Origin of the sequence: Staphylococcus parequorum, assembly GCF_039237145.1 — a bacterium.
Classification (GTDB): domain Bacteria; phylum Bacillota; class Bacilli; order Staphylococcales; family Staphylococcaceae; genus Staphylococcus; species Staphylococcus equorum_A.
Map to the genome: position 1 here is coordinate 1,268,013 of NZ_CP150682.1, position 57,671 is coordinate 1,325,683.

The 57,671-nt window shown below is 33.1% G+C and carries 55 protein-coding genes, 2 rRNA genes and 2 pseudogenes (2 of these 59 cut by a window edge); 34 read left to right on the forward strand and 25 right to left on the reverse strand.

Annotated elements, in window-relative coordinates:
* Together AAA453_RS05995 and rrf are read left to right on the forward strand one after the other, a co-directional pair.
* Positions 1–317: ribosomal RNA gene (locus tag AAA453_RS05995) — 23S ribosomal RNA — on the forward strand (it extends 2,608 nt beyond the left edge of the window).
* An 81-nt stretch (positions 318–398) separates the two neighbouring features.
* A 5S ribosomal RNA gene (gene rrf / locus AAA453_RS06000) occupies positions 399–513 on the forward strand.
* A 439-nt stretch (positions 514–952) separates the two neighbouring features.
* On the opposite strand, the gene ilvA is transcribed toward rrf, so the two are convergent.
* From ilvA to ilvD, 9 genes are all read right to left on the reverse strand, one after another.
* The gene (gene ilvA, locus AAA453_RS06005) at positions 953–2,221 is read right to left on the reverse strand and encodes a threonine ammonia-lyase IlvA (protein ID WP_427706875.1); all 1,269 of its coding nucleotides are present in this window, start codon (positions 2,219–2,221) and stop codon (positions 953–955) included.
* A gap of 30 nt (positions 2,222–2,251) precedes the next feature.
* The gene (gene leuD, locus AAA453_RS06010) at positions 2,252–2,827 is read right to left on the reverse strand and encodes a 3-isopropylmalate dehydratase small subunit (RefSeq protein ID WP_427706877.1); all 576 of its coding nucleotides are present in this window, start codon (positions 2,825–2,827) and stop codon (positions 2,252–2,254) included.
* Position 2,828: 1 nt separating this feature from the next.
* Positions 2,829–4,199, reverse strand: a complete 1,371-nt coding sequence (gene leuC, locus AAA453_RS06015; RefSeq protein WP_427706879.1) for a 3-isopropylmalate dehydratase large subunit — start codon at positions 4,197–4,199, stop codon at positions 2,829–2,831.
* 17 nt (positions 4,200–4,216) lie between these two features.
* Positions 4,217–5,257 carry a 3-isopropylmalate dehydrogenase gene (gene leuB, locus AAA453_RS06020; protein ID WP_046466311.1) on the reverse strand — a complete coding sequence of 347 codons (1,041 nt, stop codon included), beginning with the start codon at positions 5,255–5,257 and terminating at the stop codon, positions 4,217–4,219.
* Complete coding sequence (locus tag AAA453_RS06025; protein WP_427706881.1) at positions 5,254–6,789, reverse strand: 2-isopropylmalate synthase; 1,536 nt, start codon at positions 6,787–6,789, stop codon at positions 5,254–5,256. Before AAA453_RS06025 ends, leuB begins: the two co-directional genes overlap by 4 nt.
* Positions 6,790–6,944: 155 nt before the next feature.
* On the reverse strand, positions 6,945–7,949 hold the full coding sequence (ilvC, locus tag AAA453_RS06030) for a ketol-acid reductoisomerase (RefSeq protein WP_046466309.1): 1,005 nt from the start codon (positions 7,947–7,949) through the stop codon (positions 6,945–6,947).
* A 52-nt stretch (positions 7,950–8,001) separates the two neighbouring features.
* Entirely contained in the window at positions 8,002–8,475 is a 474-nt protein-coding gene (gene ilvN / locus AAA453_RS06035; RefSeq protein ID WP_002507123.1) for an acetolactate synthase small subunit, read from the reverse strand.
* Complete coding sequence (gene ilvB, locus AAA453_RS06040) at positions 8,472–10,262, reverse strand: biosynthetic-type acetolactate synthase large subunit (RefSeq protein WP_069817783.1); 1,791 nt, start codon at positions 10,260–10,262, stop codon at positions 8,472–8,474. The genes ilvN and ilvB overlap by 4 nt, the downstream gene beginning before the upstream one ends.
* 12 nt (positions 10,263–10,274) lie before the next feature.
* Positions 10,275–11,963, reverse strand: coding sequence for a dihydroxy-acid dehydratase (gene ilvD, locus AAA453_RS06045; RefSeq protein ID WP_427706884.1), 1,689 nt, complete (start codon positions 11,961–11,963; stop codon positions 10,275–10,277).
* Positions 11,964–12,724: 761 nt separating this feature from the next.
* Between ilvD and tsaE the strand changes: the two genes are divergently transcribed.
* The 5 genes from tsaE to AAA453_RS06070 all read left to right on the forward strand — a co-directional run bounded on the left by tsaE (position 12,725) and on the right by AAA453_RS06070 (position 15,984).
* A complete protein-coding gene (gene tsaE / locus AAA453_RS06050; protein WP_427706886.1) occupies positions 12,725–13,186 on the forward strand; it encodes a tRNA (adenosine(37)-N6)-threonylcarbamoyltransferase complex ATPase subunit type 1 TsaE in 462 nt (153 codons plus the stop codon).
* Complete coding sequence (tsaB, locus tag AAA453_RS06055) at positions 13,167–13,829, forward strand: tRNA (adenosine(37)-N6)-threonylcarbamoyltransferase complex dimerization subunit type 1 TsaB (protein WP_427706888.1); 663 nt, start codon at positions 13,167–13,169, stop codon at positions 13,827–13,829. Before tsaE ends, tsaB begins: the two co-directional genes overlap by 20 nt.
* The gene (rimI, locus tag AAA453_RS06060) at positions 13,802–14,266 is read left to right on the forward strand and encodes a ribosomal protein S18-alanine N-acetyltransferase (RefSeq protein ID WP_427706890.1); all 465 of its coding nucleotides are present in this window, start codon (positions 13,802–13,804) and stop codon (positions 14,264–14,266) included. The genes tsaB and rimI overlap by 28 nt, the downstream gene beginning before the upstream one ends.
* Positions 14,259–15,287: a tRNA (adenosine(37)-N6)-threonylcarbamoyltransferase complex transferase subunit TsaD gene (gene tsaD, locus AAA453_RS06065; RefSeq protein WP_427706892.1), complete on the forward strand. Its 1,029-nt coding sequence runs from the start codon at positions 14,259–14,261 to the stop codon at positions 15,285–15,287. The genes rimI and tsaD overlap by 8 nt, the downstream gene beginning before the upstream one ends.
* A 274-nt stretch (positions 15,288–15,561) precedes the next feature.
* Complete coding sequence (locus AAA453_RS06070) at positions 15,562–15,984, forward strand: VOC family protein (RefSeq protein WP_427706894.1); 423 nt, start codon at positions 15,562–15,564, stop codon at positions 15,982–15,984.
* Positions 15,985–16,039: 55 nt separating this feature from the next.
* Here the strand turns inward: AAA453_RS06070 and AAA453_RS06075 are convergent, their stop codons facing one another.
* Both AAA453_RS06075 and AAA453_RS06080 read right to left on the reverse strand, forming a co-directional pair.
* Positions 16,040–17,641: a MutS-related protein gene (locus AAA453_RS06075; protein ID WP_427706896.1), complete on the reverse strand. Its 1,602-nt coding sequence runs from the start codon at positions 17,639–17,641 to the stop codon at positions 16,040–16,042.
* A gap of 356 nt (positions 17,642–17,997) precedes the next feature.
* Positions 17,998–19,926: an ABC-F family ATP-binding cassette domain-containing protein gene (locus AAA453_RS06080; RefSeq protein ID WP_046466301.1), complete on the reverse strand. Its 1,929-nt coding sequence runs from the start codon at positions 19,924–19,926 to the stop codon at positions 17,998–18,000.
* 144 nt (positions 19,927–20,070) lie between these two features.
* Here AAA453_RS06080 and AAA453_RS06085 point away from each other — a divergent pair, with 144 nt between their 5' ends.
* The 7 genes from AAA453_RS06085 to AAA453_RS06115 all read left to right on the forward strand — a co-directional run bounded on the left by AAA453_RS06085 (position 20,071) and on the right by AAA453_RS06115 (position 27,489).
* Positions 20,071–20,718 carry a redox-sensing transcriptional repressor Rex gene (locus AAA453_RS06085; protein WP_176721552.1) on the forward strand — a complete coding sequence of 216 codons (648 nt, stop codon included), beginning with the start codon at positions 20,071–20,073 and terminating at the stop codon, positions 20,716–20,718.
* Positions 20,719–20,936: 218 nt separating this feature from the next.
* Positions 20,937–22,028, forward strand: coding sequence for a YeeE/YedE family protein (locus AAA453_RS06090; RefSeq protein ID WP_427706897.1), 1,092 nt, complete (start codon positions 20,937–20,939; stop codon positions 22,026–22,028).
* Between the two features lie 23 nt (positions 22,029–22,051).
* Positions 22,052–22,279 carry a sulfurtransferase TusA family protein gene (locus tag AAA453_RS06095; protein WP_427706899.1) on the forward strand — a complete coding sequence of 76 codons (228 nt, stop codon included), beginning with the start codon at positions 22,052–22,054 and terminating at the stop codon, positions 22,277–22,279.
* A gap of 143 nt (positions 22,280–22,422) precedes the next feature.
* Positions 22,423–23,385, forward strand: coding sequence for a LacI family DNA-binding transcriptional regulator (locus AAA453_RS06100; protein ID WP_427706900.1), 963 nt, complete (start codon positions 22,423–22,425; stop codon positions 23,383–23,385).
* Positions 23,386–23,476: 91 nt separating this feature from the next.
* On the forward strand, positions 23,477–24,961 hold the full coding sequence (locus tag AAA453_RS06105; protein ID WP_427706902.1) for a sucrose-6-phosphate hydrolase: 1,485 nt from the start codon (positions 23,477–23,479) through the stop codon (positions 24,959–24,961).
* Positions 24,958–25,926, forward strand: coding sequence for a carbohydrate kinase family protein (locus AAA453_RS06110; RefSeq protein WP_427706904.1), 969 nt, complete (start codon positions 24,958–24,960; stop codon positions 25,924–25,926). Before AAA453_RS06105 ends, AAA453_RS06110 begins: the two co-directional genes overlap by 4 nt.
* A 210-nt stretch (positions 25,927–26,136) precedes the next feature.
* Positions 26,137–27,489 (forward strand): IS1182 family transposase, encoded by a 1,353-nt coding sequence (locus AAA453_RS06115; RefSeq protein ID WP_427706906.1) that lies wholly within the window; start codon positions 26,137–26,139, stop codon positions 27,487–27,489.
* Between the two features lie 117 nt (positions 27,490–27,606).
* Here the strand turns inward: AAA453_RS06115 and agrA are convergent, their stop codons facing one another.
* The 5 genes from agrA to AAA453_RS06140 all read right to left on the reverse strand — a co-directional run bounded on the left by agrA (position 27,607) and on the right by AAA453_RS06140 (position 31,908).
* Entirely contained in the window at positions 27,607–28,323 is a 717-nt protein-coding gene (gene agrA, locus AAA453_RS06120; protein ID WP_285323961.1) for a quorum-sensing response regulator AgrA, read from the reverse strand.
* Positions 28,324–28,335: 12 nt separating this feature from the next.
* Positions 28,336–29,631 (reverse strand): quorum-sensing sensor histidine kinase AgrC, encoded by a 1,296-nt coding sequence (gene agrC / locus AAA453_RS06125; RefSeq protein WP_427706908.1) that lies wholly within the window; start codon positions 29,629–29,631, stop codon positions 28,336–28,338.
* Between the two features lie 23 nt (positions 29,632–29,654).
* Positions 29,655–29,792 carry a cyclic lactone autoinducer peptide AgrD gene (gene agrD / locus AAA453_RS06130; RefSeq protein ID WP_427706910.1) on the reverse strand — a complete coding sequence of 46 codons (138 nt, stop codon included), beginning with the start codon at positions 29,790–29,792 and terminating at the stop codon, positions 29,655–29,657.
* Between the two features lie 2 nt (positions 29,793–29,794).
* Positions 29,795–30,364 carry an accessory gene regulator AgrB gene (locus AAA453_RS06135; protein WP_427706912.1) on the reverse strand — a complete coding sequence of 190 codons (570 nt, stop codon included), beginning with the start codon at positions 30,362–30,364 and terminating at the stop codon, positions 29,795–29,797.
* A 758-nt stretch (positions 30,365–31,122) separates the two neighbouring features.
* Entirely contained in the window at positions 31,123–31,908 is a 786-nt protein-coding gene (locus tag AAA453_RS06140) for a carbon-nitrogen family hydrolase (RefSeq protein WP_427706914.1), read from the reverse strand.
* 242 nt (positions 31,909–32,150) lie between these two features.
* Here AAA453_RS06140 and AAA453_RS06145 point away from each other — a divergent pair.
* Positions 32,151–33,292 (forward strand): annotated as a pseudogene (locus tag AAA453_RS06145) (IS3 family transposase).
* Between the two features lie 138 nt (positions 33,293–33,430).
* Here AAA453_RS06145 and AAA453_RS06150 read toward each other — a convergent pair.
* Positions 33,431–34,060: a nitroreductase family protein gene (locus AAA453_RS06150; protein ID WP_046466289.1), complete on the reverse strand. Its 630-nt coding sequence runs from the start codon at positions 34,058–34,060 to the stop codon at positions 33,431–33,433.
* A 192-nt stretch (positions 34,061–34,252) separates the two neighbouring features.
* Here AAA453_RS06150 and AAA453_RS06155 point away from each other — a divergent pair, with 192 nt between their 5' ends.
* Positions 34,253–36,208: an SdrH family protein gene (locus tag AAA453_RS06155; protein ID WP_427706916.1), complete on the forward strand. Its 1,956-nt coding sequence runs from the start codon at positions 34,253–34,255 to the stop codon at positions 36,206–36,208.
* A 98-nt stretch (positions 36,209–36,306) separates the two neighbouring features.
* Here the strand turns inward: AAA453_RS06155 and mroQ are convergent, their stop codons facing one another.
* Positions 36,307–37,050, reverse strand: a complete 744-nt coding sequence (gene mroQ, locus AAA453_RS06160; protein WP_046466287.1) for an intramembrane glutamic endopeptidase MroQ — start codon at positions 37,048–37,050, stop codon at positions 36,307–36,309.
* A gap of 177 nt (positions 37,051–37,227) precedes the next feature.
* Here mroQ and groES point away from each other — a divergent pair, with 177 nt between their 5' ends.
* The 4 genes and pseudogenes from groES (at position 37,228) to AAA453_RS06180 (ending at position 40,706) form a co-directional block, all read left to right on the forward strand.
* Positions 37,228–37,515: a co-chaperone GroES gene (groES, locus tag AAA453_RS06165; protein ID WP_002507147.1), complete on the forward strand. Its 288-nt coding sequence runs from the start codon at positions 37,228–37,230 to the stop codon at positions 37,513–37,515.
* 57 nt (positions 37,516–37,572) lie between these two features.
* Positions 37,573–39,195: pseudogene (groL, locus tag AAA453_RS06170) on the forward strand (chaperonin GroEL).
* A gap of 174 nt (positions 39,196–39,369) precedes the next feature.
* Positions 39,370–40,008 (forward strand): phosphohydrolase, encoded by a 639-nt coding sequence (locus AAA453_RS06175; RefSeq protein ID WP_427706918.1) that lies wholly within the window; start codon positions 39,370–39,372, stop codon positions 40,006–40,008.
* A gap of 230 nt (positions 40,009–40,238) precedes the next feature.
* Positions 40,239–40,706, forward strand: coding sequence for a bacillithiol transferase BstA (locus tag AAA453_RS06180; RefSeq protein WP_069815043.1), 468 nt, complete (start codon positions 40,239–40,241; stop codon positions 40,704–40,706).
* 59 nt (positions 40,707–40,765) lie between these two features.
* On the opposite strand, the gene AAA453_RS06185 is transcribed toward AAA453_RS06180, so the two are convergent.
* The gene (locus tag AAA453_RS06185; protein ID WP_427706920.1) at positions 40,766–42,055 is read right to left on the reverse strand and encodes an aminotransferase class I/II-fold pyridoxal phosphate-dependent enzyme; all 1,290 of its coding nucleotides are present in this window, start codon (positions 42,053–42,055) and stop codon (positions 40,766–40,768) included.
* Positions 42,056–42,257: 202 nt separating this feature from the next.
* On the opposite strand from AAA453_RS06185, the gene AAA453_RS06190 reads away from it, so the two are divergent.
* The 7 genes from AAA453_RS06190 (at position 42,258) to pmtD (ending at position 46,510) form a co-directional block, all read left to right on the forward strand.
* Complete coding sequence (locus AAA453_RS06190; RefSeq protein WP_230622036.1) at positions 42,258–42,353, forward strand: Trp-rich small protein; 96 nt, start codon at positions 42,258–42,260, stop codon at positions 42,351–42,353.
* Positions 42,354–42,584: 231 nt separating this feature from the next.
* A complete protein-coding gene (locus AAA453_RS06195) occupies positions 42,585–42,770 on the forward strand; it encodes an SE1626 family protein (protein WP_046466282.1) in 186 nt (61 codons plus the stop codon).
* 178 nt (positions 42,771–42,948) lie between these two features.
* Positions 42,949–43,329, forward strand: coding sequence for a PSM export ABC transporter transcriptional regulator PmtR (gene pmtR / locus AAA453_RS06200; protein ID WP_002507153.1), 381 nt, complete (start codon positions 42,949–42,951; stop codon positions 43,327–43,329).
* Entirely contained in the window at positions 43,326–44,210 is an 885-nt protein-coding gene (pmtA, locus tag AAA453_RS06205) for a phenol-soluble modulin export ABC transporter ATP-binding protein PmtA (RefSeq protein WP_046466281.1), read from the forward strand. The genes pmtR and pmtA overlap by 4 nt, the downstream gene beginning before the upstream one ends.
* Positions 44,211–44,226: 16 nt before the next feature.
* On the forward strand, positions 44,227–44,889 hold the full coding sequence (gene pmtB, locus AAA453_RS06210) for a phenol-soluble modulin export ABC transporter permease subunit PmtB (protein WP_046466280.1): 663 nt from the start codon (positions 44,227–44,229) through the stop codon (positions 44,887–44,889).
* A 20-nt stretch (positions 44,890–44,909) separates the two neighbouring features.
* On the forward strand, positions 44,910–45,782 hold the full coding sequence (pmtC, locus tag AAA453_RS06215; protein ID WP_069815039.1) for a phenol-soluble modulin export ABC transporter ATP-binding protein PmtC: 873 nt from the start codon (positions 44,910–44,912) through the stop codon (positions 45,780–45,782).
* On the forward strand, positions 45,782–46,510 hold the full coding sequence (gene pmtD / locus AAA453_RS06220; protein ID WP_046466278.1) for a phenol-soluble modulin export ABC transporter permease subunit PmtD: 729 nt from the start codon (positions 45,782–45,784) through the stop codon (positions 46,508–46,510). Before pmtC ends, pmtD begins: the two co-directional genes overlap by 1 nt.
* A gap of 82 nt (positions 46,511–46,592) precedes the next feature.
* Here pmtD and AAA453_RS06225 read toward each other — a convergent pair whose 3' ends face one another.
* The gene (locus AAA453_RS06225) at positions 46,593–47,153 is read right to left on the reverse strand and encodes a thioredoxin family protein (protein WP_046466277.1); all 561 of its coding nucleotides are present in this window, start codon (positions 47,151–47,153) and stop codon (positions 46,593–46,595) included.
* Positions 47,154–47,317: 164 nt separating this feature from the next.
* Here AAA453_RS06225 and AAA453_RS06230 point away from each other — a divergent pair, with 164 nt between their 5' ends.
* From AAA453_RS06230 to AAA453_RS06240, 3 genes are all read left to right on the forward strand, one after another.
* A complete protein-coding gene (locus tag AAA453_RS06230) occupies positions 47,318–47,809 on the forward strand; it encodes a hypothetical protein (protein ID WP_427706922.1) in 492 nt (163 codons plus the stop codon).
* A 92-nt stretch (positions 47,810–47,901) separates the two neighbouring features.
* Positions 47,902–48,462, forward strand: coding sequence for an HAAS signaling domain-containing protein (locus AAA453_RS06235; RefSeq protein WP_046466275.1), 561 nt, complete (start codon positions 47,902–47,904; stop codon positions 48,460–48,462).
* Positions 48,459–49,310: a DUF4097 family beta strand repeat-containing protein gene (locus tag AAA453_RS06240; RefSeq protein WP_046466274.1), complete on the forward strand. Its 852-nt coding sequence runs from the start codon at positions 48,459–48,461 to the stop codon at positions 49,308–49,310. The genes AAA453_RS06235 and AAA453_RS06240 overlap by 4 nt, the downstream gene beginning before the upstream one ends.
* A 95-nt stretch (positions 49,311–49,405) precedes the next feature.
* Here AAA453_RS06240 and AAA453_RS06245 read toward each other — a convergent pair whose 3' ends face one another.
* Entirely contained in the window at positions 49,406–50,446 is a 1,041-nt protein-coding gene (locus AAA453_RS06245) for a C45 family autoproteolytic acyltransferase/hydolase (protein WP_427706924.1), read from the reverse strand.
* A 494-nt stretch (positions 50,447–50,940) separates the two neighbouring features.
* Here AAA453_RS06245 and AAA453_RS06250 point away from each other — a divergent pair, with 494 nt between their 5' ends.
* Positions 50,941–51,111 (forward strand): hypothetical protein, encoded by a 171-nt coding sequence (locus AAA453_RS06250; RefSeq protein ID WP_107514816.1) that lies wholly within the window; start codon positions 50,941–50,943, stop codon positions 51,109–51,111.
* 223 nt (positions 51,112–51,334) lie between these two features.
* Here the strand turns inward: AAA453_RS06250 and AAA453_RS06255 are convergent, their stop codons facing one another.
* Positions 51,335–51,745, reverse strand: a complete 411-nt coding sequence (locus tag AAA453_RS06255) for a YolD-like family protein (protein ID WP_427706926.1) — start codon at positions 51,743–51,745, stop codon at positions 51,335–51,337.
* A gap of 184 nt (positions 51,746–51,929) precedes the next feature.
* Between AAA453_RS06255 and pglS the strand changes: the two genes are divergently transcribed.
* On the forward strand, positions 51,930–52,967 hold the full coding sequence (gene pglS / locus AAA453_RS06260) for a 6-phosphogluconolactonase (protein ID WP_046466271.1): 1,038 nt from the start codon (positions 51,930–51,932) through the stop codon (positions 52,965–52,967).
* A 64-nt stretch (positions 52,968–53,031) separates the two neighbouring features.
* On the opposite strand, the gene AAA453_RS06265 is transcribed toward pglS, so the two are convergent.
* From AAA453_RS06265 to AAA453_RS06275, 3 genes are all read right to left on the reverse strand, one after another.
* Positions 53,032–54,411 (reverse strand): aldehyde dehydrogenase, encoded by a 1,380-nt coding sequence (locus AAA453_RS06265; RefSeq protein ID WP_427706928.1) that lies wholly within the window; start codon positions 54,409–54,411, stop codon positions 53,032–53,034.
* A gap of 135 nt (positions 54,412–54,546) precedes the next feature.
* On the reverse strand, positions 54,547–55,482 hold the full coding sequence (locus AAA453_RS06270; protein WP_427706930.1) for a manganese-dependent inorganic pyrophosphatase: 936 nt from the start codon (positions 55,480–55,482) through the stop codon (positions 54,547–54,549).
* Between the two features lie 55 nt (positions 55,483–55,537).
* Positions 55,538–56,089, reverse strand: coding sequence for a cysteine hydrolase family protein (locus AAA453_RS06275; RefSeq protein ID WP_046466268.1), 552 nt, complete (start codon positions 56,087–56,089; stop codon positions 55,538–55,540).
* A gap of 137 nt (positions 56,090–56,226) precedes the next feature.
* Between AAA453_RS06275 and AAA453_RS06280 the strand changes: the two genes are divergently transcribed.
* A complete protein-coding gene (locus tag AAA453_RS06280) occupies positions 56,227–57,285 on the forward strand; it encodes a glycosyl hydrolase family 28-related protein (protein WP_427706932.1) in 1,059 nt (352 codons plus the stop codon).
* Positions 57,286–57,447: 162 nt separating this feature from the next.
* Positions 57,448–57,671, forward strand: the beginning of a protein-coding gene (locus AAA453_RS06285; protein ID WP_427706934.1) for an SLC13 family permease. 1,336 nt of this gene lie beyond the right edge of the window; only the first 224 of its 1,560 coding nucleotides appear in the window; the start codon lies at positions 57,448–57,450; its stop codon lies off the right edge, out of view.

Here is a 57,671-nt window from a genome sequence, read left to right on the forward strand (position 1 = left end):
TGGGTTCAGAACGTCGTGAGACAGTTCGGTCCCTATCCGTCGTGGGCGCAGGAAATTTGAGAGGAGCTGTCCTTAGTACGAGAGGACCGGGATGGACATACCTCTGGTGTACCAGTTGTCGTGCCAACGGCATCGCTGGGTAGCTATGTATGGACGGGATAAGTGCTGAAAGCATCTAAGCATGAAGCCCCCCTCAAGATGAGATTTCCCAACTTCGGTTATAAGATCCCTCAAAGATGATGAGGTTAATAGGTTCGAGGTGGAAGCATAGCGATATGTGGAGCTGACGAATACTAATCGATCGAAGACTTAATCAAATTTAAAAAGTGTTTTGTTTGGCATTATCAAATTTTACTTACTATCTAGTTTTGAATGTATAATTTTTATACAGTTCATTGTCTGGTGACAATGGCAAGGAGGTCACACCTGTTCCCATGCCGAACACAGTAGTTAAGCTCCTTAGCGCCGATGGTAGTCGGACTTACGTTCCGCAAGAGTAGGACGTTGCCAGGCAATTAGGGACCCGAAAGGGTCTCTTTTTTTATGTTTAAAAAGAGCTTAACTACTAGTTCGAAGAACTAAAAACCTGATTTAAGAAAGCGTTTGAAGCTGACGAACTCAGCGAAAGACGCGACGAGCTTACAAGCGGTAAGTGAGTAAGGAAAGAGCGCAAGTGAGAAAAGATGCGAGCGCTTGGCTTATATCAGGAAAGCTCCTTAGCGCCGATGGTAGCTGACTTACGTTCCGCAAGAGTAGGACGTTGCCAGGCAATTAGGGACCCGAAAGGGTCTCTTTTTTTATGTTTAAAAAGAGCTTAACTACCAGTTCGAAGAACTGAAAACCTGATTTAAGATATGAACACATAAGCTTAAGCTCATGTGTAAGAACTACTAATCCCAATTATATTGGGAAGTAGTTCTTTAAAAAAAAGCTTAGCACAATAGCTAAGCTTTTAAATAAGGAGTGAATAAAGCATTTTATTTTGATTAATGTAAATATTTGAAGCATCAAACTCATTTACATTCTTTTTCAAGTTATTCAAATCTTTATGATTATTTAATTGAATGCCTATAATAACTGTACCGGTGTTTTGAGATGATTTTTTTAGGTACTCGAATTTAGTAATATCATCTTTAGGTCCGAGTACATCATTTACAAATTCTCTTAAAGCGCCGGGACGTTGGGGAAAGTTTAAAATGAAGTAGTGTTTCATTTCTTCGAAAAGTAGTGAACGCTCTTCAATTTCTTTCATGCGGTTAATGTCATTGTTACCACCACTCACAACACAAACAACTGTTTTACCTTTGATTTCTGCTTGATAATTATCTAAAGCGGTAATACTTAATGCACCAGCAGGTTCTGCTATAATAGCTTGTTTAGAGTACATATCTAAAATAGTTGAACATACAGCGCCTTCGTGTACTTGAACATAATCATCAACAACTTTTTTAGAGATGTCATAAGTTATTTGACCAACTCTTGCAACTGAAGCGCCATCAACAAACTTATCAATCTCAGGTAATGTTACGATTTGATTTTCTAAAACAACTGATGTATACATACTGCTTGCTCCAGCAGGCTCTACGCCAACAATAGATGTTTGAGGTGAATTTTCCTTGAAATACGTACCAACACCAGAAATTAAACCTCCGCCTCCAATTGCAGCAAATAAATAATCAAATTGTATATTTGCTTCTTTAGATTGATCAATGATTTCTTTAGCAAGTGTACCTTGGCCCGCAATAGTATAGATATTGTTAAAAGGATCAATGAAATTCATGTTGTTGTCTTCTGTATAGACGAGCGCTTCTTTTAAACAATCATCAAATGTATCACCTGTAAGAATAACTTCGACATTTTGTCCACCAAAGAATTTAACTTGGTTAATCTTTTGAAGTGGGGTAGTGACAGGCATAAATATAACTGCATCTAAGTGTAATTTATTAGCAGTGTAAGCCACACCCTGTGCATGGTTACCTGCACTTGCACATGTGATGCCCATTTCTCTGTCTTCTTTATTCAAGGATACAATCGCATTGTAAGCTCCTCTAAGTTTAAAAGATCTGACCCATTGTAGGTCTTCTCTTTTTAAATATACATTACAATCATATTTAAGTGATAAATAATGATCCTTTTGTAATGGCGTCTCTTTAACAGTATCTTTTATTTGTAAGTAAGCTTCATCGATATCTTTTGAAGAAACAGTTGTTTTTACAGTCATATGTTTCACACCTTTGTTAGTTTAGTATCTTTAAAAAGTTTTTGCTCTTTCGTAAGATTTGATTTCATCTTCATATTGCAATGTTACTGCAACATCATCAAGTCCTTTTACGAGTTTGTTTTTCCATGTTTCATCGATATCAAAAGTAAATGTTTTGTCTGGAGAAGTAACAGTTTGATTTGGTAAATCTACTGTAATCGATTCTGCTTGTGCTAAATGTTTTCTCGCTTCTTCATCTAATACAATTGGTAACATCGCATTTTTAGTACAGTTCATATAGAATATATCACTGTAACTGCCAGCAATAATAATGTCAAAACCATAGTCTTTAATTGCCCAAGCAGCGTGTTCACGACTTGAGCCACACCCGAAATTATCTCCGGTAATTAAAATCGATGCATCTTTATATTCTGGTTTATTTGGATTGAAATCTGGATTATCAGAACCGTCATCTAAATAACGCCATTCATCGAAAGCAAATGGTCCAAATCCTGATTTTGAAATACGCTTTAAATGGACTTTAGGTATAATTTGATCGGTATCGATATTGTCATGAAATAATGGTACGACTTTACCTGTATACGTAGTGATTGGTTTGATTTCCATATTATACAACCACCTTTCTAACATCTACAAATTTACCATTAATTGCTGCGGCTGCTGCCATAGCAGGGGAAACAAGATGTGTTCTTGCACCTTTACCTTGGCGACCTTCAAAGTTACGATTACTTGTCGAAGCACAGTGAACACCATTAGGTACTTGGTCTGGATTCATACCTAAGCACATAGAACAACCGGGCTCTCTCCAATCAAAACCTGCTTCTTTAAAGATTTTGTCTAGTCCTATTTTTTCTGCTTCTTTTTTAACTGTACGAGATCCTGGAACAACGATTGCTGTAATATTAGGGTGGACTTGATTTCCTTTAACAATATGACTCGCTTCAACTAAATCTGAAAGACGAGCATTTGTACAAGAACCTAAGAAGACATAACCTAAATCGATATCCTCAGCTTTTTGACCAGGTTTTAAATCCATATAATTATATGCACGTTCGTCATTAACATTTTTTATTTCAGGGAAAGGTGTACTAAAACTTACTCCCATTTCAGGACTAGTTCCCCAAGTCACTTGAGGTTCTAAGTCTGAGACATCCATTTCAATGACTCTATCGAATTCAGCATCGTCATCTGTGTAGAGTTCACGCCATTCATCAACGGAAGCATCAAAATTTGTTGCGTATGGACGACCTTTAACATATTCAAATGTCGTTTCATCAGGCTCCATCATGCCGTATTTAGCACCAGCTTCGATTGCCATATTACAAATTGTCATTCTAGCTTCCATACTCAAACTACGTATCGCTTCTCCCGAAAATTCTAGGGCATAACCTGTACCAAAATCAACGCCATATTGACTAATCAAATGTAAGATAATATCTTTGGCATACACACCAGTCGGCAATTTGCCTGTTACATCAATTTTTAGATTTTTAGGTTTAGTTTGCCATAGGGATTGGGTAGCAAATACATGCTCAACTTCACTTGTACCAATACCAAAAGCAATTGCTCCGAAAGCACCATGTGTAGCAGTATGAGAATCACCACAAACAATTGTTTTACCTGGCTGTGTTAAACCAGTTTCAGGACCTACCATATGCACAATACCTTGTTCATCAGAACCCATATCAAATATATGGACGCCGAATTCTTTAGCATTATTTTGCAATGTAGTAATTTGCTTATTTGCAATTTCATCTTTGATATTAAAAATATCTACTGTCGGCACGTTGTGGTCAAGTGTTGCATATGTTAAGTCTGGTCTACGCAGTTGTCTATTTTGGAGTCTCAGACCTTCAAATGCTTGAGGAGATGTGACTTCATGTATAAGATGCAAATCTATATATAATAACTGTGGGTCACCTTCTTTACCAGTCAAGACATGTTTATTCCAAACTTTATCAAATAGTGTTTTACCCATATGACATCTCCTCCTTTTTATAAATTTTCTTTTACGAAATTAATAATATCTGACGTATTATAATTTCCATTGAGATCACGGGTTGTTTTACCTTCTTTAATGAGTTGATAAATTACTGATTCTAATTTTTCAGCTGCTTGTGGTTCATTTAAACTTTCTCTAAGACACATTACAACTGATAAAAGCATACCGAAAGGGTTTGCGATATCTTGGTTTGCAATATCTGGTGCTGAACCATGAATCGGTTCGTAAAGTCGTGGGCCTTGTTCACTAAAACTTGCAGAAGGCGATAAACCTAATGAACCAGGAATTACAGATGCTTCATCACTTAAAATATCACCAAATAAATTTTCAGTTACAATGACATCAAATTGTGAAGGATTAGTGATTAAATGCATTGCACAAGCATCTACAAGTAAATGGTTAACTTCTACTTCTGGATAATCTTGTGAAACTTCATTTATTACTCTACGCCATAATTTACTAGAAGAAAGCACATTTTCTTTATCCACCGAAGTTAATTTTTTATTTCTTTTTTGAGCTAAATCAAATCCAACTCTAGCAATGCGTTCTATTTCTGATCTTGTATAAGTAAGGGAATCGAGTGCATCGTCATCACCCAATTTCTTAGGTTCACCAAAATAGATACCGCCAGTGAGTTCTCTTACTAAAACAAAATTTGTGCCTGCAACACGTTCTTCTTTAATCGGAGATAAATGACTTGTACCATTTGTCACTGTAGTAGGGCGTATATTAGCGAATAAGCCTAATGCTTTACGTATGCCTAATAATCCTTGTTCAGGTCTATTGTTAGGGTCAGTCCATTTTGGACCACCCACAGCACCTAATAAAATTGCATCAGCATTTTGACATGCATTTAGTGTTGATTCAGGGAGTGGTTTACCATGGCGATCTATAGCAATGCCACCAAAATCATGTGTTTCTAAGTCATAATTAAAATTAAAATCTTGGCTTAATTGTTCTAATATTTCTAGTGATCCTGTCATAATCTCAGGACCAATACCATCACCTGGTAGGGCTACAATCTTATAACTCATGAATGAATACCTTCTTCCGTAGCAGAATTAGCAACATACTTAGCATGTGCTTCTACATATGATTTACATGAAGCAAGTAAGATATCATGGTCAATACCAACACCTGTAACGATTTGGTTATCAATTTTAATTTGTACATGTACTTCAGCTTGTGCATCGGTACCTTCAGTAACAGAATCAATACGGTATTCTATTAACTCAGTGTTGAGGTCAAAGATACGATCTATTGCATTGTACACGGCAACGATAGAACCGGTGCCAATACTAGAATCTTGGTACGTATTACCGTCTTTATCTTTAATAACGACTACAGCACTTTGAAGCCCATTAGAAACAAATTGTAGTTGTAAAGTTTCAACTTGATAAATTGCATTTTGTTCATGTTCTGTACCTTGTATTAAGGCGTGGATATCACGGTCTGTAACTGCTTTTTTCTTATCTGCAATTGTTTTAAATTGTTTAAATAATGCTTTTTGTTCTTCTGGCTCAACATCGTAACCTAAATTAATTAATTTTTCAGCAAAAGCATGTTTTCCTGAAAGTTTACCTAAAGGTAATTCTGTTGTTTTAACACCAACAAGTTGAGGTGTCATAATTTCATATGTTTCAGGGTTTTTGATTACGCCATCTTGATGGATACCTGATTCATGACTAAAGGCATTTTGGCCGACAATGGCTTTGTTTCTAGGAACTCGAATTCCTGCAAATCTAGCAATTAAATCTGAAGTTTGTTTTGTTTCTTCAAGGTTAATTCTAGATTGATTGCCGTAATGATCTTGTCGAACGTAAAGGCCAAGTGCTACTTCTTCAAGTGCTGCATTACCTGCACGTTCCCCAATACCATTTAAGGTACCTTCTATTCGTTTGGCTCCATTTTCAATTGCAGCCATACTATTTGCTACTGCAAGTCCAAGATCATCATGACAGTGTGCACTATAAATTACTTCGTGGTCTGTTTTGACAGATTCTTGTAGTGTTTTGAAAATTTGACCATATTCAGAAGGGTAACTGAAACCTACAGTGTCAGGTACATTGATTACACTTGCTCCGGCATCAACAGCTGTTTGAACACATTCTATTAAAAATGGTAGTTCTGTTCTTGTTGCATCTTCTGGGGAGAACTGAACTAAATCAAAATATTTTTTAGCATAGCTTACATGTTCTGTTATAGATGCTAAAACTTCTTCCTTAGACATCATAAGTTTGGAATCACGATGTATCGGGCTTGTTGCGATAAAGACATGAATTCTTGGTTTTGCTGCTTCTTTAGTTGCTTGATATACTGCATCAATATCTTTTTTCACACAACGGGCAAGACCACATACAGCAGTTGTTGTTAATGCTTTTGAGATTGCTTCAACTGATTTAAAACTACCCTTACTTGATGCAGGGAACCCAGCTTCTATAATATCTACGCCCCATTTTTCAAGTTGATTTGCTATCTTCAAACGTTCATCGAATGAAAAGTTTACACCAGGTGTTTGTTCGCCGTCTCTAAGTGTTGTATCAAAAATTTGAATATGGCTACTCATTTTCAACATCTCCTATAAATGAATTTTAGACTCATATAACCGTAAGTAATGAAGAAACACACTTTTATGAGAAAAGTAGCTGCATTTTTAAGCAATCACATATTCCTAACTAAGTGTGATTCTTCAATTACGATTAATTTAAAGGTTGAATCTAATTATTTTTCAATACTTTTAGATTTAATGAATGGCATCATTTCACGTAGTTCTTTACCAACCGCTTCGATTTGATGTCCATGTTGTTCTTCACGTAGTTTGTGGAACTCTTCAAAATTATTTTCATTATCTTTAATGAAACGATCACTGAATTTTCCTTGTTGGATATCTTCTAGTACTGCTTTCATATTATCTTTAACGTCTGGTGTAATGATACGTGGTCCAGATACATAGTCACCAAATTCTGCTGTATTTGAAATTGAATAACGCATGTTTTCCATGCCACCTTCGTATAATAGGTCTACGATAAGCTTCATTTCATGTAATACTTCGAAATAAGCAATCTCTGGTTGATATCCAGCTTCAACTAATGTTTCGAAACCAGTTTGTATTAATTTAGTTGTACCACCACAAAGGACAGCTTGTTCACCAAATAAATCTGTTTCAGTTTCTTCTTTGAATGATGTTTCTAATACGCCAGCACGTGTAGCACCGATACCTTTAGCATAGCTTAAGGCTAAGTCTGTAGCTTCTCCACTTGCATCTTGTTCTACTGCGAATAGGGCAGGGACTGCACTACCTTCAGCAAAAGTACGACGAACTAAATGTCCTGGTCCTTTTGGAGCTACTAAGAATACGTCAACGTTTTCTGGTGGGTTGATAACATCAAAATGAATATTAAAACCATGAGCAAAAACTAATGCATTATTTGCTTCTAGATTGGGTTTGATTTCTTCTTCATATATTTTTCCTTGAGCTTCATCTGGTAGAAGTACCATAATAACATCAGCTTGTTTTGCTGCCTCATTTACAGGATATACTTCGAAGCCGTCATCTTTTGCTTTATCAAAAGAACGTCCAGGTCTGATACCAATGATTACGTCATAGCCGTTGTCTTTTAAGTTTTGTGCATGCGCATGACCTTGAGATCCATAACCTAAAACCGCTACTTTCTTACCTTGTAATGCATCTTTCTTTACTGTTTCATCATAATAAACTGTTGTCATAATATAATCCTCCATGTGTTTTGAAATTTTTGTTAAAACATTAAAGCTTAAGCTAAATAATACCTGCCGAACCCGTACGTGAGACTTGTTCGATTTTATATGATGATAGATCGTCTAATAAATTATCCATCGTGTATTGTGGACCTGAGGCTTGAAGGTACGTATAAGTTTCTTCATTTTTCAATATAGAGACTAGCGCATCATAAGGTTTGATTAAATTTTGTAATTCTTGATGATTGTTTGGTGTTTGTAATTTCACAAGTACCAACTCTCTATTGTAGGTATTTGTATCTGTTATATCTTCAACCTCAATAATATTGATTTGCTTTTCAAGTTGTTGAAGTAGCGTGCGTAGCACATCTGTATCAGGTATTTCTGCTACAAAAGTAATATTAGAAATACCTTCTTCTAGCGTAGGTGTTGCGGAAAGATTAACGATATTAAATTGTCTTCGTACGAAAATACTTGTTAATCTATTTAATGTACCTGCTTTATCTCTTACTTTTGTTCTAAATGTTCTTCTCATAATAGACCCTCCATCTCATGGTTTGCTTTACCACTTGGTACCATTGGAGAGACAATTTCAACTGGTGAAATGCGAATGTCAATTAAAGCTGGTCCGTCGTGTTGGAAAGCCTCATCCAATTTTTGTTCTAAGTGTGTAGGATCATCTATGAGATAGGCTTTTACATTATATGCTTCAGATAGCTTAATAAAGTCTGGCTGTCCATTAAACACAGAATGTGAAAAACGTTTATTAAAGAATTTATCTTGCCATTGTTTCACCATGCCAAGCGTACCGTTATTTACAATTACGATTTTAATATCAATGCCATATTCTTCTAAAATACCCATTTCTTGATTTGTCATTTGGAAACCGCCGTCGCCTACAAAAGCTACAACCGTTTTGTCTGGTTTAGCCAATTTAGCTCCAATTGCTGCTGGTATACCAAAGCCCATTGTTCCTAAACCACCACTGGTAACAAGTTGACCATGGTCTTTAAATGGATAGTATTGTGCAACCCACATTTGATGTTGTCCAACGTCTGTAGTTACAATTGCATCACCATTGGTAATTTCTCCAATATATTCAATTGCACGTTGTGGTTTTGAAAATACACCATCTTCATCATCGCTGTATGCAAATGGTTGTTGTATTTTATTTTCGTTACATGTTTCTAACCAATCTTCATGTCTAATTGAATAACTATCGAAATCGAGTAGAAACTCTAATGTCGCTTTACAATCGGCAACAATACCCAAATCTACTTTAATAATTTTGTTGATTTCAGATGGATCGATATCAACATGAACGATTTTAGCATTTGGTGCGAATTCATCAGGGTTACTCGCTAATCTGTCATCAAAGCGGCTTCCGAAGTTAATAAGTAAATCACATTCAGTTAAGGCCATGTTACTTGCGTATGATCCATGCATACCACCCATGCCTAAAAATAGGGGGTGTTCGTATGGAATCGCGCCGAGACCAAGTAACGTACTCACTACTGGTAATTGATGTCTACTTACAAATTCAGTAAATAATTCATTGGCTTTGGCATGATTGATGCCTGCACCTGAAAGTACTAATGGTTTTTTAGCACTCTTTAAAAGGTCTCTCAATTTTTGTATATCATCTTTTTTTGGTTTATTAGGTATTGTGTAACCAGGTAATTCTAATTCATCAGTAACTTGTGCATTCGTTGATAGGATACCCATATCTTTAGGAAAATCGATTACTACTGGACCTTTTCTTCCAGTATTAGCGATATGAAAAGCCTCATGAATAGTTTTAGGAATATCTTGTACATTTTTAACTTGATAATTATGCTTAGTAATTGGTGTTGTCATAGATAGTAAATCCGCTTCTTGGAATGCATCCTTACCGATACCAGGCGTTGCGACTTGACCTGTGATAACTACTAAAGGTAAAGAGTCGCTATAAGCATCAGCAATACCGGTAATCGCATTTGTAGCTCCTGGACCACTTGTAACAACAACTACACCTGTATTACCAGAAACACGTGCGTAACCTTCAGCTGCGTGCGTTGCGCCTTGTTCATGACGAGCTAAGATGTGCTTTATTTTCCCTTCATATAGTGTGTCGTAAAGAGGGAGAACAGCGCCTCCTGGATAACCAAATATAAAATCAACACACTCATTTGCCAATGATTCGACTAATAATTCTGAACCAGATCTCATTTCATCAATTGTCTCTTGTTCTAGTTCAACTTCAGGTTCAACTGCTTCTGCTGCTTCCAAAGATTCAAAATTTTCTGATTTTTCTATTTCAAGTGTTTCAGTATGTTTAGACATTGTGCTCACTCCTTAAATGAGATTTTCGGGAACTTGCATTACGCCACCAGTATTAGCACTTGTAACGAGTGCGGTGTAACGTGCAAGATAACCAGTTTTCACTTTTGCTTTAAATGGTTTTACATCTTGTTTTCTATTTTCTAAAGTTTCATTTGATACTTCGACATTCAATGTTCGGTTAGTTAAATCAATAGTAATTTCATCACCATCTTTAATTAGTCCAATAGGTCCACCAGAAGCTGCTTCAGGTGAGATATGTCCTACAGCAATGCCTCGAGTTGCACCTGAGAAACGGCCATCTGTAATTAATGCAACATCTTTACCTAATCCTCTTCCTACAATTGAAGAAGTAGGGGCTAACATTTCAGGCATGCCTGGACCACCTTTAGGACCTTCATATCTTATGACAACAACATGGCCTTCTCGAACAACGTGATTGTCAATTGCTTCTACTGCATCATCGTGTGAATCAAAACAAATTGCTTTACCTTTAAATACTTTAATTGAAGGATCTACACCACCTACTTTAATGACGGCACCATTTGGAGCTAAATTACCGTATAGAATTGAAAGACCTCCTTGTTTGTCGTAAGGATTATCTAGATGTCTAATTACATCGCTATTTAAAATTTCTTTACCTTCATTATTTTCACGAAGGGTCTTGCCTGTTGCTGTGATTCTATCTGGATGTAAGGTACCTTCTCTTTTAAACAGTTCATTAATAATTGCTGGGACGCCGCCTGCTTCATGTACATCATGCATTGAATAAGAAGAACTAGGTGCAATTTTTGAAAGGTAAGGTGTTTTCTTAGCAATTTCATTAATTCTTGTTAAGTCATAATCGATGCCTGCTTCATTTGCAATTGCTAATGTGTGAAGTACAGTGTTTGTAGAACCACCCATTGCCATATCTAACGCAAATGCATCATCAATCGCTTCACGTGTTACGATATCTCTTGGTTTAATATCATTTTTAATATTATCTACTAATTTGAATGCAGCTTCTCTAATCATTTCTCTACGTTGATCACTCACTGCTAATGCTGTTCCATTATATGGAAGGGATAAGCCTAAAACTTCCATTAAACAGTTCATTGAATTCGCAGTGAACATACCAGAGCAAGAACCACATGTTGGACAAGCGTTTTGTTCCATATCTAAAAATTCATCTTTTGAAATCGAACCATCTTTAAAAGCACCAACTGCTTCAAACATTGAAGAAAGTGTTAATGCTTTACCTTCTGAAGATAATCCTGCTTTCATAGGGCCACCAGAACAAAAGATGGCTGGAACATTGGTTCTGACTGATGCAAGTATCATACCTGGTGTAATCTTGTCACAGTTAGGAATATAGAATACACCGTCAAACCAATGCGCGTTAATTACTGTTTCAGCAGAATCGGCAATGATCTCTCGTGAGGGAAGGGAATATCTCATTCCTATATGACCCATTGCGATACCATCATCTACACCGATCGTGTCAAATTCAAAGGGAATAGCACCTGCTTCACGAATTGCTTCTTTGGCAATGTCTGCTAATTCTCTTAAGTGGACATGTCCTGGGACGATGTCAATATATGAATTACAAATTGCCACGAAAGGCTTATTCATATCTGTTGGTTTTTCTAATGCACCTGTAGCATGCAAAAGACTTCTTGCTGGAGCCTGCTGATCACCTTTTTTGATCATATCGCTTCTCATACTGTTTCCCCCTTAAAATTGAAAATAAAAAAACGTCCCAATAAATTATTGGGACGCTTTCAAGTCCCATTCAACTAGAAAGAGGACTTAAACGTTTAGTAAATTCTTCACTAAAGTTCCAGTCCTAATAGCATAATAAAATGACTAAATTGTTTGAAGTTGTTGGTTTGTATTGCATATGGTTTTTGGTCATTTTATTATACTCCTCTCGAATGAATGGTTTTATTTAATTGAATTGTCTAAAAATTCGATAAATTAAATTTACTACATCGGCGAGGTCATGTCAATAACTTTTTCGAATTATCTCTAAATTCACATAATTGCAAAAAAGAAAGAACTTGTTTCACTATGAAGTAAAATAGACAAAAATTTGTTAAACTATAAGAGTTATTTATATAGAACAGATAAATTGAAGTAATAGATAGTGATTAATTCGAATAAAATTGCGAATTGCTAATATAGAAAGAACTGAGTTTTTATAATGGGTTATAAGAGAAGTGTTAAAGGTATACAAGTGCTAATCGCACTTGCATAAGAGTTACTAATTCAATAAATTGAAAAGTAACACTTTACATGCATAAAAGCAACTAATCACAATAAATTGTGGGAATTTAAAAGGAACGCCTGAGCTAAAGCTCATGCATAAAAGCAACTAATCACAATAAATTGTGGGAATTTAAAAGGAACGCCTGAGCTAAAGCTCATGCATAAAAGCAACTAATCACAATAAATTGTGAAGTTGCTTTAAAAGGGAGAGGAATATGATTAAGATAAAGGATTTAGATGGAATGGCGGTTTTTGCTACAACGCTAGCGAAGTATTTATCAGCCGGCGACCTTGTATTGCTTAATGGTGATTTAGGTGCTGGTAAAACAACATTAAGTCAATTTATTGGAAAAGCGTTAGGTGTAAAAAGAAATATTAATTCACCAACGTTCAATATTATAAAATCATATCAAGGATTAAATTTGAAGTTACATCATATGGATTGTTATAGATTAGAAGACTCTGAAGAAGATTTAGGCTTTGATGAATATTTTGAAGATGAAGCAGTTATTTTAATCGAATGGAGTCAATTTATTTCTGAGTTTTTACCACCGTCTTCTTTAACTATTAATATAACGACATTAAATGAATCGGAAAGAAATATAGAATTAGAAGCACAAGGTGGACATTATGCAAAAATAAAGGAGGAGGTTGAACGTGAACTATCTGTTGATTGATACGTCAAACCAGCCATTGTCAGTTGCTATAATGCAAGATGATAAGGTGTTAAGTGAATTGAATTCAAATGAAAAAGTAAATCATTCAGTACAGTTAATGCCAGCAATCGAACAAGTTATTGCTGAAAGTAAAGTATTGAAAGAAAATATCGATGTCATTGTAGTTGCACAGGGGCCAGGTTCATATACTGGTTTAAGAATAGGTGTAACAGTGGCAAAAACTTTAGCATATGCTTTAAATGCTGAGTTGTATGGCGTGTCCTCATTAAAGGCGCTTGCTGCAACGATTAAAGAAGATACGAGATTGATTGTACCTGTGTTTGATGCAAGAAGAGAAGCAGTTTATACAGGTGTATACCAATATGAAACGGATCAATTAGTCCAAGTTGAACAAGACCAGTATCTACCTATTGAAGAACTATTGGATTTATTGCACAAGACGGGTCAACCATACATGTTTGTAGGGATGGACACTGAGAAGTTAGAGGAACTATTAGATAGTACCTGTGTTGCGAATGTGCCACTAGCTAAAAATATGAAACCACTTATTGAAACGGCAGAGGACATTCATCAATTTAAACCAAACTATATTAAAATATCAGAGGCTGAGAGAAATTGGTTAAACCAACAGAACAAGAGTTAAATATACGATTAATGAACACAAAAGATGTGCCACAGGTATTTGATATAGAAAGAAATAGTTTTAATGACAGTAGTTGGTCGATTGATGCATTTTATCACGAGGTAGAGCAAAATGAATTTGCAAATTATTTTATTATTGAATTTAATGAGAAGATAATTGGTTATATTGGCTTATGGATAGTTATTGATCAAGCACAAATTACAACCGTCGCTATTGATAATGAATATAGGGGTTACGGTTTAGGCCAACTTTTATTAAAATATGTAATGAATTTTGTCCGAGAAAAATGTGAGATGATGAGTTTAGAAGTGCGCGTAGATAACGATGTAGCACAACACGTTTATACAAACTTAGGTTTTAAATATGGTGGTAAGCGAAAAAATTATTACGGTGAAGGCGAGGATGCATTAGTTATGTGGGTGAATTTTAATGAGTGAAGTAACATTAATATTAGCAATTGAATCGAGTTGTGATGAAACAAGTGTAAGTATTATTAAGAATGGTACAGAAATACTCAGTAATATCGTATTGAGTCAAATTGAGAGCCATAAACGTTTTGGTGGCGTAGTGCCAGAAGTAGCGAGTAGACATCATGTTGAAGGAATAACAACAACGATTGATGAATCGTTAGTTAAAGCAAATGTAACAATGCATGATATAGATGCAGTTGCTGTAACGCAAGGACCAGGATTGATTGGTGCATTATTAGTGGGAATTAATGCGGCGAAAGCCTTGGCATTTGCTTATGATAAACCTTTGATACCTGTTCATCATATTGCTGGTCACATTTATGCGAACCATTTAGAAACGCCTTTACAGTTTCCTTTAATGGCATTAATAGTCTCAGGTGGACATACAGAATTAGTATATATGAAAGATCATTTAAGCTTTGAAGTTATAGGAGAGACAAGAGATGACGCTGTGGGTGAAGCTTATGATAAAGTAGCGAGAACAATTGGACTAAGTTACCCAGGTGGTCCCCAAGTAGACCGTCTTGCAGCAGAAGGACAAGATAATTATCAATTTCCTAGAGTATGGCTTGAAAAAGATAGCTATGACTTCAGCTTTAGTGGTTTGAAAAGTGCAGTAATTAATAAATTGCATAATTTAAAACAAAAAGGTGAAGCAATTAACAAAGCAGATGTAGCAACAAGCTTTCAAAATAGTGTCGTAGAAGTTTTAGTCGGTAAAGCTATTTCAGCTTGTGAGCATTATGATGTTAAACAACTGATTGTTGCAGGCGGTGTGGCAAGTAACAAAGGGTTACGAGCAAATTTAGCAGTAGCCTGTGAATCACATAACATCAAACTTTGTATACCGAGTCCTAGTCTTTGCACAGATAATGCTGCCATGATTGGTTCAGCAGGCCATTATTTATATCAGGCTGGCGTAACTGCTGATATGACATTAAACGGTTTTAATAGTATGGATATTGAACAATTTTCAGTTAAATATTAGTTGATATTTAAAAAGATGAATTCATGACAACATATGCGCTTAATATATTTTCTAAAAATAATAACACCAACCATTGAATGATAGGATATGCTCCCTTCAAAGTTTTTACTTTTTAAGTATCTACTTGACTGGGTGCAGTTCAATTTGTCGATTGGTTGGTGTTTTTTTATTTATATTTGAAAAATAAGGGTATAGGTAATTTAGTAAAACATTAGCTAATAACAATAGAGTCTAAGGATATTTAAAAATATTATTTTTAAAGGAGGCTATTTTAATGAAATCAGTTCAATATTTTAACTTTCAAAATAGTTTAGCAGCGTTAAATTTTTATGAAAAGCACTTAGGGGCCACTGACATACAGCGTGTTGGCGGTGATCATGAAATGTTTGCAGATATGCCAGAGGAATATGATATTGATAAGAACTTTACTATGAATGCATCATTTAAAATTTTAGGTGAAACATTCTATTGTAGTGATACAATGAAAAATAAAAAAATTGATAATAGTGGTGCGATTGTGGCTTTTACTTTTGATTATTCAAATGAAGCGGACAAACAGCAAGCAGAAGCATTTTTTAATAAAGCGATAGAAGGTGGATGTGAAGCTACGATGCCATTAGCTAAGACAGAGTGGTCTGAACTATATGGTATGTTTAATGACCCATTTGGTGTGACTTGGATGATCAATGCAGAATAAATTATAAAAAGATAAGGCTGAGACATGTAATTATGTCCCAGCCTTATCTTTTTGATTAATTGGTTTTTGAGGTGAAAGAATTTGCGCGTTTATAGATTTGTTCTGGAAATTGCATAATACGTAATAACTCTATAGCATTTCTAGTATCGGCTTTACCAGGTTTTACCTTGAAGTCAAAAGCAATTTCGTTTTCTAAAATGGATTCATTGAAATGATAATTTGCATAGTTTTTCTCTAGTAAAGTAGCTAACTCTATATCGTGTGTAGCAGCAATAAGTCTATAACCGGGTAGTTGGTTCAAGTAGCTTAATACAGATTCTGAAGCTGCAATACGTTCTGTAGTGTTGGTTCCTTTAAAAATTTCATCAATAAAGCAATATATTTTGTTGGAGGTTGTTATATCGAATAAGCGTCGTATCGATTTGACTTCAGTCATAAAATAACTATCTCCAGTTAAAATATCATCTTGATTAACCATAGAGGTATAAACTACGCCAGGTTTATAGATGAATTTCGTTGCTGTAACAGTGTTTACTGCTTGAGCTAATACTAAATTTAGAGCAATTGCTTTCATAAACGTTGATTTACCTGAAGCATTGGACCCCGTTAAAAGTATATGATTATTTATACTCATATCATTAGATACCGCTTCGTAGATAAGAGGGTGAGTTAATTCTTCAAATTCAAGGTAGTCTTCTCTATTGACTTGTGGAAGTGAGTAATGATCCAACGTCTCTTGCCAAAGTGCTACGGCATAATGATTATCTATGCTCGCAATATATTTATAACAAGACATTACTTCATCTTCATATTTTTTAAAACTGTTTTGAATTAAGTGGAAGATATGATAGTCCAGCATAAAAATTATTTTTATTAGTAAAGATATGACAAAGGCATCTTCGCTAGAATTAACACGACCTAATAAACCACTAAATCTACGAGCTATACGAAAATGGCTGAAATCGACATCAAGATTAGGTGTATCCTCAAGTTTTTGTAATGTATGTGCTTTTTTAATGACTGTAGATGTATAAAATATTGCATTTAAATCTTGATTATACGTCTTTTTTAACGAGCCACTAAGAATCATATTGAATATAACAGAAGCGATTGTTAAAGCTATACCTTCACTAGGTGAAAAGAAAGTTAGAATCATAAAAATAAGAGGTAAATATGTACATAGCATAAAAAAATTATTTCGTTTAATATGTAATAATTGATCTGGAAAAATAGGATAAATAGCTTTACCAATTTTTGCTAATTGCAGAGAAACGTAATTTCTAAATGAAATATTTGTTTTAAATTGATGAATTAAATTTTCATCTTTTACTTTATACATATTTCTTAGTGTAGCAAAAAGTCTCATCTCGCCAATTGCAGTAAAATTAAAATTCATACTATGAAATACACTTTCCATATCTAAATCAGACCAGGTTTTATCATCTAGCAATAAATTTTCATCAAATCTATTTCTATATGTGTCAAACTCATAACTATAGTTATGGTTAGGACGAATAAAGTTTTCTAGTGATTTTTGGTTAGTCCATAGATTTTGTAAATCATGCTTTAATTTTTTATTAGCAGCAATCGTCGTAGTAATAATCAGTATTGTCGTTCCTAGAATAAAAGCAATTAGAAACCATAATAACGTAGGCATATTTTTGTACATCCTTTCACGATTTTGCTGTAAACTCGTAATAATTATGACATGGCATTCCATTTTAAACAAATACCTTTCGTTTTGAGTAATTTATAGTTTGAATGGAATGTCAATAGGGAACGTGCGTACTTATCAACAAATAGTGCATAACTTGTGGATAAGTAGTGGTTATGTTTGTGGATATAGGTTGATATCTGAAAATTGAAAACAGCTAATAGTTACTTATTACTTGTGGATAAGTAGGATAACTCTGTGGATAGCTATTATAACAGCAAAGGTAGTGTGAATAGAATGAGCATAAAAAAAGAACTAAAGTAGAAAATTTTACTTTAGCTCAATTGCACTTATAACGATTATATTAACATTTCTTGTAATTCTGCCCACTCATCCATGACTTGTTCTAATTTTTGTTCGGCTATTTCTTTTTCAATTGCTAAATCATTTGCTTTTTCTGGATTAGAATAGACATCAGGCTGTGTGAGTTGTTCGTTTATATTGTTTATTTCTTGTTCGTATATTTCAATATTTGTTTCACATTGTTCTATTTTACGTTCAACTTGACGTTGCTCTCGTTTTTGTTGTTTTTGGTCAACGTAATTATGATTTTGTGATGCACTTACTTCTGTTTTTGTAGGGTTATCCAATTCTCTTTTCGCTTGAATTGCTGCTTTTTCTTCTAATTTTTCAATGTAATACTGATAATCACCTAAATACATTGTCCCACCAGTAGTGTCCAAGTCATAAACTTTATTTGCAAGTTCGTTTATAAAATAGCGATCATGTGACACAAATAAGATTGTGCCTTTAAAATCTGACAACGCTTGTTCAAGCATCTCTTTAGAGTCTATGTCTAGATGGTTAGTTGGTTCATCTAAAATAAGCACATTATTGCGCTCTAGCATCAGTAGAGCAAGTTGAAGACGCGCTTTTTCTCCACCAGACAAGTCATTGATGATTTTTTTGACGTCATCTTGTACAAATAAGAAACGACCTAAGACAGCGCGAATATCTTTTTCATTCATTGTTGGATATTGGTCCCATAAATAATCAAGGATTGTTTTGTTTGATTTAAATTCAGCTTGTTTTTGATCGTAATAACCAACTTTTAAATTTGCACCTGTAGTAATTTCTCCACTGATCTTTTGTTGGAGACCAGCGACTGTTTTGATTAAAGTAGACTTTCCAATACCATTAGGACCAATGATTGCAATATGGTCTCCTTTGGTGGCTTCGATATTAATGCCTTTTGTTATGGCTTCTTCATATCCAATTTCTAGATTTTTAATATGAAATACATCGTTTCCAGTATTTCTATCAAAATCGAATTGAATATTGGCGCTTTTAGCATCAATCATAGGTTTGTTAACTCTTTCCATTTTTTCCAACATTTTCCTTCGACTTTTTGCCATGCCCGTAGTTGAAGCACGAGCGATGTTTTTTTCTACGAATGTTTCAAGTTTTTTAATTTCAGCTTGTTGACTTTCATATTCTTGCATACGTTTTTCATAATATTTATCTCTTTGCGCTATGAATTGTCCATAGTTACCTACGTAATGTTGTACATCGCCGAGCGCAACGTCATAAATTTGATTGACAATTTTATCTAAGAAATATCTATCGTGACTAATAATAACGATAGCGCCTTTGAAATAATTAAGGTAACTTTCCAACCATTGAGTTGTTTCCATATCTAAATGGTTTGTAGGTTCATCAAGTAATAGCAAATCAGGTTCGCTAAGTAACATCTGGGCTAAAGATAACCTGGTCTTTTGACCGCCACTAAAATCATTAATAGGACGATTAAAATCCGCTTCACTAAAATTCAAACCGTGCAGTACAGTTTTAATTTTACTTTCATATTGGTAACCTTCTTGTTGTTCAAATTGATTAGATAAAGATTCATAGCGATCGATGTGTGTCTTATATGACTCAGTATCATATTCATCAGCATGTTGCGCTAACCAATCTGTCTCAAATTTCATTTCTGATTCTAATTTTTTCATACTTTCAAATGGTTTCGACATTTCATCAAAAACAGTTTGATTCGTATTTAAAGTCATTTGTTGTGTTAGATAACCAAGCTTGAGATTTTTGCTTTTTGAAACTTGACCGCTATCATATGTCTCGACGCCAGCAATGATTTTCATTAAAGTAGATTTTCCGGCACCATTACGTCCTACGATACCAATACGTTCACCAGTTTTAACTTCAAAATCTACATTATTAAAAATATCTTCTCCGTCGAATGATTTAGTTAAGTCATTGAGTTGTAATAATATCATCCAATTTGCACCTCTCTATTCATTATCATTCTACAGTATTCAACGCGTGGTTAAAACTATCATTGTTTATTTTTATTATTCAATAATGTATAATGTTGTAGTGATTATAAGATAAATCAGCAATAGATAATGAAATAGGGGGACATGATCTTGGCTAATCAAAGCGAAAAGATTCCTCGTGCCACATTGAAACGTTTACCGTTGTATTATAGATTCGTCAATACTTTGAAATCTAAAGGCATAGATAGAGTTAATTCAAAAACTATAAGTGAGGGCTTGAACATTGATTCTGCAACGATTCGTCGTGATTTTTCATATTTTGGTGAATTAGGCAAGAAAGGCTATGGCTATAATATAGATAGCTTATTACATTTTTTTAAAAATGAGATAAGTGAAAATGACGAGATAAAAATTGCAATTGTAGGTGTTGGGAATTTAGGGAAAGCATTATTAACATACAATTTCTCAATACATGATGAGATGACAATAACGGAAGCTTTTGATATACGAGATGAAATTATAGGGACGCAAATAGGGAAAGTAACAGTCAGTCCGTTTGATAAAATTACGGATATATTAGCACAAGAACATATTGATGTAGTGATTTTAACTACACCTGAAGAAGTAGCGCAGCACGTTGCTGACACTTTAGTAAAAACAGGTGTAAAAGGTATTTTAAACTTTACACCAAGTCGTGTTCTGACACCATCGGATGTTCAGGTACATCATATTGATTTAGGTATTGAATTACAATCTTTACTCTTCTTTATGAAAAATTATAGTAACAAATAAAGCGTATGAAAATAGGCTAGCTTTTTTATTTACACGAGACACACGTTAGGTGGTGAGTGTTTAAAAAAGCTAGTTTTTGTATTTAGTTATATGATTACTACCAACTACAGTTATTTTGACAATTAACACTTTATAAAATATGAGCAAACGGGCTTGATATTTAATGGAAAGTTTAATATGATAAATCATATTGATTTTATCGGGAAAGAGGTAATAATATGACGTGGTTAGTAATCAGTGGACTGATTGTTGGTGCGCTTTTAGGCTTTGTTATGCAAAGAACGCGATTTTGTTTAGCTGGTGGATTTAGAGATATGTACGTTCAAAAAAGCAATAAAATGTTTTATGCATTATTAATTGCAATTTCCGTACAAAGTATTGGGTTATTAATTTTAACATCAACAGGCTTAGTAGAAATTCCAGAATCTACGTATCCAATTATCGGAACAGTAATAGGTTCATTTATTTTTGGTATTGGTATTATTTTATCTGGAGGTTGTGCTACAGGTACGTGGTATAGAGCTGGAGAAGGTTTAATAGGAAGCTGGATGGCACTTATTGCTTATGGCTTCACTGCAGCGGCAACAAAATATGGTTTGTTGTTACCATTAATGAATGGTGTGAACAAACCAACAAATGTTAATGCAAGTATGTCACAAACGACTGGTATACCAACATGGATTTGGGTCGCGTTACTTACAATCATCACAATTCTTCTTGTTGTAAAAACGTTACGTAAACCAAAACCTAAATTTGCTATACCAAAATTAAAGCAAAAATATACAGGTATAAGACACTATTTATTCGAGAAAAAATATCACCCGTTTGTTGCAGCAATTGCTGTTGGGCTAATTGCATTACTCGCATGGCCTGTAAGTGAATCAACAGGTAGAATGTCTGGTCTTGGTATTACAACACCATCTGCAAATATAGTTCAATTCTTTGTAACTGGTGACTTGAAATTGATAGACTGGGGTGTATTCCTTGTTCTAGGTATATTCGTTGGTTCTTATATTGCTGCGAAAGGTGCTAAAGAATTCAAATGGAGAATGCCTGATAAAAAGACAATACGCAATAGCGTTATCGGTGGCGTATGTATGGGATTTGGCGCTTCTGTAGCTGGCGGTTGTTCAATAGGTAACGGTTTAGTAGAAACTGCAGCGATGTCATGGAAAGGTTGGATTGCACTTGCGTCTATGATTTTGGGAGCTTGGTTTATGAGTTACTTTATATTTATAAAACCTATGAAAAAAGCGCAACGCCAACAAGCTAGTGAAAATACGGTCTCAACACAAACTCAAACGACTTAAATATATTAGGGAGGAATTTAATTATGGTACATGAATTAGGTACGGTAGGAATGGTTTGTCCATTTCCACTAATAGAAGCACAAAAGAAAATGGAAACAATGGATAACGGTGAAGAATTGAAAATAGACTTTGACTGTACTCAGGCAACAGAGGCACTACCTAATTGGGCAGCTGAAAAAGGATATCGGATAACAAACTATGAACAATTAGATGATGCTTCTTGGACAATTACAATTCAAAAAGCTGAATAAATGAAAGATCAACCAACTTGCTATTATTAGGTTAAAACACCTAAGGTATCAGGTTGGTTTTTATTTTAAATAGTATTTAAAGCGATTGCAATATGATAGAATTAATCATATTGAGAATAGCTTATTGATGAGAGTGAGAGAATATGAAAAATATATCTGATATTGCAAAAATTGCTGGCGTATCGAAGAGTACAGTTTCAAGATATCTTAATAATGGCTCGGTAAGTTTAAAAACTAAGCAGAAGTTGGATAAAATTATTCAAGAAAATGATTACCAACCAAATCAGTTTGCACAAAGTCTACGAGCGCATAGAACCAATATGATAGGGGCAATCATACCTAGAATGAACTCTTACGCTGTAGATGAAACAATCAAAGGTGTGAAGACAGTTTGTGATGATTTGAACTATAGATTATTGCTAAATTATACAAATATCGATACAGAACTGGAAATTGATGCTCTAGAAACGTTTTATAGAAGTAAAGTCGATGGCATTATTTTAATGGCTACAGAAATTACAGATAGACATATGGAAGTGATTAATAAAATTGATGTTCCTGTTATCATTGTCGGTCAAGAACATAAGGACTTGCACAGTATCATTCATAATGATTTTCATGCAGGTTATATGGTAGGGGAGGCGCTCGGATTAAAGGGATTTAAAAGTATCCAATTTTTTGGAGTTACAGAAACTGATATAGCTGTTGGTATACATAGAAAAAAAGGCTTGATCAGTGGCTTAGCGAAATATAATGTCAAACCACATATTTCGCAAACCTCATTTAATTACAATGAAGCAATGATCGATGTATCAAAAATATTGCAAGCTCAAGCTAATTATGACGCAGTTGTGGGAGCCACAGATTCTATCGCATTAGCTGCACATAAAGTGATCTCAGAAGATGCTACGCAAAATGAGGACAAGTTTATCGTAGGCTTTGGTGGTGATCCAGTTACGGAAATTGTCTCGCCTTCAATTCATACAGTTAATTATCATTTTGAATTTGCTGGTGAAGTAGCAATGAGTAAACTCAATCAACTGATTCAACATCAATCAATAGAGCAGCGTATCATTATTGATGTGAGTCTTTCATTTAAAAATTGAGTGAAGCATGATATTATATAATGAAATGTAATGGAACCGGTACCATTATGTAAAATAAAGTTTGAATATTGATAGTAGGAGGAACACAGTAATGGCTGAGTGGACAAGAGATGAACGTTATCAAAGATATGAAGACGTTGATCAGCAAACATTAGATGATTTAACACTTCAAGTTAATCAATCTAAGTATAGACAAACGTTTCATTTACAACCTAAAACAGGATTATTAAACGATCCTAACGGACTGATATATTACGATGGAACTTATTATATATCACATCAATGGTTTCCGTTAGGACCTGTTCATGGTTTGAAATATTGGTATACATATACAAGTAAAGATTTAGTACATTTTGAAGATATGGGCGCATCATTAAAGCCAGATACGAAAGATGATAGCCATGGCGTTTATAGTGGTAGTGCATTTGAATATAATAACCATATGTATTATATGTACACTGCAAATCATCGTGATGAGGATTGGAATAGAATTTCCACTCAACATATTGCAAAAGTAAATGCACAAGGTGAAGTTAAAAAGTTTCCTAAAGCCGTCATTGCTGAACCGCCATTTGGCTATACTCAGCATTTCAGAGATCCTAAAGTATTTTCAAATGATGGTATCTATTATGCTGTCATTGGAGCTCAAAATGAACAAGGTCAAGGTAGAGTGATTCAATATCGTTCAACGGATATTGTGAATTGGGAATTTCAAGGCGAAGTTCATACGAATCTAGATTCATTTGGTTATATGTGGGAATGTCCGGATTACTTTAATTTGGATGGATATGACATGTTGTTATTTTGTCCACAAGGTATTGATGAAGAAGGTGAACGCTTTAAAAATATCTATCAATCAGGGTATATTATGGGACAATACGACATTGATAATTTAACAATGAATCATGGCGACTTTTTTGAACTTGACCACGGATTTGATTTTTATGCGCCACAAACATTTATAGATGAACATGGACAGCGGGTATTAATTGGCTGGATGGGGTTGCCGGAAATTAATTATCCATCTGATGTTGACGGATGGGCACATTGTCTAACTATTCCACGTGTACTATCGATTGAAGCAGGTAATTTAAAACAACGACCTGCAAAATCCCTTGAACAATTAAGAACAAATAAAGAAACAGCACTAGGATATGCGAATAAATTCACGAGACAATTGTATCCATATGAAGGAAGACAATATGAATTGATTATCGATATTTTAGAAAACGATTCAACTGAAGTATATTTTGAAGTGCGTACGTCTAAAACACAAACAACACTGATTACTTATAATAAGAAAGAACAAAAGTTAACGTTAGATCGTAGTGAAAGTGGTTTGTTACCAGACCCAGTCGACAGTACAACAAGAACAACCTATCTGGATACGCCATTGACACAGTTACAATTATTTATAGATACATCGAGTGTCGAAATATTCTGCAACGATGGTGAACGTGTCATGACTTCTAGAATTTTTACAGATGATGAAGCTACAGGAATTAAAACATCAACAGAATCTGGTCAAGTATATTTAAAATTCACAAAATATGATTTAAAGGATGAGGAAGTATGAAACGACTACTTGCTATAGGTGAAGCGTTAATCGATTTTATACCTAATACGACAGACTCTAAATTAAAAGATGTTGAAGGGTTTTCGCGCCAAGTGGGAGGCGCACCCTGTAACGTTGCATGTACGACCACTAAATTAGGTGGCAAAGCTGAAATGATTACTCAATTAGGGAATGATGCATTTGGTGATTTAATAGTTGAAACGTTAGAAAATTTAGATGTCGGTACACAGTATTTAAAACGTACAGACGAGGCTAATACGGCATTAGCTTTTGTAAGCTTAACCAAAGACGGTGAAAGAGACTTTTCCTTTTATCGTAAACCTTCTGCTGATATGCTGTACCAAACTGAAGCAGTAGCAGGAATTGATGTAATGGAAAACGATGTGCTACATTTTTGTTCGGTGGATTTAGTAGAAAGTCCTATGAAATATGCACACAAAGCATTGATTGATAAAGTTAAAGTAGCAGGGGGAACAGTTGTATTTGATCCCAATGTTCGCTTGCCATTGTGGGATAGTGAAGATGCATGTAAAGAAGCAATACAATCATTTATTCCGTTAGCAAATATTGTTAAAATTTCTGATGAAGAATTGACGTTTGTTACAGGTCAGAGTGACGAAGCACAAGCAATTCAATGGTTATTTCAAGGTGATGTAGAAGCGGTTATTTATACTAAAGGTGCTGCCGGAGCTATGATATATTTGAAGGACGGTACAGTTATTACGCATCAAGGGTTTAAAGTACAGCCGATTGATACGACAGGTGCCGGAGATGCTTTTATTGGAGCTTTGATTAGTAGAATCGTAACCTCGAATACAAATGATATAAATCAATTGTTGAAAAATGAAGGTCAAAGTATTTTAGAATTTAGTAATTATGTAGCAGCAATGGTTACTACAAAATATGGCGCTATAGAGAGTATTCCAAATTTAAGTGAAGTAAATAAAGCGTTAACTAAACAGTAAAAAAAAGACTTAGCATAATTTGCTAAGTCTCAGAGTGTCGACAAAGTCTCCGACTTTGTTGGCACTTTTTTTGTGCACGCTTTCCGCGGGCACAGCCTCAGCCTGTAGTCTTCGGCTAGTGCTTTTCCCGCAGGAGTCGGCACAAATTACTGCCATTTTTTAAACAAAAATAATATAATATATTTAAATTAAACAGTGGTGGTGTTTGTAATGTTGAATAAATCAATCGATAAAAGAGATCAATATGAAATGATTTCAATATCGGAATTAGTTCCTAGTAATCACTTATTACGTAGAGTAGATAGTATATTAGGTTTAAATTTCATTTATGAACTTGTCGAAGACAAGTATTGTCTTGATAATGGAAGACCATCAATTGATCCTGTAATTTTAGTTAAGATATTACTTATTCAAAGATTATTTGGAATAAAGTCAATGAGACAAACGATAAAAGAAATAGAAACGAACGTAGCTTACCGTTGGTATTTAGGTTATAGCTTTTTAGATAAAGTACCTCATTTCGGTACATTTAGTAAAAACTATACACGTCGTTTTCATGATACAGATTTATTTGAACAAATATTTGAAAGAATTCTTAAAATCGCAATCAAATATAATTTAATAGATCATTCATCTTTATTCATTGATTCAACACATATAAAGGCAAACGCAAATAAAAATAAATATATAACTGAATTAGTGAAAAAAGATTCTCTTCATTTCCAAGAAGAATTAGATAATGAAATTAATGAACAAAGATTATCTCAAGGAAAAAAGCCTATAAAAAAGAAAAAGAAGGAGGAATACAAAAGTAAAAAAGTAAGTACGACTGATCCAGACTCTGGTTACTATGTAAAAGGAGAACGCGAAAAACAATTTGCTTATAGCTTACATGCTTGCGTAGATAGAAACGGCTTTATCATCGATAAACACGTGACACCTGGTAATGTTCATGATAGTACACAACTCAAAACAATGATTGAAAGATTAGAAGTGAAAAATATGTTGCCCATCACATTAGCTGTTGATTCTGGATATAAAACACCTTTTAACGCGCATTACTTACTTGAAAAAACGATTATCCCAGCAATGCCTTACACGAGACCTAAAGGAAAACCAGGTTATTTTAGAACTAAGGATTTCATCTACGATGAATACTATGATAATTATATTTGTCCTAACGATGAAACATTGATATTTAAACGAACAATGCCAACAGGTCACAGATTGTATGTATCCAACCCTAATAAATGCCGTCATTATCCTTTGTTAAATCAATGTACAGAGAGTAAAGATGCTATCAAACAAATAAGACGACACGTATGGCAAAATGATTTAGATATAGTTGAAGATTTGAGATTTGTTGATACTATAAAAACTCAATATAAATTGCGAAGCCAAACAATTGAAAGAAGATTTGGAGATGCAAAAGAGCAGCATGGTATGAGATGGACACGATATAGAGGTATCAAAAAAGTTTCCATGGATACCACGCTGATTTGTGCTGCCATGAATCTTAAGAAAATGGCAATGTGGCTCATAAAAGGGCCAGAAATGGTCTGAAAGACCACTTTTTTATTTTTAAAAATAAGTTATATTTATAAAAAATAAACCAAATGCTTTTACAGCAAATGGTTTGTCTACGTTCTGAGACTTAGCATAATTTGCTAAGTCTTTTTATTATATTTTTTTAACATTTCTTACTGAAGCAAAGCAATGTTCTTGGTTTTTGAAATATACAATGCGAGATTTTGAGTCAATAGATTCAATGTTATGTCTGTTAACAACGAAACTGTTATGACATCTAAAAAATCTGTCATCGAGCTGATTAAGTTCTTTAAGATTACCATAGAATTCAATTTGTCTATTGTCTAAGTGCGCAATCAATCGATGAGATTTAGAAGAGGACTCAAAAAACATAACATCATCATATTGGACATATACCGAATTACTTCCACGTTTTAATTCAATTGTTTCGACAGTGCGTTCTTTAGAAAGTAATTTTAACCTAGATTCTGAAGTTTCTAAACAATCAATGATTCTAGACTTTAATTCATCTGGGTCATCTTTAAAAATAAAGTCCATCGCTGCTACTTTATAAACAAAAGTAAGGTATGTAAGCTCGCTATGACTTGTAACAAAAATGATATTACCTACAGGATCGTGCTTACGAATTTCACTGGCAAGCTTGATACCGTTAATGTCAGCTTCCAATTGTATATCTAAAAAGTAACATCCTATATCACTTAAATCTTTTGAACGTTCTAAAACTTCATAAGGATCGGCAGTTGCAATTTCAATTTCCATCGGCTTCTCTTCAATCATGATGTAGTTGTTGATAATTGAAATCATATTCTCACGTTGTCTTTCATCATCTTCACATATGAATATTTTCATATCTTCACACCCTTATGAATCAGTATTTAATATTTCTACTTTTTGAATAAAATAGTTATTATCAATCGTTGTATCTAATAAAACATTAGAAGTCGTATCAGTCAATTCTTTTAATGTTGAAAGTCCGAGTCCACGATTTTTACCTTTTGTAGAGAAATTCTCTTGGAATAGGGTATGTACTCGAGGCATATCAGTATCACATTTATTCATAACTATAAACATCACTGAATCATCTTCATTTTTGATAAAAGCAATTCGAATCAGTGGGTCCTCCACTATTTTTTCAGAAGCTTCAATTGCATTATCAAGTAAAATGCCAATAACTCTACTCAAATTAATAATAGGCATTTCGATTTTTTCGATTATTTCAGGTACTTCTATGCTAATTCTAATATTTTTTTCTTGAGCTTGTAAAATTTTTGTTGTTAATAATCCTTTGATTTCACGAACCTTTAGATTTTCAATACCATTAATTTTAATGGCGTTCATTTGCATACTGTCTTGCATAGGTAAAATCTCTTCATGGAAGTATTGATCTAAACCTTTCATATCATTTTCTCTAATAAAATCCGACATCGTTGATAATATATTGACGTAGTCATGTCTGAATTTACGCATTTCATGATTAATTTTTTCTATTTGTAAAGTGTACTTATAGTAATTCTCGATTTCACGCATATTACGTTTGTACTGAATTTGACGAATAATACTAAAAGAAATCGTAACGATAAGTACAGCTATCGTAATGATTAATACGGCATACATTACGACTAAAAATTTTATATCTCCAAAAGAAAGAACACGATCAGGTAAATAAAAATAAATTAATAACAATACGGTCAATAGAAAAACACAAACAATGATTAAATAGATTTTATTTAATGATAAACCAGAAGTGGTTAATAGTTTAAAAAGAAATCTACCAAGTATTGAAAAAACAATTATTATAGAAACGAAAATTACATAGTATATTAAATTAAATATATAATTCCCTGAAATTAAATCTTGCAAGGATGTTGCTAACCAAATTGAAAGAAAGTTGGCCATATAAAGGATGAAAAAGCTAACAAGTACAGATACAACACCCATGAAGCGATTTTTAAAATACATAAAGACAACACTTGCTAACAATAAAAATAACATCGATTTTGTGTCAAAATAAAAGAATAAAATGGTTGAAGGGATTATAATCCCAATAATGGTAATATAATCCCTCAAAGTATAAGTTACATTTGTTAAAATTTTAATAATTATGAAAAGCAAAAATGCTTGAAATATTGATAACATTATTGTGTTTAAAATAGCCATACTCTACACACTCTCTAGGACAATTATTCGTATAAATCTGTAATTTCTTTAGGTACTTCCGTCTCATCAAAATATCCATAACAAGGTCTTGCCCCAGCTACTGCACCTAGTACTGTGAAAAACTTCGCGATTATACTAAAAATAGATTCAAAGATATGCATAATTAAACATCCTCCTTAGGGAAAAATATAGGTAGTTGAGCGATAGCAATCAAAATAATGCCTAAAAGTACTAATTGTTGATAAGGCTCACTGAAAAACATTGATATTACTACTAATAATAAAGTTACAATGACTGTCTTTATTTTTTTACCTTTTACTAATCGTTGTGGTATAGGCTGCTTTTTCGTAGCAGCAGGTGCGTATATCATTAATATAATGAAACCAATTATTGCTAATGGATACATAATTAATGAAGACACTCCAATATACCCGATTAGCCAAGGTAGTAAAACAAATAAAGATAAATTCTGCACATGACATGCAAAAGAAGATTTTGCATGTGCACCGTGTGCATATTGCCTAATTAAAAAGTACGATAAATGGACAGTTAGTGTGTAAAAAAAGAGTTGGAAAAGGATTGAAACGCCATAAGTTATAATTGTTTTAGTTATATTGCCTACAAATACTTGCATACCTAAACGCATCTTTAAATAATCAATATGTTCTAAGTTGTTACGTTGTTGTAGATATTTAGCAAAACGGTCAATTTTGCTATCTATAGACTTTAACATTGGGCTTCTCTCCTCAGACGTATTATACAATTTTAATTAAGTTTTATGCGTCTTATTGCTTAACTGTATATTTTGTGTTCCTAACTGTTGCTAATCTTTATCTCTTTAATTTTAACATAAAAAAGTGAACATTTAGGAATGAAATATGACGAGTTAGGGATTTTTTAACGAATAAGCTCAAAATCATGGTTAAATGTACTTGTATCACAAAGAAGTGATAGCATTTTACAAATCATTTAATCAATTTTTGTTTGAATTTTGATTTGAATGATGAAGTTAATTAAGCTTTTGAGCAGGAGCTTAATTGACACGCTGATATTGTAACTGTACTTTCTTCGTATAGTTGTTATAGTTACAAAAATTAGTTATCGTTTTTCAATTTTAATACAAACAAGAGGAGGCTGATGTAGTGACAAAAGATATCTCAGCAGCAATTAGTGATTTCGTAAAATAGTACTTACTGAGTACACAACGCGCTTATTAATTTAAGCATTCCCAATTTAGATTTGCAGAACCTTCCCAGTCTCGAATCTAATATTATTTTAACATTGTCTATAACAGAGACAATTTAAAGTATTAACATGTAAGCTATCGTAAACATCATTCAATTTATCATTAAAATCGGTAAATTCACTAATTTTTTTCATAATTAATAACATCCCCAAAAATAGATAGAGAAATAACTGTAAAAACATTCCCTTAATAATAAGTTACAAAAACCGTGAGCCCCTCCCAAGCTCACGGTTTTTATTATGAAATCATTTATATAGATGTGGTCTTAAATTTTTGAATACTGGAATAGTATTGCGTTGATTCGTTACTTCATCTAAATCAATGTCACAAGTTAAATGATCTGGTTTTTCTTTTAATTCTGCTATAACTTCACCATTAGGGTTAATCACGATAGAATGACCTGCATATTCAGTCTTGCCATCATCTCCACAAGCATTACAACCAACTACAAATATATCATTTTCAATGGCACGCGCTTTTAAGAGGGCAGTCCAATGATTCAATCTTACCGCTGGCCATTGTGCAACATAAAAAGCGATTTGTGCATCTTTACGCGCTGGATAGCGAAGTAATTCAGGAAAGCGTAAATCGTAACAAGTAATATGTGCAACTTTAGCTCCATCTGATAGAGTGAAGGGTTCTGGAACTGCATTACCGGGTGTTAAAAATGAAGGTTCATCCAACATCGGCACAAGATGTACCTTGTCATAACTGTTTATTAAATAACCATTTTTTGAAACGGCAAAAGCAGTATTGTAGATGTTATCTTTCATACTATTTGAAACAGAACCTGCAATTACATCAACTTTATATTGGATTGCTAATTTTGATATAAACTCAAAACTTCTTGATAATTGATTATCAGCAAGTTCTTTTAGTTGAGGTAGGGCATAACCGTTGTTCCACATTTCCGGTAAAACTACGATATCTGTCTCTGCTGTCACATACTCGGCAAACCAATTCGTAATTATTTCTTCATTTAATGCAACATTCGCTGGTTCCACTTTAAATTGAAAGATTTCTATATTCATCTCGATCGCCCCTTAAATTGTTGTTAGCATAAATATACTAGATATATTCAGAAAATTCAAAATTGCGGGCAGTTTTCAATGAAGTTACAAAATGCGTACGTGAGAAGTGTGCATACTCAAAATCGAAATATTTAAATAAAAAAACCAATTCATTTTATGAACTGACCCCAAATTGTGGGAATAAAATAAAAACACTTTCGTTGAATTCATACTAAAATGAATTTATACGGAGGTGTTTTTCTATGAAAAGAGTTACTTATTCACTAGAAACCAAAAATAAAGCTATTGAAATGAAAATTGAGGGATATAGTGCAAAAGAAATTATGAATACATTAAACATTAGAAATAGATCACAAGTGAAAACTTGGTGGAAATGGTACCAAAATGGTGAACATTATAGATTTCATCAACAAGTTGGAAAACAATATTCCTACGGAAAGGGATTAGAAGAACTTTCAGAAATTGAACAATTAAAAATAGAAAATAAAAGAAAAAACGCAGAATTAGAAATTTTAAAAAAGTACAAGGAATTGGAAAGGGAGTGTCGCCCAAAATAATAATACAAGTGGTTGAAGCATTAGAATCAAAATATACAGTTTAAATGATATTAGAGGTATTTAACATACCCAAATCTACCTATTATCGCTGGAAATGTAAAAAACATGAAACAAATTCGGAATTAGAAGCAATTAAATCGATTTGTCATAAGCACAAATATACCTATGGTTATAGGAAAGTGACTGCTGAATTAAATAAATTTAGTAAGGAAAAAATTAATCACAAGAAAGTGCAAAGGCTTATGCAAGAAAACGAATTGAATTGTAGGGTTAAACCTAAAAAATCTAAAAAACCAGGTAATCCATTTTATAAAATAGGCAATTTGTTACAGAGGAATTTTAATGCAAATCGTCCATTAGAAGTACTTGTAACAGATATTACTTATTTACCTTTCGGTAATACAATGTTGTATCTATCGTCAATTATGGATGTCTATAACGGGGAAATAGTTGCTTATACTATAGATAATCATCAGAATCAAAATTTAGTAAACGAGACTTTGAACCAATTAGAAATTCCAGATAGTTGTATACTTCATAGCGATCAAGGAAGTGTTTACACATCGTATGAATATTATAAATTATGCGAAGAAAAAAGCATTACCAGAAGCATGTCCCGTAAGGGAACGCCAGCTGATAATGCCCCGATTGAATGTTTCCATTCCTCGCTAAAGTGTGAAACATTCTACTTAAACAAAGAGCTCAAGAGCTCTAATAACATTGTAATAGATATTGTCGAAAATTACATTGAAAACTATAATAAAGTTAGAATTCAACAAAAACTAGGCTACTTATCTCCTATAGAGTTCAGGAAATTAGCATCCTAGAAAATAGTGTTTTTATTAAGTTCCCATTTTAAGGGTTCAGTGCCGTTCAGTGCCTTAAACGAATTGGTTTTTATAAATTGGAAAGGGTTGATACCCTAAGCGCATGTATTATTGTTAATGTTTAAAAAATCCAACAAACTATTTTCTTACTAAGAAGCGTTTGCTTACATCATGAAATTCTTTTTCTCCAGCTTCATCACGCACGTTACCAAAAGGCATTTGAGCTACAAGATTCCAAGTAGCAGGAATATCGAACGCTTCAGTTACTGCTACGTCTACAAGTGGATTATAATGTTGTAATGATGCGCCAATACCTTTAGTACCTAATGCAGTCCAAATTGCAAATTGGTGCATTGCATTTGTTTGGTTTGACCAAATGGCAAAGTTCTCAGCATAGTTAGGCATTTGATTTTGCAATCCTTCGACAACTTCTTGATCTTCAAAGTATAGGATTGTACCATATGAATGTTTGAAGTTATCAATTTTGTCTGAAGTTGCTTGGAATTCACGATCAGGACCCATTGATTTTTTTAATTCTTCTTTTGTTATATCCCAAAATTTATTATGATTATCGCTTAATAACAATACAATACGAGTTGATTGAGCATTAAATGAAGATGGAACATGTTTAATTGCATGTTCAATGATACCTTCTACCTCTTTATCAGATATTGAAATTTCTTTTTCTAAACTATATATTGTACGTCTTGATTCTACTGCATTTTGAAATACATCAAGTGTATCTTCTTTTTTACTAAAAAGTCCCATTCGGAAAACTCCTTCACATTAATTTATTTTATATATCTAGTATAATAATTATACCTTTATTTGTAAATAGCTTTTTACAATTAATTTCAAATAGATTAATTTCTTCTTTCAAAAGCCTGATTTTAATGAAAAATAGTACGATTTCTAATATACTGATAAGGAATATAAGAAAATTTATTTGGAGGTGAGATTATGAAAAATTATATTTCACATAAATTTATTGTATCTAGCTTTGCAATTGCACTAAGTGCTACATTAATTTCTAAACCGACACAAGGGGCAGAGACAGGACTAGATGAATACAATAAGAATACGACTATGAATAATACTGATTTAGACCATAAGCGTATCAATGCATCAGATATAGATGGGAATGTGCAAAATAGCACTAAGCCAGTAAATAATTCAGGTGAGAATGAAATACCTTCAAATTCTGATCAAACTGATAATAAAACCAGTAGTGATGCTATAACGACTTCATCATCCGAACAACCAAATAGCAATGATTCAGACAATAGTGATTCAGACACTACTACTAATCCAGATAAGTCAGAGGAAGACAATCAATCATCAGATTCAAACAATACAGGAGATAGTGACAACGGAACTGAAGAGAAGCCATCATCGGAACAACCAAATGATAGTAACTCTAACAATAGTGATTCAGACGATGCTACTGAGCCAGATAAGTCAGAGGAAGACAATCAATCATCAGATTCAAACAATACAGGAGATAGTGACAACGGAACTGAAGAGAAGCCATCATCGGAACAACCAAATGATAGTAACTCTAACAATAGTGATTCAGACGATGCTACTGAGCCAGATAAGTCAGAGGAAGATGATCAATCATCGGGTTCAAACAATACAGGGGATAGTGACAACGATTCAGGAGAGAAACCTAAACCAGAACAGCCGAGTGAGGACGGAGACGATAATTCAACAGAACCATCAAACCCTGATAACCCACAAGGTGGCGGAGATGACTCAGAAGAGAAGCCTAAACCAGAACAGCCAAGTGAGGACGGAGACGATAATTCAACAGAACCGACAAACCCGAATAACCCACAAGGTGGCGGAGATGACTCAGAAGAGAAGCCAAAACCTGAACATCCAGGAGAAAGTGGCGAAGATAATTCAACAGAACCATCAAACCCTGATAACCCACAAGGTGGTGGAGATGACTCAGAAGAAACACCTAAACCAGAACAACCAAGTGAAGGTGGAGACGATAATTCAACAGAACCGTCAAATCCTGATAAACCACAAAATGATGGGGGAAGTTCAACAGAAACACCTAAACCAGAACAACCGAGTGAAGGCGGAGGAGATAACAATACCACAGAACCCCCGAAGCCTAATAAACCACTGCGCCCCAACATATCATCTGGATCAAATCATTATAACCAGGGTAGTAAAAATAATACATCAGACAGTTCAGTGAATCATTCAAACTCAGGAAGTTCTCAAAATGAACACACATCTTCAAACTTATATAATGGTAAGAATCAAAATGCAAATAAGCAATATGCACAATCAAATGAAAATATAGCAGGCAGTAACAATAATGTTGTGACTTATGGAGATTTGAGAACAGAGAAAAAAAGTCAAAATTCAAATCAAGGTGACAGCAGATTAGTTAATAGATTTAATCAAATGTCTCCAGGTTCTTTTAAATATAATCCTTTTATTTTGAACCAAGTTAAACAGCTTAATAATAATGTTGATAGTGTATCTGACAAAGATATTACTTCTATTGTAAGACGTCAAAGTTTTTCAGATAATGCGTTTTTAAATGAGTTACAAAAGGGAACAAATTATTTTAAATTTCAATATTTTAATCCATTAAAATCAAGAGATTACTATAAAAATTTAGATAAACAAGTTTTGGCATTGATTACTGGAGAAATAGGTTCTATGCCTGACTTAAAAACGCCAGAAAACAAAAGTGCCGCATCTGGTAAATACGAATATCATTCAAGTAGTGATGAAGAATCGACGCGTACAAACGACAAGAAATCGAAAGACACAATTGATATTAAATTCGAACGGACATTGTTTGCTTTAATCACTGCAATAACGATAATATTTATAGGTGTAGTGGTAGGATATTTCGTTTATCGCAGAAACAAAAACGAAAATGAATAGCTTTTGACATTTAACGTGTCATAGACAAATAAAAAATGGAAGGACTCATGTAATAAACATTGAGTTCTTCCATTTATTTTATATAACTTAAAATTTAATTAAAACATAAAATTAAATATAAATGATGCAGATTCTTGTAGTTCTTTTATTTTTTCAGGACCAAAGTAAATTTGTACAATAGCGACAAAGCCATTTTGCATTATGTGTACTAAGATAGGTACCCATATACGTTTTGTATATACATACAATGCTGAGAAAATAAAGCCCATACCAAAATAGATGATAAAGAATGATGGATCTGCATGTGCAGCACTAAAGATAATTGAACTTACAATTCCGGCAATGAGAAATTTAAAAGTTTTATTACCTTTTAATATGTTGTATAACTCACCAAATATTACTTTTCTAAATACGAATTCTTCTAGTATAGGTCCTACAACTGAAATTAATATGATAAACATCGGGATTTCTTGTGCTATTTTCATCAATCTTTCCGTATTAGGGCTAGATTGAGGTGCGCCGAATACATACATATTTATCATTCCTGCAATGACTTGATAAATCATAACAATCATATAACCTACGATTGCCCAAAGGATAACATATCTTTTCTTTTCTTTAGGTTGTAACTCTAGTTGTGTAGGATTGGCAATGAAAAAGTTTATTAGTATGATTAGGAAAGCAGCTATAATAAACAAAATTACCTGTGAATAAATATTAGCAAAGAGGATTTCTTTGCCACTTAAATTGTTAAATAAGCCAGCCATTTGTAAGAAAATCGGACCAAACTGTGCAAGGCCATAAATAACTAATGTCAAAATGGACACCCATATACGAGACATAATGAACCTCCAAAAATTAGAATATACTCTATTTTATCGTAAAATAGCTTTTCACACAAAATTTAGTGTAATGGTTTTAACTTGAAATATTGACCAACTTTGATTATTATAGAAAGTGTATTAGCACTCACAATGATTAAGTGCTAAAAATTTTAGTATTTTAAGGAGGAACAATCAATGTTAAAGCCATTAGGTAACCGAGTAATTATTCAAAAAACAGAACAAGAGCAAACAACTAAAAGTGGTATCGTTTTAACTGATAGCGCTAAAGAGAAATCAAATGAAGGTACGATAATTGCAGTAGGTGCAGGACGTATTTTAAAAGATGGTTCTCGAGTTGCTCCTGAAGTGAATGAAGGCGACAATGTTGTTTTCCAACAATTTGCTGGAACTGAAGTTAAGCGTGGAGACGACACATACTTAATCGTTAGCGAAGACGATATATTAGCAGTAATAGAAGAATAATCAAAATTAAAACTAAAAAATATACAAATAATACGAACATCATGGAGGTAAAGTAATATGGCGAAAGATTTAAAATTTTCCGAAGACGCACGTCAATCTATGTTGAGAGGTGTAGATAAATTAGCTAACGCCGTGAAAGTTACAATTGGACCAAAAGGGCGTAATGTTGTATTAGATAAAGAATATACATCACCATTAATCACAAATGACGGTGTTACGATTGCAAAAGAAATTGAATTAGAAGATCCATATGAAAATATGGGAGCGAAATTAGTACAAGAAGTTGCCAACAAAACGAATGAAATCGCAGGTGACGGAACAACTACAGCTACAGTATTAGCTCAAGCAATGATACAAGAAGGTTTGAAAAACGTAACAAGTGGTGCAAATCCTGTAGGTTTACGTCAAGGTATCGATAAAGCTGTAGACGTAGCTATTGACGCATTACAAGAAATTTCTCAAAACGTTGATAATAAAAATGAAATTGCGCAAGTTGGATCTATTTCAGCAGCTGATGAAGAAATTGGTAAATATATTTCAGAAGCTATGGAAAAAGTAGGTAACGACGGTGTAATTACAATTGAAGAATCAAGTGGTTTTAATACTGAACTTGAAGTCGTTGAAGGTATGCAATTTGATCGTGGTTACCAATCTCCATATATGGTAACTGATTCAGATAAAATGGTTGCAGAACTTGAAAAACCATACATTTTAATTACAGATAAAAAGATTTCATCTTTCCAAGATATTCTGCCATTATTAGAACAAGTTGTTCAATCTAACAGACCTATCCTAATCGTAGCAGATGATGTAGAAGGTGACGCATTAACAAATATCGTATTAAACCGTATGCGCGGTACATTTACTGCAGTTGCAGTTAAAGCACCTGGATTCGGAGATCGTCGTAAAGCGATGCTAGAAGATTTAGCTATCTTAACAGGCGCACAAGTGATTACTGATGACTTAGGCTTAGATTTAAAAGATGCAACAATTGACATGTTAGGTACTTCAAGCAAAGCAGAAATCACTAAAGATAATACAACAGTGGTTGATGGTAATGGAGACCAAAATAATATTGATGCACGTGTAAGCCAAATTAAATCTCAAATTGAAGAGACGGACTCTGAATTTGATAAAGAGAAATTACAAGAACGCTTAGCTAAATTAGCTGGAGGCGTAGCTGTAATTAAAGTTGGTGCTGCAAGTGAAACAGAATTAAAAGAACGTAAATTACGTATTGAAGATGCTTTGAACTCTACTAGAGCTGCTGTTGAAGAAGGTATTGTAGCCGGTGGTGGTACAGCATTCATGAATATTTATGACAAAGTTTCTAAAATTGAAGCTGAAGGCGATATTGCAACAGGCATCAATATTGTGTTAAAAGCATTAGAATCTCCAGTTCGTCAAATTGCAGAAAACGCTGGGTTAGAAGGTTCGATTATTGTTGAAAGACTTAAAAATGCTGATGTAGGTATTGGTTTCAATGCCGCTACAAATGAATGGGTGAATATGCTGGATGCGGTATCGTAGATCCAACTAAAGTTACACGTTCAGCTTTACAACATGCAGCAAGTGTAGCAGCTATGTTCTTAACAACTGAAGCGGTTGTTGCGCATATCCCTGAAGAAAGCAGTAATGATGCACAAGCAAGGTATGGGCGGCATGCCAGGTATGATGTAATAGATTATAAACTTTAAAATTAAAGTTTATAAAAGAGCGTATTTAAATAATATTTATAAGACGTCTTTCGTTAAGTTACTTAACTTAGTGGAAGGCGTCTTTTTTATGATGAATGATCTATAGTTTGATATACATATCTATAGAGACTATATTGTAACCAAGGAGGAATTTATTATGTTAAAAGATATCAATGAAATTGTTGTCCCAGATAGTAAAATAATCCAAGAAGCACAAGAAGTAGTCCATGAATATGGTAATAAGTTAATATGGAACCATTCGAATAGAGTATATTTATTTGGCGAAGTTAAAGGCATGCAAGATCATTTGAAATATGATAAAGAACTTTTATATATGTGTTCGCTCTTTCATGATTTAGGATTAACAAACCAATATAGTAGTGATGATCTGAGATTTGAAGTAGACGGCGCAAATGCAGTTCGCCAATTTTTAGATACACACAATTATAATGACCAAGATTTACAACTTGCTTGGGATTCAATAGCATTACATACGACGATAGGTGTGGCTGAGCATAAAGAGAATAATGTTGCATTATTATATCATGGTGTTGGTATGGATGTTATGAGTGACAATTGGGACCAGTATTCAGATGAAATTAGAAAAGCAATCGTAAATAAATTTCCTCGTGGTAATTTTAAAAAAGATGTATTAACAGCTTTTTATGAAGGCTTTAAACATAAACCTGAAACAACGTTTGGCAATATTAAATCTGATGTTGTGAAATATTTTGAGCCTGAATATCCTCAAAATAATTTTTGCTCTTGTGTCCTACGTTCAAAGTGGGATGATTAAAAGCACACGATACGTTAGTAATATTTAATCATTAAATCCTAAAGTATAAAAAATTGAATTTGAAAGCAATCTATAGCATTATTTAACATGTATAATTAAAAAAGTTATGGATATAAATGGATTAAGTGAGTAAAAACAACTTATTGAGGGTAGAGAAAGTAAGCATAAATATTATTCGCTACTTATAATTATTATTTATGTGAAGCTTTTTTAAGAAAGGGAGATTAACTATGACAAAAAAATCAGTGTACGATGTGATTGATACAGGTATTAATTATTTAATATCAGACTATGACAAATGGAACATTGAAAGTATATTAGATAATGAAAGTGAACTCTTCCCTAATACGTTACATTGGCAATATGGTCATGTGTTAACTATTTTTGAATCTGCATTATCTTTAAGTGAGCAAAATGAAGTAGATATTCAAAAATATACACGCTTATTTGGTTATGGATCTAATCCAGCTGATTGGGGCGACGAAGAAATCCCAAGTGTGGATGAAATTATCAAAAATTTAAAAACGTTGCCTGAGCGTGCAAAAAAATTAACAGACCAACAATTAGAAGTTGAATTAACTGAAACAATTGCTGGTTGTAGTACGTTAGATGAGTTGTTAATTTTAAATGCAATTCATGTACCACTACATGCTGGTAAAATTGAAGAAATGGCACGTGTATTGAAACAGCAACGTTAATATAAATAAAAAGGATGAAATCACCATTACATGTGATTTCATCCTTTTTATTATTTAATTTAATTTTTTAGGTCTTCAATTGCTTTAGCGATAGAATCAAATACATATGGAATGTCATCTTTTTCTACACAACTGAAAGCAATACGAATGTCTGTTGCATTAAGGGCAATGATGCCAATAGAGTATTTAGTAATTAAGTGTTGGCGTAACTGTTCTGGGTCCACATCTTTAACTTGTAATGCCATAAAATAGCCTGAGTTAAAATCATAAGCCTGCCAGTATGATGCGTATTTTTCATCATATACAACAGATTTCGTTACTTCATATCTAGCTTGTAACGTGTCGATATTGTGTTGAATTTCCTTATCAAAAGTTTCGTGATTTTCGAGCACGTATTTAACTGCACTTTGCGAAGGTAATGGACCACTTGAAATGTTGCTTCGAATTAATCCTTTGATTTTAGCTTCTAATACTTGTTTTGTTGTATCGTTTCCGACACCGAAACTGATGAAACCTACACGTAATCCCCATGCGAAAAATTCTTTTGTTGCGCCATCTAAACGAATTGGTAATAAGTTGTCTAAATGTAAATTTGTTAATGCTGTGAATAATGACTGTGTATAAACATCTTCATAAAAGAGTCCGTAGTATGCATCATCAACTAAAGCAATGACGTTTGTGCCACGTTCTGCTAATGATTTTATTGCAGAGACAATAGTATGAACTTCATCTTTTGTTGGTGTATAACCAGTTGGGTTATTTGGATAATTTAATATTAAGATGATTTTGTCTTTATTATAATTTTCTAGCGTATTAACTAAATTTTCTGTTGTAAAATGTCCAGCTTCGTCAAAAATATCATAGGTTTCAATTTCAGCACTATGTCTTGTACTATAAACGAGTTTATAGTTGCCCCAATTATGGGTTGGAAGTAAGAGTGTATCACCACTATCGACGAACATGTCACCGACTAATGATAAGCCATGTGTTAAAGCATTCGTAAGGATAGGTCTTGTCATGTCTTTTGCATCTAAATCTGGATTTTCTTTTAATGTTTTTTGTTGCCATAAATCACGAAGAGATTCTAAACCTTGTGGCGGGGCATAAGGAAAGATTTCATCGGGTTCTAAATGAGCGAAGATATCATTTAAAGTATTTGCGTACATCTTGCTATCTTTATATGTTGCCATTCCTATCGTGGCATTATATTGTGTGGATTTTGCTTCCGCGGATTGGGATAATATACCTTTCGGGTAATACATTAATTTTCCTAGGTCGGAAAGCATGTCTGCAACTTCTGGATTTGATTTAGATAATTGTTCGTTTAAATCTAAAGCTAAAGGATTCATAGTTGGTCAACCTCTCTTTACTTTTTCAATGATAACCTTATATTATCTTGAAATAGCTTAAAATTAAAGTCTTGTGACTGTTTTAGACAGAAAATTTCAAAATTTAACTATTTATACGAACATACGTTCTGTTTTATGTTAGAATACGGATAGGCCATCAAAAATCCTACATGGCACTTTTTTCTGTGGGAGGTGTAGTATGATAGCGTGGTGGCAAGAAATGATTGCAACTTTATTAACAGGTAGCTTACTTGTTGTATTCCGTGTTTGGTTAGAGAATAAATGGAAAGACAAATAGGTGGCCTTACACAAAAAACCCCCAAGCCTGATGACGCAGACTTGGGGTTGTGTAGTATAATCCGTGGATACAATTACAATTTTATCATCATAGGTAATAGACTGCAAACAATATATTTAAATATAAATCATAAAAAACAGATACATAAGTATCAAGAATTTTTTTGAAATAAATTGCTTTTAGAAATTAATGCCAAAGTTTGGTACAATGATATTGTTTGAGGTGAAGAGAGTGAAACATTTAACCAAAATATTTGTCATAATGGCAATGATATTACTCGTTGTAGGCTATTATTTACAGGCCATAGGTCATGAAGATTCTGGTGTTAAATTATTAATTGCTGCAATTATGTTTATGATTTGCGCTTTTATTGATCGTAATAATAAGCGTAAGAAAAAAGATAAACAAAATAAGTAACATTGTTAAAACAAGCTATAAGTGAGATGAAGCGATATGCAAAATCTTAGTTATAGCTTTTTTATGTTAACTCGTCCCTTTTAATGAGTAATTATATGGGTGTTTGAATAAATTTATACTTTACAAGTGTGTATACATTGTATATAGTGTGTATATACAGTTGTAAGGGAGGACGTCCATGAAAATACTTTTGAAAAATAGTGGTGAACAGCCAATCTATGAACAGATTAAGCAACAAATCAAAGAAAATATTTTAAAAGGATACGTTGCTCCTGGTGAACACTTACCTTCGATGAGGGAATTAGCACATGATTTGAGCGTTAGCGTTATAACTACAAAGCGCGCATATGAAGATTTAGAAAAAGATGGTTTTGTCTTTACTATTAGAGGTAAGGGTACATATGTGAAAGAGCAAGATAGTTCAATTTTAAAAGAAAAACAGTTCATGGTGATTGAAACAATGGCTAAATCAATAAGCAAAGAAGCAAAAACTATAGGCATGCCACTTTCAGAATTACAAGAAATCTTAGAAATGATTTTTGAGGAGGACGATGAATGAACGCAATCGAATTAAATGCTGTAAATTATCAGTATAAAGAATTCAAGTTAAATGATATTAGTTTTCGTGTTCCTCAAGGATTTATAACTGGATTTATTGGTGCAAATGGTGTGGGTAAAACGACCATTATTAGAATGATTATGGATTTAATTGAGCCTGATGGCGGAGATGTTTTAATCTTTAACCAAAAAATGAAAGCACGCCCTGAAGCTATTAAAAATAAAATTGGTTTCGTTTATTCCGAATTGTACCTCAATGATAAATGGAATATCCAAAAAATTGAACAGTATGTTTCACCATTTTATAGTACATGGGACCATCAGTTATTTACATATTATCTTGAAAAATTTGATTTACCTTATAAGCGGAAGATCAAAACATTCTCAACTGGTATGAAGATGAAGTTGTCTATTGCTATTGCTTTTAGCCATCATGCTGAATTATTTATTTTAGATGAGCCAACATCAGGGTTAGATCCAATCGTTCGAAACGAAGTTTTGGATGTAATTCAAAAAGAACTCATTGATGAAAAGAAAACAGTATTTATTTCCACTCATATCATTTCTGATTTAGAAAAAATCGCTGATTACTTAGTGTATTTAAAAGATGGTGAAATTGTACTGAATCAATTTTTGGATGACATTTTGAATAGATTCAAAGTAGTTAAAGGTGACATGCAGCAATTGGATGAAGAATTAATTCAATTAACACACTATATAGAAGAAAACAAAACTGGATATATCGCACTTACAGAACATGCTAATATATTTAATGAAATTTTTGGAAACAAGGTTGCAATAACTAAGCCAACGATTGAAGATTTAATGGTTTACCTTGAAAAAGGAACCCAGAAGACTGAACAAAAAAATTATGAGACTTAACAACTGGGGGCATTAGATGAAAAATTTACTTATTAGAAATTTAAAATTACGTAAATGGACAATCGTAATATATGCAATCTTATTATTGTTTTCCCCACTGCAATTAATCATAATACCTAATAGTATTTTTACTAATGCGTTATATTCTGCAGTTGCGATGATATTACTTTTTGTTTCTATACTAGATTCTGGACATGTTTTTCGTTTTAATAGTAAGCTTGGGCACAGAATGGCTTATGACTTTTTTGGAAGTTTACCAGTTTCTAAAAAGTCATTATTGAATGCTAATTATTTAACAGTTATTATTTTTACATTAGTTGGGGCAGCAATATTATCTTTATATACAATGCCGAATTCTCATGTATCAACAAGTAATATTGATTTTAATATTTCAATGCCATTCTCATACATTGCAGTAAATTTCTTTGCAGTACCTATAGCTTTCAAAAAATATACAGAACAAAAATCTGATTACATTTCTTATATCATTTATTTACTTACGATGGTTATTTTAATACCTGTCATAATCGTGCTACTTGTAGTTGGAATATGTACATTATTTAATTATAGTCTGGGTATATTAAATTATTTTGAAACTATTTTTAACTATGGATTTTTAACTTTAAGTATTTTTTGCTTTGTAGCTAGCTACATCATTCAATATAAAAAATTAATTTAATAATAAAAGGAGGCGCATTTATGGAATTAAAAGATATAACAAAAACGTATGGCAATAACAATGTTTTAGATCATATTAATTTTGATTTTGGACAAAGCCAAATTGTAGGTTTAATTGGTAAAAATGGTGTCGGTAAAACAACATTAATGAAAGTCATGAACGGAAATATTATCAAATACAAAGGGGAGGTAAAGATAGGTAATAAAGACAATATCGGTTACCTTATTGAACATCCTAAATTGTATGATAATAAATCAGGTTTATATAATTTGAAATTATTTGCCAATGTATTAGGTAAGGGGTTTGATAAAAAATATGCAAATCAAATCATTGATGCCTTTGGTATGAGACCTTATGTGAAGAAAAAAGTTAAAAAGTATTCAATGGGAATGAAACAAAAGCTAGCCATTGCTGTTTCATTAATGAACAAACCCAAGTACCTTATTTTAGATGAGCCAACAAATGGTATGGACCCTGACGGATCAATTGATGTATTGAAAACAATTCAATCACTTGTGCAAGAACTGGATATGAAAATTTTGATTTCTAGTCATAAACTTGAGGATATTGAATTAATTTGCGATAGAGCAGTATTTTTACGTGATGGTAATTTTGTTCAAGATGTTGATATGAAAGAAGGGGCACCAACGGATTCTACAGTTTTAATCATAGAACAAAATAATTTCAATAATGCTTTAGAATATTTAAATGAAAATTTCGATGTGATTCAATCTAAGAGAGAAAATGGAGAAATCATTATTAAAGCACAATCAAGTTATCAAAAAGTACTTAAAGGTTTATCCAATATCGATATTTTCCCTGAATTTATTGAAACACGCAAGAGTTCTTTACGTGATACTTACTTCAATATTAATCAGAAAGGTGGCCAATAATGAATAGTTTACAACTCGTGAAATATGACATTTATAGCATTATTAGAAGCCCATTAACGTATTTAGCATTACTCTTAACAATACTTCCGTTAATTGGATTTACAGTTTTATTTGTTCAGCAATCTGATAAAATAGACGGCAATATGCTACTTTCTATTGGTAGTTGGTTCTTTTCTATCATGGGCTTACTATTTGTAATCAAGACAATCACCCGTGATATTTCACAAGGTACAATTCAATTATATATGAATAAAACATCAAGTCGTGTGGGTTATGTTATCGCAAAAGTGATTTCAATTATACTAATCGCCATAATTATTACAGCAATACTTGTTGGTTTTGTATTAATCGTAGAACAAATTGTTGATGGTAAAAATATAGAAGTTGATAAAATCTTTGAATTACTTTGGTTCTTCATTCTATTCCATTTATTCTTTGGATTATTATTATATTTATTTTCATTAGTTGTACCAAAAACAGCATTAATCTTTACTCTAGGTATATTCTTAATATTACTTGTTCCTTTTGCGGAACCATTTATACCTATGATTCCTAAATTTGGTGACAATATTCAAGATGCCTTGAAATATATTCCATTTAGTTACTTAACTTCTAAAACGACAACTGGTGATTACACATTCTCTAATTGGCAGTGGTTTATTACTTCAGCATCGATTGTAGTATTATTCGTAGTTAATATATTCTATGTATCTAAAAAAGATATTTAAAATAAAGATAACCGAAGATTGAGTCATAAAAAAAGAGACGTATGAATTAACGGTTATAACACCTTAATTCATACGTCTTTTATTAATTTATAATTAGTTTATCTAAAATTGAATCATAAACATATTTCCACATTTGTGAGTCTGTTTTAAAGCGATTAGAAATAATTGCATATGATTCAGACGATTTATCTTCAAATGTAGGATCATCTTTTGCAGGAAGTTTGGAACGCGTTTCCTCTACAAAATGTTGAACTTGTCTTGCACGAGGCCCCCAAACTGTTTGCTGTTCAAAATCATCATTTAAAAATACAAATATAGGTATAGATCTCGCAGTACCATTTGTTAAGTATTGATCGATTAAGTCAGTGTTTTCATCACGATGAAAGACACGAGCTTCTATATTTAATCTTTCACTAATATGTTTAAGAATAGGCACGTTCATCATAGCATCTCCACACCAATCTTCAGTGATAACTAGAACTTTGCTATAGTTTGATGCTTTAATTTTTTCAAGACGACTATCATCCTCTGGTGCTGAGAATGAATGATATATTGATAGTAAATTCTCTTTGTTTTCAGTCATAGCTTCAATATATTGATCAAGCGGTTGACTGTTTTTGAAATAAGTTTCTAAACTTGTCATAATAGTTCCCCCTTTAATTGATTAGATATTATTATATCAATATTTTAATATGAAAGAAAATTATTAATACATATAAAAGTAATATGTTTTAAGATTTCTTCAGGGATGAAAGTGACAAATACCTATGCTATATTTAATAAGTAAAGTAGAGCGTGGTGACAACATTGAAAATACATAGACTACATAAGCGTTTTATATTTTTTGCGTGTATAACAATAGCTACTGTGACAGTATTATTAGTTAATTATATAAAGCAAGAACACTCGACCGATTTATCAAAACTATCCATTGATCGTGTCAAAATAGGGTCTGAAATTAATATTAGTGAATACGTTGAAAAAGATGAAGTCATTTTAAAAAGACATCGTCTTTATTCAAAAAGAGAGCATCCTAATTTAATCTTCAAAGTGAATAAAAAGGATTCTCAACTTAAAGGTATAACCTTAACTGGCGATACTAGAGTGCAAACTAATTTTAATGGAACGATCAATAATAATGTTGGAGAAGTTACACAGACACTAGGAACACATTATAAACAAAAAAAGTTGCGCAAAGGCTTTAATGCTATAATATATAAAGATAAGAAAAATCAAATAAAGTTATTTATTATTTATAAACATGATAAAATAAAGAAAATTGAAATACACAAGATATAAAAATTAAAAATGACATTCCTATAGGGCATGTCATTTTTGATTTTACATATACGTTTTGCTTCGAAACTTAAGTTTGAATGGCGGTAGATATTTTGGATAAAATCACTTTTTTAAATGAATTAGAGCAAGAATTAGATAAATTACCAAGAAGTGAACGCGATAAAGTGATGTATGAATATGAGGAATATTTTTTTGATCAAGAAAGTGAAGGGAAAAATGAATATCAAATCATTGGAGCGCTTGAATCTCCTAAAAAGATAGGCAAAGAGCTTATGGCGAGAAATGCGATTGTGTCTGCGGAGTTTCGTCCTAATATAAATACAATCGTGAGAGCAATTATGGCATCTCTGGGTATGGGAATATTATCATTAATCATTATTTTAATCCCTATGATATTTGTTGGCATTTTCATGTTTGTACTATTACTTGTTGCATTATTTTTCGCACTTAGTCCGCTATTATTGATTATCAACGGCATAATTAATGATAATTTTAGTTTTGCTATAAGTAACTATTTATTTGCCATTTCGTATACAGGATTAGGTCTTTTATTATTTGTCATTATTGCAAAATTTGCTCAATTTGTTTATCGAGTGATTTTAAAATACTTACGTTGGAATATTAAAACAATTAAAGGAAGTGCAGTCGAATGAAGAAGTTATTTTTTAGCGGCTTAACATTATTTATCGTGTGCTTTCTTTTAGCTTGTGTCGCTTGGTTTGGATTTGAAAAACAAAACAACCAACTCAATTCTGTGAATAAAGAAGTTAATGATAAAGATATAGAAAATTTAAACCTAGATAGCCAAAATAGTAAGGTTCAGGTTAAGCAAGGTGACAAATTTTCAGTGACCTATAAAGGGAAAAAGAATATTGATATTACGAATAAAAACAAGACACTACATGTTCATGAGACTGATAATACAGAAGATCATTATGGATTGAATTTTAATCCGTTTAGACAGTTTGATGATGAGATGGTAGTGACTGTGCCAGATAAAAAACTAAATCATTTAGATGTATCTAGTAAGACGAATATTATAAATATTGATAGTATCAATGCAAAAGATGCACATATTTCAATGAAGGCTACTGGCGGAGCACGTGTGTTTTTAAGTGATGTAGTGTTAGACAAACTGTATTATAGAGGTGTGAGTTCACCGCTTGATATAAAGCATAGCCAAATTACTAATGCGAATATTAAAACGAAACAGGCGAGTATAACGAGTAAAAAATCATTGATTGAAAAGTCGGTGCTGTTAGCTGACCACGGCAAAATTGATTTGAGTCGAATGGATATTGCATCACATTTTAGAGCCTCTACACAATATGGTGATATTTTCATGTCATATGATGATGACCCTCAAGATACATTGCTAAAATTGAATCCATCTGATGGGACTTCTAAAGTTATCAACAACAATTTTAAAGATAATAAAGTAGGGGCAGGAAAGCATATTTTAGAGTTCTATACGGATCATGGGGACATTTATATAAATTAACTCTATGTTGACATGAATAGAGAAAGCCAGGAAGTACATTTAATTAAGTACTTTCTGGCTCTTTTTATAATATAAATGATTTAAAATGACAAATATTAATAAGTGGCAAAGGTTAAATCAGTGTCAAGATGCCCGTTAATTGAAGTAATATCTAATGATTCGCCATCGAGCCATTTGCCAAAGTCTATTATGGTAGGGGCTTTATTTTCACCTAAAGTGATATGTGCTGTTAATGATTGAGGTTCATACATACTTGTATGAATTGTCCCAGACCAACTTTTAAATAATTTACTATAAATTTCATATTCCGGATTATTGAATAAATTAAATGCGCTCATTTTATCTAGTGATGCGGGTTCTTTTTTAAGGAGTCGATTTAATCGTTCTTTAGATTCTTTTGTGAAATTTCTATTTTCATGTGTTAATAATTTGAAATGATTCGTACAAGTACGATCGTAACGAACATCAACGGAGCGAGGAGAAACTTCGATAATCGCATGATTCAAATGTTTGTCCATGACAATGTAACTAAATGAGCTTCTATGGGGAAGTTCTTTTAGTAATTGTATGGCCTCAGGTACATCTTTACAATATTGTAATATAAGCCTGCCGACCATATAGCAGACGAAACCATCACCTGGGTGCTTTCTGTGCATGAAGTTGTAGCCCATGGATAGACCAGATTCATTCATACCATCCATTCTCCCTGTTACACGTGATGTAGGGCCTATTTGCGCTAATCCGCCATCAGTAGGTTGGAACAATAAGTAACGACCATCATAAGTTGCAGGGTGATAATCATAATTTCGCACCATATAGTCCTGACCTAAAAAGACCGTACAGCCACTGTTTTTCAATGGTGTGAATCGATAGTGTGCAAAGTTAAGAATCATTTGGCGGGTAGGCAGATTAAGTACTTCTTGCATGCCTCTAATTTCTTCCCAAATTTGCGGGGCGTACGTTTGGAAAATGTCATATGTTTCTTTGATATGGATATCAAAGCGGGGCATACGTTTTTTCCATTCTTTCTCTCTGTTTTTGAGTAAGGGGGTTTGTTGCATCCACTGTGCTGTTTGTACACCTAAATCAAAGTGTGAACCTCGATGTGTTAAGATGTCTGATTTTACTGATTGCATAGTTTAAAACTCCTATTTATGTGTGTAATCTTACAAAAATGTAACTTCATTGTAACGCTTTGTTAATTGCATTACGTATGACCAGTAGTTATGCTTGAGTTAACATCAAGGGACGATCAGATAGACAAATTCAATGAGGTGATTATTATGTCAAATTATTATGATGCTTTCAAAGATGCAGTCTCCACTTGGTGGGGTCAATAAGATGAGAATAACTAACATTGAATTGGCTAATATTTAACGATATTAGCCCTTTTTTTACTTATAATAATAATAAATATAACATCTATCTTTATTCTGATGAGAAGAAAATGTTAAAATAAATAAGACATATTGACTAAAATTTATTGATTTTGCATTACTCCAATAATATCATAAATCCATTTTTTAATATTTAGATTAAAGAAATGAAAAGTGGGTATATATTTATTGATGCTTTCAAGTATGCTATCATTATTGATAGATATGTTAATAATTTATTGAGGTGAATCAGAATGTGTAATTTTATTAAAGGTTTATTTAAATTTGTATTAGGTACAATTCTTACTGTGTCATTAGCAGCAGGTGTTGGTGCAGTAGTTTTCGCTTATATCTTTAAAAAAGACTTCGAAGATATTGAAAGTAAAACAAAAGAAATTGTTTCAGATATTGAAACGAATAATTAAGTTATTAATAGAACACTTTAGAGTGTTCCCATACTGTCGACAAAGCCTTTAGGCTTTCGTTGGCAGTATTTTTTTTTAGCCACCGTTCAACGAAGTTGTTACGGTGGCTTATGCAGTCGAGAAGACTGCGAACAATAAATCCGTTCAACGAAGTTGTTACGGTGGCTTATGCAGTCGAGAAGACTGCGAACTGTAAACTTGCGCCGCAAGTATAGAAAAGCGGTTAACTATTGTCTTGAGTTATTCTAGTTATATCAAATAATGAAAGTTGAATTGTTTCATGTGTATAGATTGGATAACCTTCTAAAAACATATGAGTCATATCTATATTTTTAATTTTTATATGAGCCGTTTCCAACCAACCTGCTTGATAATATTCAATATAAATATAGGAATCTGTATGTAACGCTTGATGAAGCTGTAAATTTAATTCATTTAATTGATCGTCGGATAATATAGGACGGTCAATTTTATTTTGATCTACTAAATATTGTTGAATTGTTTCGAATTGTTCTGGCAAAGTAGCAAATGGCGCCCATTTAACCATGCCACGACCTTGCGGGATATTGGCATTAAGAAATTCTCTTGGTATATTTCTATAGTCATTTTCATTTTGGTATTTTTCCGGAATCATAAAATCACCTCAACATAATAATAGAACATACGTTCGTGTAATTGCAAGAAGTTTTTCCTTATTTTAAATTAATAAAGCATGAAAAATTTAATTGTACTTTGATAGAAAGTGGTAATAATCATTATATTGTCATTTAGTATAGATATTTATTAAAATGAAACTATAACAATATGGAGGGGTTTACATGACGACAACAGGTTATATTGGTACGTATACAAAAAAAGAGGGCAAAGGCGTTTATCGTTTTGAATTAGATGAACAAACTGGAAGCGTAACAGAAGTTGAAACAGGATATGAATTAGAAGCATCAACTTATGTAAATCAACATAATTCATTTTTATATGCTGTAACACGTGAAGGAGATAATTGCGGTGTTGCAAGTCTTAAAATAGAAGAAGATGGTAAACTCAGTTTAATTAATAAATGCCTCGCATCTACAAAGGGTAGCGGCTGTTATGTAGATGTGTCACCAGACGGAAAGTTTGTTTTTGAGTCTGTTTATGGTGCTGGATTAGCGCGCTTATATGAAGCGAATCCTGAAACAGGTGAAATCATACGTTTGATTCAAGAGTTAGAGCACAATTATCCAACTGGACCACATGAAAGACAAGATCAGCCACATGTGCATTTTATCAGTACAACACCAGATGAAAAATATGTAGTTGCAATCGATTTAGGTACAGATAAAATAGTAACATACGAATTTAATGATCATGGTTTTAGTGAACATGCGGTGAGTGATTTTGAACCAGGGGACGGACCAAGACATATTACTTTTCATGAAAATGGGAAGTTTGCTTATGTTGTCCATGAGTTATCAAATGTCGTAAGTACAGTAAAATATGAGGATGGAAAATTCACCGAAATCCAACGACATTCAACAATTCCAGAAAATTTTGAAGGTGATACAAAATTAGCAGCAGTAAGACAGTCACACGATCAAAAATTCTTATACATCACGAATAGAGGCCACGATAGTATTGCTATTTTTAAAGTAAGCGATGATGGTTCAACGATTTCATTTGTTGATATTGTATCAAGTGGTGGTGAATTCCCACGTGATTTCAACATTACTGACTCAGACGATTTCTTAGTTTGTGCACACCAAGAAGGTGACTATACATTGACGGTTTTCAAACGTGATAAAATTACGGGAGAATTAGAAAAAGTTGATCATCATGAATCAGCACCAGAGGGCGTTTGTGTACAATTTTTAAAATAAAGACAACTGAAAAAATTAAAAAATCACCTAGTATGGATAATACATTGCCATACTAGGTGATTTTCTATTTGTTGAAAAATGTTTTGATGTATTTAAATTTCCCTTTGTATGGTGGGAATATGAGACTTGATTCAAGCCTTGTAGATTTAAATACATAAGATTTATCGTGACTAAACGTGTCAAAACTATATTTACCATGATATTGTCCAATACCCGATGCCCCGACACCACCAAAAGGTAAGTTTGGATTTGCGAGGTGCATCAACGTATCATTAATCGCACCGCCACCAAATGAAATTTCATGAAGTACACGTTCTGTTGCATTTTCATCTTCGCTAAATAAATATAAGCTGAGTGGTTTAGGTTTAGTACGTATTAAATCAATCGCTTCATCAAAATCATCATACGGAATGATTGGTAAAATAGGGCCGAAAATCTCATCTTCCATTATTTTAGCATCGAAAGTAATACCATCTAAAATGGTTGGAGCGATGTATTTATCGTCTGCATCAGATTGACCACCAAATGCAATTTCTGTTTTATGAACATTTAATAAATGGTCTAAACGATCGAAATGTTTTTGATTAATGATACGACCGAAATCTGGGCTATCTTGTATAGATTTACCATAAAATTCAGTGATTGTATTTTTGAGTGCCGCGATGAGTTGGCTTTTGACTTTTCGGTTAACTAAAATATAGTCTGGCGACACACAAGTTTGACCAGCGTTCGTAAATTTCCCGAAACAAATGCGTTCACTCGCTACTTTGATATTTGCTGACTCATCTACAATCGCAGGAGATTTACCTCCTAATTCTAAAGTAACGGGTGTTAAGTTTTCGCTAGCTGCACGATAGACAATACGCCCTACTTTTTCGCTGCCAGTGAAAAAGACATAATCAAAAGGTAAATGTATAAGTGATTGTGTAGTCTCTGCGTCGCCTTGGCATACACTAATATATTCAGTGTTGAATACATCTTCAATAATTTGTTGTACTATATCTGCAACGTGTGGTGTAAATTCTGACGGTTTAAGTATAGCTGTATTTCCGGCTGCTATTGCGCCAATTAATGGTTCAATAAGTAATTGGAAAGGATAATTAAAAGGTCCGATAATTAAGACAGTACCATAAGGCTCTTTCATGATATAACTTTTAGTAGGGAATAAGTAAAGGGGCGTGTTCACTTGTTTTCTTTTCGCCCAATTTTTAAGCTCTTTGCGTGCTGACTTAATGCTTTTTAAAGTGAATCCAATCTCGGTTGCATAAGCTTCCACTTTGTTTTTTCCTAAATCTTGTTGAAGTGCGTCGAGTAATTCATTTTCATGATTTTTAATACTTTTACCCAACAGTTTGAGTTGTTTTTTTCTAAACTTAAGATCTTTGGTTTCGTGAGTATTAAAATATTGTTTACTATTATGGAAAGTTTGCTCTATTGAATTCAAATGATATTCCTCCTAGTATGAGATGTCGCTATGCTTATGGAAATGGATAAAAAACTGGAACATATTTACTATGTTCCAGAATACTGAGTGGTTAGGTGTTTAGTTTCTTTGTCCACTCAGTGTTTATCATATATATTAAACGACTTCGTTTAAAGCTTCTGTAATTTGTGGTACAACTTGTTTTTTACGTGAAACTACACCAGGTAAGAATGCAGTATTGTTTTCAAGTTCAACATTGAAAGCTTTACCTACTTTGTCTGTTTCAGGTCCCACTACTAAAATCTTAGAATCACTATTAATGATGTCAGTCACGACTAATACAAATAAATCATATTTTTCATTTGCACTTGTTTCTAACATAGCTTGTGTTAATTCTTCTTGACGTGCAAAGACTTCATCAATATCCACAGTATTAACTTGTCCGATATGAGTTGAATAATCTCCCATGTTGAAAGATTTTGCATCCATAGATAAGATATCTGAAATTGATTTGTCTGTTGTAGAAGCACCTGCTTTTAACATATCTAAACCGTAAGATTCTAAGTCAACATTGGCGATCGCTTTCAATGCTTCTGCAGCTTGTACATCTTCTTCAGTACATGTAGGTGATTTGAATAATAAACTATCTGAGATAATTGCAGAAATCATCAAGCCAGCAATTTCAGGTTTAATTTCAAAGCCGCGTTCTTTATACATTTTGTATAAAATTGTTGCTGTACAGCCAACTGGTTCAGCACGGTAATATAAAGGCGCTGCAGTTTCAAAATTTGAAATTCTGTGGTGATCTACGACATGTTGAATTGTAGCGTCAGCAATTGAATCTGCGCTTTGTTGGAATTCATTATGGTCAACTAAAATAACATTTTGATCAGCTAGATTATCGTTAAGTAATTCTGGCGCTTCTACTTTGAAATGATCTAAAGCAAATTGCGTCTCAGGGCCTATTTCGCCTAAACGGTAAGACGCAGCCTCCGAATTACCTGTTTGTTGTTCAAAATCTGCCATGATGATGGCAGATGCAATAGCATCTGTATCTGGATTTTTATGTCCGAAAATATAAGTTTTTGCCATATCTAAATTCTCCTTATTTATATAGTTAATGTTATTTTATCATGAGTTTGCATAGTTATTCTACTTCAGCACCTAAGGAATTTTTAAAATGATCTAAAGCCCAATCATGGCCCGTTGGATTAAATGAAGCAACGCCTTTATGTGAAATACTAATGGAATAACCTAAATTATAGGCAGTAATCGCTGTATGTAATACACAAATGTCGGTACATACACCAACAATTTCTAAATGTGTTACATTTCTTTCTCGTAGCAAAATATCTAACGAAGTACCACAAAAAGCATCATAACGTGTTTTATCTAAAAAATGTATGTGATCATTAAATAATATATTTTGATAGATATCATTTACTTTACCGTAAAGTTCTCTCCCAGATGTTCCTAGAATATTGTGAGGAGGGAAGAGCTTATTCTCAGGATGATAACTATTTTCTTCAAAATGTAAATCCATCATAAAGAAAATGTTCTGTTGTTTTTTATTATATGCTTCAATTCTTTCCACAATATAATGTTCAATTTGTTGGCCTGGAATGCCACAAGTCATTTTTCCATTATCTGCAACAAAATCATTTGAATAATCCACTACAATAAGTGCACTTTTTTTCATAATTTGCGAACACTCCTAATATTAAAGATAATAAGTATTATATACTAAGTAGATAAATCAATAAAGCTACAACAAGCGCGTTTGAAAATACTCAATTAAGTTTATTATAAAGTATTGAGAAAGAGAGGGATTGTCCTATGATGATTAATGCAAAGCAATTTGGATTAAAAGGTGAAAGTAAAAGCGCAGATACACGAGCAATGCAACGTGCATTGAATTATGCAAAAAAACATCCTTCGACAACGATATATGTACCTAAAGGTGAATTTCATATACGCAAGTCATTGGTTATTTATGAGTCTACAACATTGTTGCTAGATGAAGGCGCAGTCCTTAAAAGATGTGGGAAAGATGCATTACTCAAAAATGGTAGAAGGTTTAAACCTTATCATGGTTATAACGGCAATAGCCATATTTATATTGCAGGAGGAACATTTGATATGAACGGCTATGCTTTCCCATATAATAATACAGCAATGTGTATGGGACATGCCCAAGATATTCAAATCGTCGATGTGACCTTTAAAGACATTATAGGTGGCCATGGGCTGGATGCATGTGGAGTTAATGGATTATATATAAATAATTGTAAATTTTTAGGATTCAATGATAGTGATGGGACAAGAACGTTTTCAGAAGCAATTCAGTTAGATATTCAAGTACCAGGTGCTTTTCCTAAATTTGGGACGACAGACGGAACGATTACAAAAAATGTAATAATAGAAAATTGTTATTTTGGCAATTCAAATACGCCTACGATGCAGTCATGGAACAGGGCGATTGGTTCTCATGCAAGTCGTTATAATCAATTTTATCAAAATATTCATATTCGTTTTAATACATTTGAAGAGATAAAGCAATATGCACTAACACCTTTAAAATATAAAGATACGTATATTCATCATAATATTTTTAAAAACTGTGCTGGTGGTGTTCGTTTTTTAGCAGTTAAAGATGGTAAAAATGCAAAAGATTTAAAAGGGAAACAAAGATCAACTCAAGCTGGGAGTAATTTAAATATTTATCAAAATAAATTTGTTGGAGCGATGGAGAAATATGCAGTTCGGATTCAAAGTTATAATAATATAAAACATAAAAATATACTTATTGCTCAAAATGAATTTGATGAATGGCCGCCCAAAATGTATTTGAAGGACACTAAGAATTTATTTTTATCTTATGATGATAAAATTTAAAATATTGTTAAGTTTAATTAAACATGATTACAATGCTACGTTGACACCATAAAGACTTTATATGTAAGCGGTTTAGCATTGATATTTCATTAGGATTATATTATGTTATAAACTAAGAAATGTTATGAATATTCAGAAAAGTAACTTTAGAGGGGGACGAATATGAACGATTTGAAAAAAGGGGATATGAGAAGGTCACATTATTTAATGTTTTTTTCTAACAAGAAAGAAAAGAAGTCTTATAACAGTGGACAATTAATAGGTTTAATATTGGGGCCACTATTATTTGTTTTAACATTACTATTTTTACAGCCTGAAGGTTTATCAACTAAAGGTATATTTGTTTTAGCAACAACACTTTGGATTGCAACGTGGTGGATTACTGA

Coding starts and splice junctions, on each gene's coding strand:
- ilvA (WP_427706875.1), bottom strand. CDS start 2,221: ATGACTGTAAAAACAACTGTTTCTTCAAAAGATATCGATGAAGCTTAC.
- leuD (WP_427706877.1), bottom strand. CDS start 2,827: ATGGAAATCAAACCAATCACTACGTATACAGGTAAAGTCGTACCATTA.
- leuC (WP_427706879.1), bottom strand. CDS start 4,199: ATGGGTAAAACACTATTTGATAAAGTTTGGAATAAACATGTCTTGACT.
- leuB (WP_046466311.1), bottom strand. CDS start 5,257: ATGAGTTATAAGATTGTAGCCCTACCAGGTGATGGTATTGGTCCTGAG.
- AAA453_RS06025 (WP_427706881.1), bottom strand. CDS start 6,789: ATGAGTAGCCATATTCAAATTTTTGATACAACACTTAGAGACGGCGAA.
- ilvC (WP_046466309.1), bottom strand. CDS start 7,949: ATGACAACAGTTTATTATGATGAAACAGTAAAGAAAGATGCATTACAA.
- ilvN (WP_002507123.1), bottom strand. CDS start 8,475: ATGAGAAGAACATTTAGAACAAAAGTAAGAGATAAAGCAGGTACATTA.
- ilvB (WP_069817783.1), bottom strand. CDS start 10,262: ATGTCTAAACATACTGAAACACTTGAAATAGAAAAATCAGAAAATTTT.
- ilvD (WP_427706884.1), bottom strand. CDS start 11,963: ATGAGAAGCGATATGATCAAAAAAGGTGATCAGCAGGCTCCAGCAAGA.
- tsaE (WP_427706886.1), top strand. CDS start 12,725: ATGATTAAGATAAAGGATTTAGATGGAATGGCGGTTTTTGCTACAACG.
- tsaD (WP_427706892.1), top strand. CDS start 14,259: ATGAGTGAAGTAACATTAATATTAGCAATTGAATCGAGTTGTGATGAA.
- AAA453_RS06070 (WP_427706894.1), top strand. CDS start 15,562: ATGAAATCAGTTCAATATTTTAACTTTCAAAATAGTTTAGCAGCGTTA.
- AAA453_RS06075 (WP_427706896.1), bottom strand. CDS start 17,641: ATGCCTACGTTATTATGGTTTCTAATTGCTTTTATTCTAGGAACGACA.
- AAA453_RS06080 (WP_046466301.1), bottom strand. CDS start 19,926: ATGATATTATTACAACTCAATGACTTAACTAAATCATTCGACGGAGAA.
- AAA453_RS06085 (WP_176721552.1), top strand. CDS start 20,071: ATGATCTTGGCTAATCAAAGCGAAAAGATTCCTCGTGCCACATTGAAA.
- AAA453_RS06090 (WP_427706897.1), top strand. CDS start 20,937: ATGACGTGGTTAGTAATCAGTGGACTGATTGTTGGTGCGCTTTTAGGC.
- AAA453_RS06095 (WP_427706899.1), top strand. CDS start 22,052: ATGGTACATGAATTAGGTACGGTAGGAATGGTTTGTCCATTTCCACTA.
- AAA453_RS06100 (WP_427706900.1), top strand. CDS start 22,423: ATGAAAAATATATCTGATATTGCAAAAATTGCTGGCGTATCGAAGAGT.
- AAA453_RS06105 (WP_427706902.1), top strand. CDS start 23,477: ATGGCTGAGTGGACAAGAGATGAACGTTATCAAAGATATGAAGACGTT.
- AAA453_RS06110 (WP_427706904.1), top strand. CDS start 24,958: ATGAAACGACTACTTGCTATAGGTGAAGCGTTAATCGATTTTATACCT.
- AAA453_RS06115 (WP_427706906.1), top strand. CDS start 26,137: ATGTTGAATAAATCAATCGATAAAAGAGATCAATATGAAATGATTTCA.
- agrA (WP_285323961.1), bottom strand. CDS start 28,323: ATGAAAATATTCATATGTGAAGATGATGAAAGACAACGTGAGAATATG.
- agrC (WP_427706908.1), bottom strand. CDS start 29,631: ATGGCTATTTTAAACACAATAATGTTATCAATATTTCAAGCATTTTTG.
- agrD (WP_427706910.1), bottom strand. CDS start 29,792: ATGCATATCTTTGAATCTATTTTTAGTATAATCGCGAAGTTTTTCACA.
- AAA453_RS06135 (WP_427706912.1), bottom strand. CDS start 30,364: ATGTTAAAGTCTATAGATAGCAAAATTGACCGTTTTGCTAAATATCTA.
- AAA453_RS06140 (WP_427706914.1), bottom strand. CDS start 31,908: ATGAATATAGAAATCTTTCAATTTAAAGTGGAACCAGCGAATGTTGCA.
- AAA453_RS06150 (WP_046466289.1), bottom strand. CDS start 34,060: ATGGGACTTTTTAGTAAAAAAGAAGATACACTTGATGTATTTCAAAAT.
- AAA453_RS06155 (WP_427706916.1), top strand. CDS start 34,253: ATGAAAAATTATATTTCACATAAATTTATTGTATCTAGCTTTGCAATT.
- mroQ (WP_046466287.1), bottom strand. CDS start 37,050: ATGTCTCGTATATGGGTGTCCATTTTGACATTAGTTATTTATGGCCTT.
- groES (WP_002507147.1), top strand. CDS start 37,228: ATGTTAAAGCCATTAGGTAACCGAGTAATTATTCAAAAAACAGAACAA.
- AAA453_RS06175 (WP_427706918.1), top strand. CDS start 39,370: ATGTTAAAAGATATCAATGAAATTGTTGTCCCAGATAGTAAAATAATC.
- AAA453_RS06180 (WP_069815043.1), top strand. CDS start 40,239: ATGACAAAAAAATCAGTGTACGATGTGATTGATACAGGTATTAATTAT.
- AAA453_RS06185 (WP_427706920.1), bottom strand. CDS start 42,055: ATGAATCCTTTAGCTTTAGATTTAAACGAACAATTATCTAAATCAAAT.
- pmtR (WP_002507153.1), top strand. CDS start 42,949: ATGAAAATACTTTTGAAAAATAGTGGTGAACAGCCAATCTATGAACAG.
- pmtA (WP_046466281.1), top strand. CDS start 43,326: ATGAACGCAATCGAATTAAATGCTGTAAATTATCAGTATAAAGAATTC.
- pmtB (WP_046466280.1), top strand. CDS start 44,227: ATGAAAAATTTACTTATTAGAAATTTAAAATTACGTAAATGGACAATC.
- pmtC (WP_069815039.1), top strand. CDS start 44,910: ATGGAATTAAAAGATATAACAAAAACGTATGGCAATAACAATGTTTTA.
- pmtD (WP_046466278.1), top strand. CDS start 45,782: ATGAATAGTTTACAACTCGTGAAATATGACATTTATAGCATTATTAGA.
- AAA453_RS06225 (WP_046466277.1), bottom strand. CDS start 47,153: ATGACAAGTTTAGAAACTTATTTCAAAAACAGTCAACCGCTTGATCAA.
- AAA453_RS06240 (WP_046466274.1), top strand. CDS start 48,459: ATGAAGAAGTTATTTTTTAGCGGCTTAACATTATTTATCGTGTGCTTT.
- AAA453_RS06245 (WP_427706924.1), bottom strand. CDS start 50,446: ATGCAATCAGTAAAATCAGACATCTTAACACATCGAGGTTCACACTTT.
- AAA453_RS06250 (WP_107514816.1), top strand. CDS start 50,941: ATGTGTAATTTTATTAAAGGTTTATTTAAATTTGTATTAGGTACAATT.
- AAA453_RS06255 (WP_427706926.1), bottom strand. CDS start 51,745: ATGATTCCGGAAAAATACCAAAATGAAAATGACTATAGAAATATACCA.
- pglS (WP_046466271.1), top strand. CDS start 51,930: ATGACGACAACAGGTTATATTGGTACGTATACAAAAAAAGAGGGCAAA.
- AAA453_RS06270 (WP_427706930.1), bottom strand. CDS start 55,482: ATGGCAAAAACTTATATTTTCGGACATAAAAATCCAGATACAGATGCT.
- AAA453_RS06275 (WP_046466268.1), bottom strand. CDS start 56,089: ATGAAAAAAAGTGCACTTATTGTAGTGGATTATTCAAATGATTTTGTT.
- AAA453_RS06280 (WP_427706932.1), top strand. CDS start 56,227: ATGATGATTAATGCAAAGCAATTTGGATTAAAAGGTGAAAGTAAAAGC.